The following is a 57,671-nucleotide window of genomic DNA, read 5'->3' on the forward strand; positions in this document are numbered from 1 at the left end:
CTATTATGGCTTGACTAATGAGGTTTCTATAGTTTTAGATGCCGGTACCTATAGTAATCGATTTTATGTTACCTTTAAAGAAGATAATTCATTGAGTGTTGGTGATGTGGTAACATCAGAATCAGTTTTGATCTATCAGAATTCAGAAGGTGATTTGCATATAAAAACTGACAATAATTTATCTATTTCGAGGCTTAAATTATATAATTCAGTAGGGGAATTATTGTTAAATTATTTACCTGAAAGCATCGATACTTCAGATCATGTTTTACCTGTAGGAGGGGTTATACCAGGTGTTTATATTATTCAAATAGAAACCAATAAAGGTATAGTATCCAAGAAAGTATTACTTGAATAAAATACAATAAATATTTTATTTGGTTTATTCTAAGTAAATTTGCACTTTAGACTAACGATGAGTTATTTACCCCATAAAATATTTATTTTTCTTTTTTTGTTGTCATTAAAAGGATTAACCCAAACTGGACCTGGTGGAGTGGGGAGTTCTAGTTCAAACGTTTTATGGTTGAAGTCAGAGGATTTATCTTCTCTTTCGGATGGTGATAATATTTCTTCTTGGTCGGATGTTTCTGGAAATGGAAATGATGTAAGTCAACCAAATTCCAGTTTTACACCTGTTTATAAAACAGGAATTATAAATGGGTTTCCAGTAGTGCGCTTTGAGAAGGCAAATGGGAGGTTGAGAAGGACGAGTTTCGCTGATTTTCCAACTTCTGCAATAACAGCTATTTATGTAAATAAAAACTCCGAAAGTAATGATGGAGTTCTTTCTTATGCTTCATCTGCAAGTAATAATAACTTTTTGCTTTTCGCAAGTAATAACCTTAGATTATATCGAAATACAGAAGTTGTTTCAGGGATTAGTTTTAATGATAATAATTGGCATATTACCAATGCTAGTTGGCAAAATTCAGGAGGAGCTGCTGAGATTTGGAAGGATGGATCTAAGGATTATACAGGTACCATAGCTTCAGGGTCAAATATTACTTCGGGTGGTTCGTTGGCAATAGCTGGGGAGCAAGATACGGTGGATGGGAGTTATGATGCGTCACAGGCTCATTTTGGGGATTTTGCTGAGGTTTTGATATTTAATAATTATTTGAATGAAGCTCAGCAAATAATTGTGAGTAATTATTTAGCTGCAAAATATGCCTTATCTATTTCTAACGATTATTATTCTTATGAATCTCAATATGGTCATGATTTGGCAGGTATTGGTAGAGAAAATATTTCAAATATGCATACGAATGCTACGTCAGATGGTATTTTAAATATTTCAAATGCAAGTGGTTTGAATCTTGATAATGAATATTTGATGTTCGGTCATGATAATGGAGGAGTAACCTGGACTACAGTAGAAGCACCAGATAGTGGTGTTGATATTCAACGTTTGACCAGAGAATGGAGATTGGATGAAACGGGAGATGTTGGAACTATAGAATTTTCTGTGGATGCATCATACATACCAACTCTACCAGGAGGACATACTTTATACGCATTAATGGTAGATGCTGATGGAGATTTTAGTTCTGGAGCAAGTGTATATGAAATGAGTTTGGTTTCGGGAGAAACATACAGCACGTCAGGGATAGAATTCAATGATGGAGACTATGTGTCCATTGCCGCTGTTAACCCTGTAATTCAGCATAGTTCAGTGTCTTCCTCGGGGGGTGAAAATATTGATCCATCTATTGAAGTACTTTTAAATTTTATTCCACTTACAGATAAAACTGTTGAATTTACTACTTCCAATGGTACTGCTATCGCTTCCGGAGATTATATTTCAAGTACTAATGTTGAGCTTACAATTACTGCCGGTACCACAAGTGTAAATTATAGTATTGATGTGGTTGATGATATGGATGCTGAGGGAACTGAAACTATTATTTCTACCTTGAGTAATCCAATAGCAGGATTGAGTTTAGGAGCGAATTCAGTACACACTTACAGTGTTTTAGATAATGATATTGCAAGAAAAGTGTATTTTAATATAGCATCTGATTCGGGGGATGAATCGATGACAACGGTTACAGTTAATTTGACTTTAAATGAAGCTGATATGTCTAATCTTACGACTGTAGATTATTCGGCAACAGGAGGAACAGCAATTGCTTCTGGCGAAGATTTTTCATTGGGTTCTGGTACGGCAACTTTTGCTATTGGAACAACAACAACATCTTTTGATATTACAATAAATGATGATACTCTTAACGAAATAGATGAAACTATCTTGATAGAGTTGTCTAACCCTACAAACGCTAACTTGGATAATATTTTGCCATATGCTGGAACGGGGTTTACAAGTTATACCTATACGATAAATGATAATGATAATAATCCTGAGATCGGATTTACAAGTTCTTTTTCATCTGGATTGGAATCGGTTACTTCCGTGAATTTTGAAGTGGGGTTAGATTTTGTGTCTGGGTTGGATGCTTCTGCAACTTACACGGTTTCAGGTAGCTCAACTAGCGGTACGGACTATTTATTGGATGCGGGAACCGTTACAGATTTGGCAGGAGAAACTACGGCAAATATTATAGCTACAATTGTTGATGATGCTGAAGTGGAGTTTAGTGAAACGGTTGTCCTAACACTTACAGGTGCTTCCAGTGCTGATCTTGGAACAAATACAGTTTATACTTATACCATTTCAGATGATGATTCATTTGGATATACGGGTCCTGGTGGTGTTGGGGATAGCAGTACAAATATTCTTTGGTTAGACGCGAATGAAATATCTGCTTATTCTGATGATAATGATTTATTATCTTGGCCCGATGTGTCCGGTAATTCTAATACGTTTAGTGAATCAAGTACTTTTTCTCCAATTTATAAAACATCAATTGTAAACGGTTATCCCACAGCTAGATTTAATAAATCTAACAATAGGATTCGAAATGCTAGTTTTTCTGGGTTTGCTGATGTAGCAGCAACTGCTATTTTTGTAAATGTGAATAACGGAGAGTCTGGGGATGCGCAATTTTCTTATGCCAGTTCAAGTGCAGACAATGATTTTTTACTTTTTAATAGTAATTCCTTGAGTTTATACATAGGAGGTCCAGAAATAAATACAGGTGTAAGTGCTAATGATAATAATTGGCATATTATTAACACAAGTTGGCAAAGTTCAGACGGAACTGTGTCTATTTGGAAGGACGGAATAGAGTCTTTTACAGGAACTCATGCTACCGGTACATCAATCACAGATGGTGGAAGTTTGTCTCTTGGTGGCGAGCAGGATTCTGTTGATGGAGGCTATGTGGATAGTCAGGCACATACAGGTGATCATCCAGAGTTGATCCTCTACAATGTGTTTTTAAATGATGCTCAGCAGATTATCGTTTCGAACTATTTGTCAGCTAAATATAATATTGCCATTTCAAACGATATTTATGATCAAGATGATTCAGGTAATGGGGATTTCGATCATAATGTAGCTGGTATTGGTAGGGCTGCTGATGGATCGTTTCATGTTGATTCTAGAGGAAATGGAATCATACGAATGTACAATCCAAATTCAGTTGATGTAAATGATTACCTATTTTGGGGGAGGGATAACACTTCGGATTATTCGTTCGCTGACAATGCTACGTACCAATCAAGAATTAGTTCTAACTGGAGAGTAACCAAGCAGAACGATATAGGTACGGTAACGGTTGAGGTTGATCTTACAGGTATTGATATCAGCTCTAAACCGGCATGCTCAGATATCCGATTTGTTGTAGATAATGATAGTGATATATTATCGCCAACCATATATACATTGACAAATACAACAGGCGATTTGTATCAAGCCTCTGATGTGTCTTTTGACGATGGTGATTATTTTACCATTGAATATGTAGATAAAATAGTTGTAGATGGTACGCAGTTTTATAATGGAACCGGAGTTGATAATGTTCCTAGTGAAAGCGATGATTGCTATAAGTTGTTAGTTAAAAATACAGCAACTGGAAGTTTACCGCTGTCTGAAAATGCTCATGTAAGTGAGATAGAGGTAGAGTCTGGTGGTGTTCTTACGGTTGCCTCAGGGGTAAGTCTACAAGTTACAGAAGCTATAGAAAATAATGGTGAAATTCGAATGATGGGAACTTCTCAGTTAATTCAAGCCCATTCAGGTGTAGATGCAAATTCGGGTTCAGGGGTTTATTATATCGATCAACAAGGAAATAATAATAGTAAGTTTAGGTTTAATTATTGGTCTTCACCGGTTTCAAGTTCAGCATCGGCCTATTCTGTTAGTGCGGTTGTGAAGGACGGTAGCTCTCCTACATCAGCTACCTCGACACCGCCTGATATTACTTTTACATCTGATAATAATGGTGATAATACTACCACGCCAATTACAATCTCTAGGAACTGGATATATAAATACGATAACACTTGGAGCCAAATAGGGGAGTCCGGAAGTTTAAAAATAGGAGAAGGGTATACGATGAAAGGGCCAGGTGCTATTCAAAATTATACCTTTGTTGGAGAGGTTAATAATGGTGATTACGAAATTGATGTGGAAAATGGAGATGTGTTCTTGTTAGGGAATCCCTACCCGTCGGCTTTGGATGCGGATGCCTTTATTACCTATAATAATATTACAAATTCTTATATTGATGGTAGTATCTATTTTTGGGAACATAACGGAGAGACCTCAGTTGAAGGAGATGAAGGGCATTATAAATCCAACTATCAAGGTGGATATGCTGTGAGAAACATTGGTGGAGGTGTTGCCGCTGTTGCTCCAACAGGGGTTGAAGGTTTAGGAACAAGTTCAGGAGATGTGCCGGGGCAATATATTCCGGTAGGTCAAGGATTTTTTGTAAACGCAAATGAGTCAGGAGTCCCTGCTATGGCGAAAATTACTTTTAATAACAGCATGAGAGCGCATCAAATAGAGGATGGAAGCAATTCTATCTTTTTCAAAGGAATTCCTTCTAAAGGTTCAAAAGTTCAGAATAAATTACAATCGTTTAGGTTAGGTTTTGAGCAAACGAATGAGAATGGTGTTGCTTTGACGAGACAATTGCTAGCGGTTTTTAAAGAAGGGCTGTCCACCGATTATGATAATGGTTATGATAGTGGGATTTACGATATCCATGAAAAAGATGCCTACTGGAAATTTTCTGAAGAAGGTGAGACAGATGGAACCTATGTTATTGCTGGCTTAAATAGTTTTGTTAAGGATGTGAGATTACCATTAGAAGTTGTTGTTGATTCAGAAGGTGTGCTTTCTTTTGTGGAGATTGAAAAAGCTGGAATTCTAGAACAAGCATTTTTGTTTGACGATTTCTTGAATGTTTACTATAGCTTGGAGAGTCAAGTTTCTTTGGTTTTAACGGAGGGAACTTATACGAATCGTTTCTATGTAACATTTAGTCAAGAGGAAGCATTATCTATTGAAAATGTTGATGTAGATGAAAGCTTTGTTATATTTCATGATCCAAGTAAAAATGAGTTATTAATTCATTCAAACAAAGAAATTAATATTTCGGAGATGTTTATTTATGACTTATTTGGTGTGAAAGTACTTGATGTTGCGGTGTATAGTTCTTCGATTTATAGTCAAAAGGTAAATGTTAAAGAGTTGCAGACTGGAGTGTATATAGTCAGAATTTCAACCAATAAAGGTATAGTATCCAAGAAAGTATTGATTAAATAATTATTTTTATTTAACAGAATCGAAAAAGGCCGTCATTTTTGACGGCCTTTTTTTGTGCAATTATTTAAGATTTTTAAACAATGGAAAAGATGTAAGAAATTCTGTTTGTTGTTTTTTAAATTACTCGTTGCTTCTAAAATTGGTGTAATTAATTTGAATAAATCTTGGTTCAATAATGAATGTTGATTGCGTTGTATTCAATAGTTTTCTTGTGTGTTATTTTTTTTAGGAGGACAAACTTTTATACGCTTCAAGCGATTAATATATTCTTTTCAATTGTAATAGTAATTCAAATAAATAGAAAAATAGATGAAGATAAAAGCTCATGTGTCTCCTGTAAATATTGAGGTTTTAACTGTTACATATACTGTTAAGAGGCTGAGATTTGCTAATCGAAGGGGAGTTTTAATATAATTTTGTAGGACTAATTTTAAAAAATACATCATGCTTAAGAAAGAGTTCTTTTTAGTTTTTTTGGGAGTGTTCAATTTTGTTTTAGCACAGCAAGTTGATTTGTCTCACCCCATATCTGCACCTTCTGTAATTCAAAATATGGAGAGAGTTGCAGATTGGCAAATTGATCATTTTAGAGATACTTTTAGTGGGAAAACGAAACCTCATCACGTTGCGGATTGGACGAATGGAGCGTTGTATGTAGGTATGATAAAGTTTGCTAAAATGTCGAATGATGATAAATATTGGAGTTTTTTAAAGAGTATCGGTGAAAAGCAAAAATGGAAGCTACATTGGCGTAAGTATATGGCTGATGATCATATTGTAGGACAGCTTTATTTTGAGTTATATAGAAAGCATCATGTTGATGAGATGATAATTCCAACACTAAAACGATTGGATTGGATTCTTGAGCATCCAAGTGAGCAACCCATCACATTGGATAAGTATAAACATTTAGAGCGTTGGACTTGGTGCGATGCTTTGTTTATGGCTCCTCCTGTATGGGCAAAAGCAAGTAAGATTACCGGTGATTCGAAGTATTCGGATTTTATGATGAGAGAATATAAAGCATCAAGGAAACATTTGTTTGATGAAGATGAATGTCTCTTTTATAGAGATAATAGTTTTATCGGTAGGCTAGATCATGGAAATAAAATTTTTTGGTCAAGAGGAAATGGATGGGTGTTTGGAGGGCTAACACTTTTGATGGATGAGTATAAAAAAGGGTCTTCGGAATACAAATATTTTAAGCGTCTTTATTTAAAAATGGCCAAAAAGATTATTCAATTACAAACGGATCAAGGGTATTGGGCTACCAGTTTATTGAATCAAAAGTATTACAAATCACCAGAAAGCAGCGGGACAGCTTTTTTTACCTATGGTTTAGCATGGGGTATTAATAATGGTTTGCTAAATGAAAAAACTTATGAACCTCATGTAAAAAAAGGTTGGAATGCACTTGTCTCTTATATTGATCAAGATGGTAAGTTAGGGTATGTACAACAGATAGGAGCTGGACCCAAGCGGTCATTTAAAGACGAAACTGAGGTGTATGGAATAGGAGCTTTTTTAGCGGCAGGTTCAGAAGTGTATAAGCTTTATGGGAATAAAAAATAATTAAAATTAAAACAGATGGAGAAATTTAAGGAGGTGAAATTGATGTTGATTTTTAGCGTTGTACTTATTAAAGGCTTAATTGCACAACATGATACAAATAATGGGTTTGATTTTATTGTTACAAATGATGGTGTGTGGACTTGGTTTAACGATGAAAGGGCTGTTTTTAAAAATGACAAATTATATACGTCCTATGTAAAAAGGGATGGAAAAGTGGCTTTAAGTGTTAATGATATTAAAACCGGTGCCAATCTTGGTTCAGAAACAATATTGAGTACTTGGACGCAAAAAGATGATCATAACAATGCGGCTCTTTTATTGAGGAAGGATGGTAAAATTATGTCTTTCTATAGTCCACATATTCGTGAAAAAAATAATTACTATCGGACTTCATTAGTAGAAGAGCCAACGGAACAAGCAGATTGGGGTGAGCAAATCACACAGGTAACAAAAAATGATACGGATAACAAAGGAGCAACCTATAATAATGCCTATCAGTTGAGTGCGGAAGGGAATAAAATATATAATTTTATGAGAACCAATAACTTCAATCCAAACTGGAAGGAATACGATGCCTCTGGTGTCGCTTTGAGGGACGGGATTGATATTATTCTGTTCAAAAATGGTGATGGAAATACACGCCCGTACATGAAATATACTTCAAATAGTATTGATAGGATAGATTTCTTTTTTACGGATGGTCATCCAAGGGTAGCAGATAACAGTTTGTATCATTGTTATTATAAAACAAATGATGATGGTACGCAAGGGAGTGTATATCAATCTGACGGAACTTTAATTACCTCTCTGCAAAGTGTGATAGATGGGGTACCTATTCAGGTTTCTTTGGTCAATAAAATATATGTCTATGGGGCTGATGGAACTACAGCAAGAGCTTGGACTCATAGCATCAACTATGATTTGGATGGGAATCCAATCGTTACCTATTCGAAACAATTAAATATTAATGAAATTTCCTATCATTATGCAAAATGGAATGGTATGGAATGGATTAATAATTATGTATGTGATGCAGGTAAGGGATTATATGTTGGTGAAGACGATTATACCGGAATTATTATTACAAATCCATATAATACTAATGAAATATTTATTTCTTCAAACAAGAATCCTATTTCAGAAAATGAAGATAGCCGATATGAAATATATTCTGGAATTACCTCTGATGGAGGTGAAACCTGGAGCTGGTCTGAAGTTACAAAAGATTCAGATCAGGATAATTTGCGTCCATTTGTGCCGAAAGGAATTGAAAACTCTGAGGATCGCGTTGTTCTTTGGTTTCATGGGGACTATGTGAGTTATTCCAATTATACCACTAGAATAGTTGGTGAGTATATCAATAAAATTTATTCAGGTGAGGCACCGGATTTAGGGGTAACACCAGAGCCAATAAATACCAATATAGATTATGGTGTTGATATTAATACAATTAGCAGTCCAACACTAAGTCCTTTTAAAACTATAGTGGGAGTTTCCGGTGCGACCATAATTGATAATGGCGTAACATTTACTATAATTGGTGAAAATATAGATGTAAAAGATAGAGGAGAGGGAGCAGAGAATGATGTGGTAAGAGATTTTGCATTTGTGAATCCAGAGGTTGCTAATGCTACTATTGGAGTTCGTATTGAAGACCTTCCTGAAGGTACGTATAAGATCAATAGTTATCATTATGACAATAGTTTTCCGGCTGATGTTACTGTTACACTTCAGGAAGAAGGCGGGGTTGTTTTGCAAACGATAGAGGTAGAGAATTCAGATGCTCCCGCGGTGTTTGAGTTAGTTGTTGAAGCAGGAAAAGTGTATGAGATAGTTGCTAGAGAAAACAATACTGATAATAGAGTGCGATTTAATGGGGTGTCGATAAACAAAGTAATAACAGAATATTTTTTAGATATTAATACAGCTTCCTCCGCAACTGAAATTGGTTATGTAGGGATGTTAGGTAGTCAGAATACATCTGTGACAATTGGAGATGTAGATTATATGTTGTTTGGATTTGGAAAAGAACCAGCAACTAATAGTAGTGATGATATTTTATTATCGGATTTTGCAGTGAATTCATCAGTAAACGCTTCCGGACAGCCAGCAATTGGGCTTAGGGTTTCTGGATTGTCTGCCGGTGTTTATGAGGTGAATAGTTGGCATTATGATCCTACATTGATGGGGAGTGAATTAAAAATACAGATAAGGGAAGCTGGTGTGGGGAACCCTTTAACAGATTTACTGACAGGAATAAGTTTAGAAAGTATAGATGCTGTTAATTATGAGATAACCATTGAGGAAGGTAAAGATTATGATTTGATTTTTCGGGCTGATAACAGTGGTGTTGAATCTAGATTTAATGGTATTCAGATAAAACCGAAAGAAGAGGTAATGAGTGCTGGAGTTTCTTTTTTAAAGGAGGAAAAGATTAGTGTATACCCTAATCCATTTACGCAAAGGCTTTATGTTGTTGGTTATAGGGGAGTTTCTGTGTCTAGAGTTTTATTACAAGACTTACTTGGGAATGTTGTATTTGATCAAAAAGTTGTTGATGATTTTATTGAAATAGATCCATTAGTTTCATCAGGAAATTATGTTTTATCGTTGTATCAAGAGGGTGCTATTATTTTAAATAAGCTAGTTGTTAAAATATAGTAACTGGTTTTTATAAATGTTTATGTTTTAAATAGTACTTTAAGGAACTAAAGCTTTTTATTGTATGGATATTGTTGATCAAAAGTATTACTTAAAAAAAATTATTGAGAGTGATTCTTTTAAGAAGGCACCTGCAAGTATTGTGCTTCTTGAATTTTTAGCCAACTCTACTTTTGATAAAAAAGACTTAAAGGAGACCACTATAGCACTCGAGTTATTTGGGAACAACTTTATCAGCGAAAATAATTCATCGAGAATCAGGGTTAATATTTATCACCTTAGAAAGAGATTGACTGCTTATTATGAGCATGAGGGGAAACAAGATTCTTTTAGATTAGAGATTAAAAAAGGGCAATACAACATAAGTTTTAAAAAAAATAATGAATTAAAAGAGGTTGATTATAGAAAACGATATAAGATTGTTTTAATGCTATTATCCATTGTTGGGATAATTTTTATTACAATCATAATACGCCTGTTTTATAAGGAAAGTACTGTATTGTGGGATTCTTTTTTTCACAGTGAGAAAGAAACTCTTTTGGTTGTTGGTGATTTATTTGGGGTAGAAGGGAAGAATTTTGAAGGTAAAACATGTTGGTATAGAGATTATAGAATAAACTCTGCAGAGGAGTTATATGCCTATAAAAGAAAAAATCCAATTTTTAAGGATAGTATTAAGGCCTCTAGTTATACTTATATGACAGGTATGGGAGCGGTTTCTGCAAATGATCTTTCGCGAATGTTTACCAAAAGAGATCGAGAGATAACCATAAAGCTATCTTCTAAAATTGGTTTTAGAGATATCAAGCATCAAAATATTGTGTATGTTGGCCCGCTAAAGAATAAAAATAAACTTATTGACTATTTTAATCAAGCAATATTAGACTATCAACTTCTTTTCGGTGAAGGAGGAGTTATTTTACATGATGTGGGTAAGGATAAAGATTATAAATTATCCACAAAAACTAATAATATTGAATATGCAATGGTGGCCAAATTGTATAATAAAAGTAATGGTAATTCTCAATTTATGTTTTTTTCAGATCATGATATTGGGGCAATGGCCACGGTAGATTATTTTACCTCGAATAAACAATTGAAGATTTTTGCGGATAAATATGGAGTGGATGAAAAAAAATCCTTCATCGCGCTTTTTAAAGTACAAGGACGTGAAAGAACTAATCTCGGTTTGGAATTAGTTATAGTTGAGGTAGGTTTACAAATGAGTCCTACTTTTTAATCATTGTTAGGTCTCTTTTTAAAATGAAAAAGGCCGTCAAAAATGACGGCCTTTTTTTAAAAAAATAAGTTGCAATAATTATTTTGCAGCTGCATATTTTTTAGAAACTTCTTCCCAGTTGATTACATTAAAAAATGCATTGATATAATCTGGTCTTCTGTTTTGGTAGTTTAAGTAGTATGCGTGCTCCCAAACATCCAATCCTAAAATTGGTTGGTTACCACAAGTTACACCCGGCATTAATGGGTTGTCTTGATTTGGAGTAGAACATACGTTTACTTCTCCACCTTTAGCAACACATAACCAAGCCCATCCTGATCCAAATTGAGTTGCTGCCGCTTTAGAAAAAGCATCTTTAAATGCTTCAAAAGAACCAAAAGCTGCATCTATTGCTGCTGCTAATTCTCCAGTAGGCAAACCTCCTCCGTTTGGAGAAAGAACTTCCCAAAATAATCTGTGGTTGTAAAATCCACCTCCATTATTTCTTACAGCACCATTTGTCATGTCTAATCCGTTAAGAATATCTTCAATAGACTTTCCTTCTGCATCAGATCCAGCAATAGCATTATTTAAATTATTTGTGTATCCTTGATGGTGTTTGCTATGGTGAATTTCCATAGTTCTAGCATCAATATGTGGTTCTAACGCATCGTATGCGTATGGTAATTTTGGTAATTCAAAAGCCATAATATAATTTTTTATTTATTTATAATGAATTCAAAGGTAGTAAACAGAAATCATTAATTGAAATTTTAAATATTTATTAATGTATAAGGAAATACTATAGAAGTCCCATCAAATATGGCAGATTCAGTTTTAATCTAGATAAATAAAGCATTTGTTTCCCTCATAAAAACATTTGACCATATGAGACAGAGAATTAAGCTGCAAATTTGTTCTAATGATTAAAGTGGATACTTACTAAAAAATAATAAAAACGGAATACAATTAATTTTATGAAAAAAAATATACTCTCCTTACTACTATGTTTTATAGCGCTAAATTCTTTTAGTCAACAAAACGATTGGGAAAATCCTCATGTCAATCAAATTAATAAATTGCCTGCAAATGCAACATTTTATTCTTATGAAACAGAAGCATTGGCCAAATCCGATATTCGAGAAAATTCAAGTTTTTTTAAATCATTAAATGGAGATTGGAAATTTTCATGGGTCGCGAAACCTGCGGATGCTTCTGATGAATTTCAGAAAGAGGATTTTGATGCTAGTTCATGGAAATCTATTGATGTTCCTTCTAACTGGGAGATGAGAGGATATGGAACACCGATTTATACGAATTCAACCTACCCATTTTTTAGCGATTATCCGTATATCAATCATAATGATAATCCGGTTGGACACTATATAAAAACAATTCAGATAGATGAATCTTGGTCAACAAGAGATGTGATTTTACATTTTGCGGGTGTTTCCTCGGCATATTATGTTTGGGTAAATGGTCAATTTGTTGGATATAGTGAGGACACCAGGTTGCCTTCGGAATTTGATGTTACAAAGCATCTGAAAGAAGGTGAAAATAAAATAGCGGTTAAAGTATATCGTTGGGCAGATGGAAGCTATATGGAAGCGCAAGACCACTGGAGAATGAGTGGTATTGAACGAGAGGTATATATAAAAGCTGTGCCTAAAGTAAGGATTTCAGATTTTCATGTACGAACTGATTTTGATAAGAATTATGAAAATGCGTTGCTTCAAATTAGACCAGAGTTTATCGCCAATATTAAAAATAAATATGTTAAGAAGCTTGGGCATTTTGGAGTAGCACCTATGGCTACAACTGTCGATAAATGGGTTTTATCTACACAATTATTGGATGCAGATGGGAATAATGTTGGTTCCTCAACAGAAATGCCGTTAAAAAAGTTTTTTTCTGAATGGTATCCACAGAGAGATAATGTTTATTTTGGGATGATTGAAACAGAGATTAAATCACCTAAAAAATGGTCTTCTGACAATCCTTATTTGTACACGTTGCTTTTGAGATTAACGGACGAAGAGGGAAAGGCAGTTGAATATACAAGTACGAAAGTTGGATTTAGAGAATTGGTTTTTGATGATCGAGGGAGATTTTTGGTAAACGGAAATCCCGTAAAATTAATTGGAGTAAATAGACATGATCATCATATGACCAACGGAAAAACGGTTTCGAGAGCTGATATGGAAGAGGATGTTAGGTTGTTGAAACAATTCAATTTTAATGCTGTTAGAACTTCTCATTACCCAAATGATGCTTATTTCTATGATCTATGTGATAAATACGGGATCTATGTAATGGACGAAGCGAATTTAGAAACACATGGTGTACGTGGACTTTTGACAAATGACCCACAATGGGGAGCTGCTTATTTAGAAAGAGCAATTCGAATGGTAGAAAGAGATAAAAATCATCCAAGTGTGGTGATGTGGTCTTTAGGAAATGAGTCAGGGAAAGGGCCTAATCATGCGGCAATGGCCGGATGGATTAAAGAGTTTGATCCTACCAGGTTTGTTCATTATGAGGGGGCACAAGGAGATCCAACAGATCCTAGATATAAAAAAGATTTTTTTACACAGGATCAAGGGAATCCTACCGATCCAAAATGGGTAGACATGCTAAGTAGAATGTACCCGCAACCTGCAGAATTACAAAGCTTAATAGATGATACAAGTTTTGATAATCGCCCAGTTGTGATGTGCGAATATGCCCATGCCATGGGGAATTCTGTTGGGAATATGAAAGAATACTGGGATGTTATTTACAAGAATGATAGAGCTTTGGGAGGGTTCATTTGGGACTGGATTGATCAAGGAATTCTGAGAAAAGACGAAAAAGGAGTACCGTATTATGCTTATGGAGGAGATTTTGGAGATACTCCTAATGATGGTAGTTTTTGTATCAATGGTATTATTGCTTCAGATAGAACTCCTAAACCAGAAATTATTGAATGTAAAAAGGTAAATCAGCCGGTTGTTATTACTTCTGAAGATCCTAAAACAGGAAGTTTTCAAATAGAAAATAGGCATCATGCCCAAGATTTAACGAAATATGATGTTTTTTGGGAACTAGTAGAAAATGGTAAAGCTGTAAAAAAAGGAATATTGAAAGAAGGTCTTTCAGCCAAACCTTTTGAAAAAGAAAAGTTTGTGCTAAAATTTAAGCAGCCAAGATTGCGCAACGGAAGTGAGTATTTTATCAATATTTATGGAAAGCTTAAGGAAGATCAATTATGGGAAAAGAAGGGATATGTTGTTTTTCAAGAACAATTTAAACTTGATTATAAAGTAGCCCCTGTAGCTGTTCAGAAAAGCAATTCCACTTTAAGCGTTAGTGAAACGGAGGGTATGATTGAGGTAAAAAACAAATTTGTGATCGTAAATATTGATAAGACTAATGGGTATGTAAGTAGTTATAAGTCAAATGGTATGGATTTATTAAAATCGCCGTTGAAGTTAAACTTTTGGAGAGCAGAGACAGAGAATGATATGGCCTATCGTCGTTCAAAGAAATTAGCTGTAGAAAGAGATTGGATGCATGCTGAGGATCGATTTGAAGTGAAGAATTTAAATGTAGATTCTAAAAATAAGGGCGTAGTTGTTGTAATGGTTGAAGGTGAAATTGCAAATCCAAAAGTGAAGGTGAAATTAATATATACTATTTTGGGGAATGGTAAGTTAAAAGTTGATTATGAATCAGTAATTGATAGTACTGCTCCAAACGCACCAAGGGTTGGGATGCAATTTGATGTTTCATCATCATACCAAAACCTTAGCTATTTAGGAAGAGGTCCTCAGCCAAATTATGTTGATAGAAATTTTGGAGCGGAAGTTGGTTTGTATTCTGGTCTCATCAAAAACATGAGTTATGGGTATGTGAAACCAAGTGAGTATGGAAATCATACAGATACTAGATGGTTTAAAATTCATACGAATTCAAAAGGTTTGTTAGTAAAGGGCGATGGACTATTGAGTTTTAGTGTTGTTCCTTATAAATTATATGACCTTCAGCAGGCACAATTTACCAAGGAGTTAACAGAAACAAATACTTCTTCTGTTCAAGTAGATCTAATTCAGACGGGTGTTGGTGGAGATGATACTTGGTCGAAGAGAGCCGAACCTCATAAAGAGTATAGAATAGGTAAAGGGGTATATAAGTATACATTTTATTTAGTACCGTTTTCAGGATCGGTTAAGCCAGAAAAAATTAAATTTTAGATGCAACGATGTAATTGTTGCTGACAAAAGTTTTGTAAACTCCTTTCTTTTTGAAAGGAGTTTTTTATGAAATAAGACATGAGTGTTCCACATAAAATCATCATTATTCTTTTGAGAATTGCTTCAACTGTATTTTTGAATTGTATTAATTCTAGAAGAGTATAGTCTTATAAAGACTTTATTTAGTTGTGTTGATACCATATTTTACAAATAGATAATTAGATATATTATGAAATTAATGAAAACAGTTTTAGTCCTTTTAATGACGATAGGGAACTTTTTAAATGCACAGAATCCTTTGGTTACACATATGTATACAGCGGATCCAACAGCAAGAGTTTTTAATGGAAAACTATATGTTTTCCCCTCTACTGATGTTGTTTGTGAAGAAGGAAAAGGGGAAAATGGTTTTTGTATGCCTTCATACAATGTTTTTTCTACAGAAGATTTGACAAATTGGGAAGATCATGGGAAAATTATCGATCAAACAGATGTTCCTTGGGGAAAAAAAGATGGATTTGGAATGTGGGCTCCTGATTGTGTTGAAAAAGATGGAGTTTATTATTATTATTTCCCCGCACCACCTTTGGATAAAAGCGCTTTTAGAAGAGTGGGAGTTGCAACAGCAAGTTCTCCTGAAGGGCCATATACTTTAGAAAAAAATTATATTGAGGGTGTTAATGGAATTGATCCTAATGTTTTTATTGATGATGATGGTAAGGCTTACTTGTACTTTGGAGGAGGGAATAATTTATTTGTTGCAGAATTAAATAATGACATGAAGTCTATCAAAGGAAAAGCAAAGGTTGTAAAAGATTTGCCAGGAAAGTATAAAGAGGGATCATTTGTGTTCAAAAAAGATAACATGTATTATTTTACTTTTCCACATAATGCATCCGGTTCGGAAGAAATTGCTTTTGCTGTTGGGAAAAATCCAATGGGACCTTTTGAATATAAAGGGATGGTGATGGAGCGTTGGAAAGATGGAATCTGGACAAACCATCATTCTATTGTAGAATATAAAAAGCAGTGGTATATTTTTTACCATCATCATGATATTTCAAACAATCAACATTTACGCTCTATGAGGGCAGATAGTTTGTTTTTTGACAAGAAAGGTATGATTTTGAAGAAAAAAGCAACCTTAAGAGGAATTGGACTGACGAGTATTGCAAAGCCTATTCAGATAGATCGTTACTCTGATGCGCATAAAGTAAAAGTTAGCAGGGTAAAAGGACCTGAGGTAAATTGGCAACTAGATTATGTAGAAAATGGTGCATGGGTTACTTATAATTCTGTTGATTTTGGGAAGTCTAAACCTAAAACGGTAACCGCTAGAGTTAGTTCAGGTTTACAAGGAGGCGTGATTAATGTATTTGTTGGAGGAGAACAAGTAGCAAAGATTAAAGTTCCAAATACAGGAAATTGGAATAGCTGGAAAGAAATTGAAGTGCCGGTAAGCCAAAAGATTAAGGGAGTTCAAAATATAAAACTAACTTTTGAATCAGACGCTAAATATGTCCTAAATCTGGATTGGATCAAATTTCAATAAATAAAAACTAACCAAAACAAACTAAACTTTATGAAAACTAGTAAGTATTTTTTCAATTTAATAGCATCAATAATAATTTTAATGGTTTTTTCGAGTTGTTCTGAATCATCTGCTGATGAAGGAGGTGTTGAGGAGCAACCATGTATTAAAACATGCCGAGGAGATTTTGTTTTGAATGAGGAAACATGCAATTGTGAAGAAAGTGTTGAAGTGTGTACCTTGACTTGTGATGCTGGATTTGAATTAAATGAGGATACATGTGAATGTGAAGCGGAGGTTGTTCCTTGTACTTTGGTCTGTGAAACGGGTAAAACTTTAAATGAAGAAACTTGTGAGTGTGAAGAACCTTTTGTTCCCACAGTAATTCTTGTAGAAGCAGAAACAGCAACTTTAGTTGGTGATTGGAAAGAGAAAACAGAGAATGCAGGTTATTCGGGTAGTGGCTATATTGTTTGGGAAGGTGCAGCTCAGTTTTGGAAGGGCACAGAAAATATTGGAAAAGCAGGTTTGTTAACATATAAAGTCAATATTACAGTACCAGGAACTTATTTATTCCAATGGAAATCTTTTATAGCAAAATTAGCAGACGAAAAACCGGCAACAGAGCATAATGATAGTTGGTTACGAATGGCTGATGCAGATAATTTTTATGGATTTAAGAATGCTGCAGGTACGATTGTTTATCCTAAAGGCTCCGGTAAATCACCGAATCCGGCAGGTGAAAATGGAAATGGATTTTTTAAAATTTATACCAATACGATAGCATGGAGCTGGACTAGTAGTACTTCAGATCATAATCCACATCAAGTATATGCTACTTTTTCTGAGGCAAAAGAATATACCATAGAAATTGCTGCAAGATCAAATTATCATGGGATAGATGCATTTAGATTGACGTTGCAAAAGCCTGAATAGGTTGATTAAAATATCAAAACAAAATAAAAATATTAAAAGAGTAAATGGTAATGAGATTAAGAAAACATACGAAACTATTGTTATTTTTTGTGTTTTGTTTGTTGTACTCGAATACAAATAATGCTCAAGCGGTTGATAAAGTGTTTTTTATCAAGCCAGTTTCCTCCAAAATCCAGAACGCAGCGTTTTTTAGTTTCTCTGTAGGTTATGTGGCTACGGAAAATAGAGATATTGCTTTGGATATATCCGGAGGGCCGAATAAATCTTGGTCTGGGAGTGTGGTAAAAGTTAAAAAAGGACGCGGACTTATTGATGTCAGTGTAACACCCAAGGAAGGATTTGTTGTTGGAAAAAATTATAGGATAGTGCTTTCGATGAGAGAAAGTGGTGGCGGTTGGCAAACTGCCATGGCAGGAGGTTCTGTGAGTAATATAGAAATAGTAAAGAATCCGGTAGTAAAACCAATGTCAGCTTCTTTTTCCCTGGATACGGAAACGGTTTATGAAACCAAAGAAGCATATAATTTTAATATAGAGTATAATTTTCCTGAAGCAGGAGCAATTCAAGTTTCTGTTTGGAAGGGGAATAAATGGCTAGGGACTTCAAAGAAATTTGATTTAAATAAAGGAAAAGGAACAAAAGAGGTTCAGGTTTCTATGCCTTTACAAGCAGCGGCAAAAGATTATAAATTTCAATTAAATTACGGAACAGAAGAGGATTTTATTAGCAAAAAAACCTCGGTAGTTGAAATTGGAAATGTATCTTTTAAAAAGCCTGAAGAAAAATTGACCATGAAAGAAATCAATGCTAAGAGTATTCAGATTTCTTTAAACAAACAGTCTAAAATTCTTACGCTTCCAGGCAAAAATTCTTATAAATATATTCGAATTGTAAATCTGCAGGGAAGCATAATTACAGAAGTGGCTCAAACAAATCAAGTGTTGGTAGAAAACCTTGTGCAGGGACCTTATTTTGTAATTACGAGTGATAAAGACTATTATAAATTTGTGAAATTTTAGAAAATGAAAAGACAATTTTTACATGTTGCAGTGCTTTTTTGCTATGTAGGTATCGCTCAGATTAATAAAGTTTCCATTGATTTGAATACACAAAAATTTATTGGATCGGAAAGTGAATTGAATAGAGAGAAATATTTCTCATTGCATGCATCTTATACTGATTGGGGGCTGGCCTCAGAGGAGGAGTATTTATTTGAGCATTTGGGAATTGAATTTGGGAGAACCTTTGGTGGACCAAGGCCTTTCGGTAAAAATAAAAACGAAGAACCTAGTTTAAGTGATGCCAACCTTGTTGCAAAAAAATCACGGTCGCATTATTTAGGGGCGCCAATGTATAATACCCAAAAGACTAAAGATTTGATTGTAACCGATCATCCTAGTCAAGCTTTTCAATTAAATAAAGATTATGAAAAGATAGCTTCTTATAATGCAATTTATTTTAAAAATGCTTTTCCTTTATTGCCGAAATATTATGAGGTTATGAATGAGCCTTTTGTACATTCTAAAGATTATGTAGACTCTTGGGATAAAACGGAAGGTGTTATTGTTGAAATGTCCAAATTTCATAAAATCGTAGCGGATAAAATGCATAAAGAAGTGCCGGATGTTTTAGTTGGTGGTTACAGTGCTGCTTGGCCAGAAATGTCAAAAAATAATTTTTGGCATTGGAATACTAGAATGAAGGTTTTTATGGATGAAGCTGGTGAAAGTATGGACTTTTTTGCAACACATATTTATGATGGTCGAAATGTGTCAGGCGGGTTTAGTTATAGATCTGGTAGTAATTCTGAAGCGATTTTAGATCTTATTGAGGCCTACAGCTATAAAAAATGGGGGGTCATAAAACCGCATTTAATATCAGAATATGGGTATACAGCTAAAGGATTGCAAGGAAAACCATATTCGGCTGAGTTGGATGGAATTTGTTTGGTTTCATATAACAATATTATGATGTCTTTGATGGATAAACCAGATAGGTTATTAAAGGCAATTCCTTTTATAACAGGAAAGGCGAGTTTTTTCTATAACGATCCAAGAAACCCTGACGGGAATCCGTATCCATGGGTGTTATTGAGAAAAATGAAAGATGGAAGTTATAAATATACTCATATGAAAAAATTTTATGAGTTATGGAAAGATGTGGCTGGGAAAAGGGTAGAGATGTACTCGAATAATCCAGATATTCAAACAAATGCCTTTTTAAAAGAAGGAAAGGCTTATATAGCGATTAATAATCTTTCTCAGAAGCAAGAAAATATTCAGTTAGATTTTTTAAATAACTGTCAAAAAGGGATTAAAAACATTACTCTTAGGAGACTTTATATTGGTGCTACGGGGACTCCAAAATTAGTTTATTTCACAAATGTTTCGGCTGTGGGTGAACTAGATTTAAAAGTAGGGGAAACGGTTATTCTTGAGTGTGATGTTGAAAAGCACGAGTTTTCAAGAGCGTTACATGAGGATAATTATTATGGTAAAAAATATCTTCAAGAGATAAAAGCAAAGCAGCCAATTTCATTTGAAATTGAAAATGTGAAATCTGCTAAAAAAGGAAGAGCCTATTTAAAAATGGGGATTTCCAGAACACATAATCTTAGCAAACAACCGAAAGTGCTGTTTAACGGTAAACCTGTTGAGGTGCCTTCCAATTGGGGAGGATATGATCAATTACCAAGAGATGATTTTTTTGGAGTTATACAGATTCCTCTTCCGATAAAATATCTGAAAGAGGGGAGTAATACCATTGATTTTACTTTTGAGGATACAGGTGGGTTTATCAGTTCAGTAATTATAAACGTAGAAGCAGTAAAATAAATATAGAAGTTAATTCAATAAAAAAAGCCCTATTCTCTTATGAATAGGGCTTTTGTTTTTCTAGCTGGATATTACTTATTGGATAAATTAAATTGTGTTTGGATGGGTACACCATATAATCCTTCAAGTTCTGTTTTAATTTTTTGATAGAATTTTGTTTCTGGAGGTGTACTTAAACCTGACCAGAAATTAGCATGATAAGGCAATTCAATTGATCCCATGTCTTTTTCTATACCAAAAGCTGTAACGTCTATTTTTTTCTTATTCGTTTCTACTTTGTAAGCAAAAGCTTCTAAACGGTAGTGAACATGTTCAGCAGGTGTTCCCCAATATTTTTCAGGAATTTGATCTTTAGGGAATTTCCATTCGTTGTGATAATAACTCAAATAAAGTCTCCCACTTTTATGTTTTTTGTAAATATATAAGGCACTTCCTCTTTCAATCCTGTACACTTTATAAGAGTCCAAACCAATATAGAGGATTATTTTCTCCCACTGTTTTTTTGGATTTCTACCTGTTAATATCACAACATCTTCTCCTTCATAAGACGAATCACCTGTTTTTTTCCATTCGAATTTTTTCAAGTTTCTTCTATGTTGAGAATCATTAGGAACAAATGGGTTCACTTCAAACATACTAGTAATGGAATGCCTCCATTGCTGTCTTTTCCATATTCGGTAATCTGCAGATTTTCTAATTTCACTTACTTCTATGGTTCCCATCCAATAAGCAGGTCCTCTATCTTTCACCTTGATGTAGTTTTCTACAAAAAATTTGGCTCTTCCTCCCTCGGTGGCAGCTCTTCTGTACAAGAAATCTGTTTGGTGTAAAGAGCTAAGTGTATTTGCCTTTAGATTTTTCATAGCATTGAGCACATAATCTTTGGCTGGGAGTAATACAATGTCTTCAAGAGATACAACATTTTCTGTTAAAATGATTGTTTTATTTTCTGAAGCTATGAAGTCTGATACTAATGTTTTATAGGTGTTGAATCCAAGATAAGAGACAAATAAAGTATCATTTAATTCTGCATCCGATATACGAAGATTAAATTCACCATCTTCGTTACTTGATGTACCAATGTTTTTATTTGAAATCCCTATGGCAACATATGGTAGTGTCAATGCCGTTTCATCTGTAATTGTTCCGTTTAATTCTATTGTTTTCTCTTGTGAAAAAACTAGATGAGAAGACAGAACAAAAAATAGACTAAAAATTTTTAATTGTTTTAAGCTAAATTGTTTCATGTAATTAGTGGTTTTGTTTGATTGACAAAATAATAACAATATCAGTAAATCTCGGGATTTTAAACTGCATAATAACTAGACAGGTTTTTTAATTGGTTGGTAATAAGTTGATTTATACTTGTCAAATTGTTTTGTGTTTGATTTTGAGAGATTGAAAAGATGATACATGATGATTATTTATTTCATTTTTTTTTCAGGGCAACCATTGTTTGATAAAAGTAAGATGCTTTTTCTTAAAGAAAATCTGGTGAGCTATTTACCAACAGTTGACTGTCAAAGGTTGGATCCGTCAAAAGAGTAAATAATTCCGTGAAAGTATGTTTTGATTCTAAAAAAGAAATGAGAGTTGCTTGGTGATTTATTGAGAAATAAAAAATGCCTAGAATTCAATTCTAGGCATTTTTATGAAGAAATTGATTTCGTTTTATTCTGTTCGGAAATCAAAAACGGGAGAAGTTGATTGGTTCCCAAAATCGTCCGTGGTAATTATTTTCCAATAATATACAGTGTCACTTGCAAGAGAGCTAATCCAATATTCATTTAGTGTTACCATTCCTATGGAAGTTGTTGGTGTTGCGTTTGTCCCTAGAAATATTTCATAGCTTAAATTGTCTCCATCCAAATCACTAGTATTCCAAGTCAAGTTAAAGTTGGTAGGAGTTCTACTTCCCATGGTTGGATAGAGAGCTTCTGCAGGAAAAGGAGCGTAGTTTTGAGTTCCAATTCCAGCATTGTAAAATTTCCATTCAAAACTTTTAGTTTGATCCGAAAATCTTTCTCCTATGGCTATTACATACCATGAGTAAGGTACACCTCTTTCCAATGTCATTTTTTTACTAGTTTCGGTAACAGACATTCCCGTTTCTTTATTCGTATTTAAGTTTGTTAAAGTGAATATATAACTTGTGGCAGATTCGGTACCGTTCCATTCAAATAGAACTTCACTTTTAGAGTCTGAGATAATGGTTCCCTCAAAACATTCTGATTCATTTAAAGGGAATATTAAAGTAGGTGTCTTGTTAGCTGAATCACCTCCTCCAGTATCAATATCTTCAGAACCTGAAGAGCAACTCTGTAGGATACATGTAATTAATAAGAGGTATGTAAATTTCTTTGTAAAGATCATTTTTTAATAATTTTAGATTGTATTTTATGATTTTGAGAAATAATATTGATCAGATATATTCCAGAGGGTATGTCTGAAAAATCAATTAAGATCATAGTATCTAAGAGTTCTGTTTGTCCAGATTTTATAATTTGTCCTGTGGTAGTATATACCTGATAAGTTACCTTAGGATCTGTAAAATTTATGGTGGTAATTGAAAGTATTTCGTCTACTGGATTTGATACGAAAAGTTGTGGGTCAGCAGCAGAGATGATTTCTTCATAAGTTCCTTGACAATCTTTATTTGTAGAAACCAAAATTTTGTTAGACGGAGCGGATAATTCAATTTCAAATTCATCTTGATCGGTCATATATGTGGTTTCATTAACTTGAATTCTATAAAGTTCGCCTCCAGAAAGTTCTAAGTTTACTGTTTTCTTGTTTTTAGAAATATTTGATTTGACAAATAAATTTGAAGGTTCGGTAACGTTTAGAGTAAAGTATTGAACAAAACTATCATTGTTTTTTATTGTGATTTTTACAACATAGTTTCCAGATGTTAAATCTGAAAAAGAGGTTGTAGTTGTAAATTCATTTGTTTTATTAGACTCCTCAATTGTTGCGATATAGGGAAGGTTTTCATTTGCAATAATAGATATGTTACCATCAGAGGCACCACTACAAGATTCACCGGTAGTTAAAATTTTAAAATTATTGGTTTCTAAGGTGAATACCGGACAACCTTCTGTGTTAACAGGTGTTCCAAAAGGAGTATCAGGACAGATATCATTTGCATCACCAACTCCATCTTTGTCTTGATCATCTTTAGGGTATGTCAAACAATCTTCACCAGGTAAACCATAACAACCTAGGCCATTTGGACTTAGTTTGTAGTTCCAAGTGATTCCGGCAACCCATTGTGTTGCCCCAAATTCATATGCTCCAATATCTGGCGCTGCTCCGTTAAAACCATCTGTGTAGCCCGCAATTACTTTTCCAGAGTCGATAGCGTCCGAACCAGCAGTTAAATTGAAGTTACCAGTGGATACATTTTGAAAAGAATCTGATGTAGTAGTAAGGTTGTTTTGTTTGTCAGATTGGGGTTCCCATTTGTCATCGCTTGCAATATTATTCCAGACATTTATATCACTAAAAGCAGTTCCTTCTTTATGCCAAGCTCCCATAACTCCTCCTTCATTATTCCAAAGTGTATTGTTATAAATATTGATGTTTTTACAATCCCAATTCATTTGTACACCGGTCCATTCGGTATTCCAAATAACATTATGATGTACGTTAAATCCCTCAGCGTCATTGTCTAAATATACTCCTGCCGCTTTCTTTTTTGAACCACTAGAGGCTACATCATGAAACCAGTTATGATGTATTTCAGTGGTGTATTGTGCACCAACGGTATAGAATAAAGCACAGTCATCTGCAATTAAATTACTACGGGAAATGTCATTATAGGCAAATTCACAATTTTTTCCATTATAGTTAATTCCATCTCTACCTCCATTAAATATGGTATTGTTGATAAAAGTATTGTCTTCACCACCTCTTGCCACTAAAGGAGCATCATAAGAACCGAGGTAGTTAAAATCATGGATTCTAGAATCTAGAACTTCATTATTTTTACCATCGATGTAGATCCCTGTAGCAGCACTGAATGCAATTTCACATCGTTCGATTTTATTGTTAGATCCATTTACTCGAACGCTAGGTTTGTTTGCATTAAAACCTCTAAAAACACCAAGAGTATGATTTCCATAAAAAGAAGAAACACCATAGAGTAAATTATTGGTAGAGGTGCTTTGATCTAAAGTGATGCTTCCTCCAAAAACGGCTAGGTTTTTAATTTGGATATAGCTTTTTCTGTCAAGATCAATGGTTTTGATTCTTTTTCTCATTTTAACTGCACCATCTTCTGGAGCCGCTCCGGATGGGATTTGTAGAAATAATTCTTTAGAGGTGTTGTCAAAATACCATTCATTTTTATAGTCTAAGGCTTGTTTTACTCCTTCTAGATAAAAATCACCCTTGTCAGCAGGAGCATGAAAAGTTCTGATCCAACTTGGGTTTTTATCCAATGTAAAATTCACCCTCCCGGAGGATGAACTTAAGATAGTCTCTTTCCATGCGATCCAGCCAGAACCTGGTTTGTCTCCATAGAAAAATACGGTTCCCCCTGTCCAATCAATATTCGGGATTTCAATGGATTCTAGGTAGGCGCCTACGATAATACTTGAACCACTACCACTGGTATTCCTTTTCGTTGCCAAATTGAAAGGATTATCATCTACTTTGTTTGGCCACCTTGCTAAATCACAGGCAGTTTCATTGTACATGACAAAATTTTCTTGACCTAATGTATTGAACGGGATAGTTGTTTTATAAATGGAACCCGAATCTTGCGTCCAACCCTCCAAAGCTTGCATTGCAGAAATAATTACTCGGTCTCCCGGGTACGATTGGAAAATTATTGGATTTCCCGAAGAACCTGAATTTGCTGGGGTTAAGGTTTCTTCATAGGTACCTTCTTTTATATAAACAATATCCCCAGCGACCGCCATATTGGCTGCTTTGGTAATGGTTAAATATGGATTGGTTTCAGTACCAGTGTTATTGTCGTTACCTGTTTTGGCAACATATATATCCCTAGCTGATATGTGAAAATGTAGCAGTAGGAGTGCGAGGAAAATAAATTGTTTTAGCTTGATCATTGGGTTTAAATTTGAATATCTAAATTATTTGGTTTTATGAATTGTGAGTGTTTTATGTTTTTGTTCAGTTGCCACATGTATATGATAAATTCCATTTGGAAATTGGGAGGTATCAATTTGAGCGATATTATTGAGGATTGTTAATTGTTTTGATAAAACAATTTTTCCAACAGCGTTATATATGTTTAATTGCCCTGTTGAACTAGGGTCTTGTCCGAAATCAATGGTGTAGGAGTTTTGTAAAGGATTTGGGTATCCTGTAATTTCATTTCCTATAAAAATTTCTTTTTGATAGATGCCTTGACAATCTTTATTTGCTTTTACAGAGATGGAATTGGTGCCGTTTTTTAATGGAATTTCAATGGTTTTTGAGGAAGTCTTAAAAGTATTCTGATTGTGTGTGATTTCAAAAATATCATCTCCCTTTAGCTTAAGTGTCGTTGTCTTTTTTATTTCGTTGATTTTGCTAGAAACCTTCAAAATGCTCGGAGAGGTAATCACAACTTTTAAGGTTTCGTGGTAATTTTCGTTTTGTGTAGCTGTAAGATCTATATTGTAAATTCCATTGCTTAGGTTTTCAACATTAAAATTTTCACTGAAGGTGAAGGTCTCATCATAACCTTCCTTATAAACTCTAGCGATATAATGATCAGAAAATATTGGATGAAACTTAATAATACCTTCTTGAGTATCAGGACAAGGATTTGAGATTGTTTTAACACTCATGACACCAATTTCTTTATCATAAATGTCGGTAGCAAGAATCATGGAACTTATATGTCCGCCGTTATCTGGAAAGGTAACAGATACAGTATTGTCGTTTTCATTTAAAAGGTTGACTGAAAATGGGATTTCTATCATTCCAAAAAAATCATCTCTATCTGATTGATCATATCCTTTGTAGTTACTAGGAACATCCACCTGTACTCCGTTAATTTTAACAAGAGGTTGTTTGGTAACATCATGTTTCCTTCCAATACTCATTCTAAGATTTGCAAATCCACTTCCTTTGATGATATTGTTATAAGTGTAGCTTATTTCTGTGTTTGTAAGGATTGGTTCAAGATAATTTGATGCGTAATAATTGGAGGTTTTTACAGTGTTGTTAAATTCAATATTTTCTTTAAAGGTATATTCTAACATAACAAATTCATCTTTTATAAGGTTGATTTCAGATGGACTTGTATTCAAGGTTGTACTGTTGTAAATATGGGCTTGTTTTGGATATATGATTAAATCCTTTACAAGTACTGATTCCAAGAGAGGTAGACTGGAAAGAAAATTTAAATTAATTTTTTGTTCATGATCATCCAGGTTATTCAAGGCAACGTACATTTTACTATCTTTTACAAAAGCATGACATTGAATATCTGGGTTGTCACTTTTTATCAAAACTCTTTTACCTTCAACATTTTTCCACAATTCATAGAATAGAACTCTAGGCGTATATTCCCATCCTTCAATTTGGTCAACAGGAACCCCAATGTTAGTTGGTTTCCAAAGTACTGCACCATAGGGTTGGTAGTTGTTGTCAGCATTGATATGCCAAGTGGCTTTTCCTGTTATAAAGGGTATGGAATTGCAAATTCTGTCCTCTCTATCTAAAAGGTTTAATAAAATATGATTGATAGATGCAACTGTTTGAACACTCGCTAAATCACTATAGTTATCTCCATATCCTTTTTCTATAGCTCCATATTCTGTAATAGCATGAGGTTTGATTTTATTCCATTTTAGCATGCTATAGTTTTCTATGATATCTAAAATCGCTTCAGAATTACTTCCTGATCTTTTACTGTCTTGACCGGTTACATTAATCCCATCGTATAAATGTGTTGAAAAGCCATACATGTTAGCGCCCGCGACATCCATAAATAATTTCATATTGTCGTTCCATTGACCAAAATCCCATAATTCCATGGAAGGCCAGGCAGCGGAATAACCAATAACTTTCATGTTTTTTAATTCAGGTTTTGAATGAATGCTTTTACCTACTTCATTGTAAAATTCAGCCATTTGTGTTTTGATGCGTTGATTTTCTTCAGGGTCCCAACCTTCGTAAAAATCATCTGCATGTACAAAAGGTTCATTCATTACTTCAAAAAATTCTTGACGACCAGAGGTATTCACAAAATTATTGTAATATTCTACTGCCCAGTCTCCAGCTGAAAAAATATTTAGTCCATCTTTAAAAGCACTCCTCGGGTGCTCTGTAGCTACATAGTTTGTGAGTACAGCTTTTATAGTGTTGTTTTCTGGTTTCGGATCGGGATATACGCCAACTTCACCAGTTTTGCTTTTGGCATAAGAATAGGCTCCCCAAAATCCTCTTCCTCCAGTGACATTATAGTCAGATCGAAATTTTGATTGGTCAACATCCGAGCCAGTATCATGAACAGAGAAAAATTTTGTTCTGTCAATTTCTGAAATCTCTCCAATAAAACGTTGGCATTTTAGATCAATATAGATATTTGATTCTTGTGCTTGGTTTTTTTGCAAAAAGGTAAATACAAGAAAAATTAGAACTCTAAATTTTGATCTCATGAAATAGTTGGTTTAGGTTTGTCAATCAAAATTACTGGATAAGTCAATTTTGTTGGGAAACAGATGAAGTTGATAAGGGAACAAATGTCTTTATTTTATGAGAGGATGATTTGAGAAGTTTTTTATAAAAGAAAAGCGCAGATAGTATGTATCTGCTCTTTCCGTTGTTCTAGTGACTAATTGTTAAGTGAATTAGTTCTTTATTATTTTTCTCAGAATTCCATTATCGGTCCGTAGGATATAAATTCCTTTTGGTAAATGAGAAAGGTCAATTCTATCAGAAATTGGGAGGGTCATAACGTGTTTTCCAATTAGGTTTGTAACTGTTATAAAAGTGGCATCTTTGATATCGGAAATAAAAATAATTCCCGTTGTTGGATTTGGGTATATTTTTATTTGTTCAACCGAATTTTTATCAATCGATAATGATTCTGCTACTGTTACATAAGAATGATCAGGTAAAGTTGGAGTAAAATCGGTGTCAGATCCTGCCAGCATTCTCAATTCATATCTATATGTTTCACCAGAATTATTGATGTCTTTCACTTGAAGTTCGTCTGTTGTCCAGATGATGCCATCGGTACTAACATCCGCTGGAGGGGTAATGATCATACTTGTTTGAACATCATGACCAATAGGAAGTGTAGTTGTGTTTTTATACTGCGCTTTCCATTGGTGCCACCAAGGAGAAGGTTGAACAACCCAAAACGTAAATAAAATTCCTCCTGGTTCTATTTCTGTGTCAGAACTGTAAGTGAAAGGGATTTCTAAACTATTATTCGCATTGAGAGTTGGGTGTCTAGGGTTCCATGTTAGTTCGTCAATAATATTTTCACAATCTTCACCAGGTAAACCGTAACAACCTAGACCTGTAGGACTGTATTTGTGATCCCAAGTCATTCCGGCTACCCATTCGGTAGCGCTGTATTCGTAAGCACCTACATCTGGTGCTTCTCCAACAAAACCGTCAGTATAACCAGGAATAAGTTTTCCAGCATTAATTGCCTCTGATTCTGCTACTAGATTAAAGTTTCCGTTTGCAGAGTCTACAAAAGAAGCTGAAGTTGTAGTAATGTTGTTTTGTTGGTCGGATTGTGGTTCCCATTCTGAATCACCACCAAGGTTATTCCATACTTTGACATTTGTAAATTCAGTACCTTCAAGATGCCATGCTCCCATAACAGCTGATCCATTGAATAAAGTGTTGTTGTAAATCTCTATGTCTTTTCCATTCCAATTGATTTGAATGTTTGTCCATTCCGTATTCCATACAACATTATGATGCACAATAAAACTTTCAGCATCGTTATCTAAATAAATTCCTGCGGCTTTTGATTTAGTACCACTAGATTTGGTATCATGAAACCAGTTATGATGAATTTCTGTATTTGGTTGTGCACCCACTGTATAGAATAAGGCACAATCATCTGCTAAGCGATTACTTTGTGAAACATCATTATACGAAACAACATTATTAGAACCTGCATATTGAATACAGTCTCTACCTCCATTAAAAATGGTATTGTTTATAATAGTGCTATTTTCAATTCCTCTAGCTACTAAAGGAGCATCATAATTGGAAAGAAAATCAAAATCATGAATATAATTGTCCTTTATGGTTATATTGTTTCCTCTTGTTTGGATTCCAGCCCCAGCATTAAAGGCAATTTCACATTTTTCTATCGTGTTATTGGAACCTTGCATGCTAATACTTGCCTTACCGGATCTTGAAGATTCAGCAACTCCTAAGGTGTGATTTCCATAAAAAGAACTGATACCATAAAGCAAATTGTTTGTCGTTCTATTGTTTCCATTGGTGTGCCAGGTAGAGGAATCTTCCATGTTTATTGTTCCACCGAAAACTGCAAGATTTTTTATATGGATATATTTTTTGTCTTTTAGATTGATGGTTTCAAGTCTTCTGCGCATTTTAACTTCTCCATCTATAGGAGCAAGTCCAGAAGGAAGTTGCACAAAAAGTTCTCCAGAATTTTCATCATAATACCATTCGTTTTCATAATCTAGAGCGGCCTTAGCTCCCTCTAGAAAAAAATCTCCCAAGTCAGCAGGAGCATGATAAGTTCTAACCCATTCTTCAGAATCATTGAAGGTCAGGTCAAATGTTACTTTTCCTGTTGAGCTACTTTTAATAGTTCTTTTCCATGCTGTCCATCCTGAACCGGGTTTGTCTCCGTAAAACCAAACCGCACCTCCTGTCCAGTCTATATTAGGGATGGAGGATTCTGTTAAATAAGCGTCAATTTCCACGGTTCCATCGCTACCTCCCGTATTGCGTATTGAGTTGAGTACAAAAGGATCGGAAGTAGTTTTGTTAGGCCATCTTGCATAATTCAAAGCAGTTTGGTCATTCATTACAAAGTTCTCTTGGGAAAGTGAACTGAATGGAATTGTGGTTTTGTATATAGCTCCTTCAGATTGTGTCCAGCCTGACAAGGCTTCCATGGCAGAAATTATGACTTTATCTCCTGGGTAAGATTGGAATATAATAGGATTTCCGTCAGTACCAGAATTAGTAGGGGTCAACGTTTCTTCATAAGTTCCTGCTTTTATATAAACAATGTCTCCTGCTACAGCAACTGTTGCCGCTTTTGAAATTGTAAGGTAGGGTAGATCTTCTGTTCCAGGATTAGAATCATTACCTGTTTTTGCTACATAAATATTATTTGAGTAGACAAAAAAGTGAATGAATAATAAACCTATGGTTAGTAGGGTCGTATAGTTGTTTTTATAGGTTGTCATTGATTCTAATTAATAGGGGTGTTTGTGTTTACAAAAAAAAGCGCAACTCACATGGAGTCACACTTTTTTAAGACTAATTAACCAAAATTTTAAAGTGATATTGCAATTGTATATGCGAAATCACAAGGCTTATTTTTAGGCATATGTACTTCTAAACCTTCATTTGTTTGATGCCATTTAATTTTTTCTTTAGATCCTAATACTTTTACTTTAGAGATATTAAGGTCTTTGGCATTAGGATTCGTTTTTGCTAATGTTTTGATTTTGATGATACCATTAGCTGGCCAATCAAGTGCAATTGCATAAAGTTTATTTCCTTTAGAGGTAAATCTGATGTCTTCTGAAGAAAGGTCTTTATTATTTCCTTCAGAATGATGTCCTTTTTTTACTTCCGTAGGACCTTCTCCAAAAGTTCTCCAATATTTTGTATCGTAGATAGCTTCACCATTGATAGAAAGCCAATCTCCCATTTGTAACAAGATTTTTTGTTGATCTTCTGGAATAGTTCCATCAGATTTTGGACCTACATTTAATAAAAGGTTTCCATTCTTACTCACAATATCAACAAGATCATCAATAAGTTGATTTGCCGTTTTTGATTGCCAATTAGTTACATAGCTCCATGAGTTTTTTCCAATAGATGTATCTGTTTGCCAAGGCAATTTTCTAATGCCAGGTAATTTTCCTCGTTCTAAGTCATATACAACAGTTCCTTCTGGGAAGGCTTCATGAGAAAAATTTTTGTCTTGAAGTACCACTTCTTTTCCCCATTCAATTCCCTTGTTGTAATAATATGCTGCTAATTTCGGTCGCAACTCGGCAAAATCTGGAATATCAACATAAAAATCTAACCAAAAAATATCTGGTTGGTAGTTGTCAAGAACATCTTTAGTTCTAGCCCACCATCTATCTTTAAATTTTTGAGATACGGGTTCTGTTAAGTCAGTACCTTTTGAAGAATATAAATCTGCATATTCAGGGTCTGTTGTATCAAAGTGTGCTTTTTTGTTGTAGAAAGACCAGTTGAAAGCAAAATGAGAAGAAGCTCCCATGATCATACCTTTATCTCTACCTGCTTTAAAAAGTTCGCCTAATACATCTCTTTTTGGTCCCATGTCATAGGCGTTCCATCGAGTAGTGTTAGACTTATACATCGCAAAACCATCATGATGATCTGCAACTGGAATTACGTACTTTGCCCCTGCTTTTTGAAAAAGACTAATCCATTCATTTGCACTAAATTTTTCTCCTTTAAACATTGGGATAAAATCTTTGTACCCAAAGTTTTTTTGGTCACCCCAGTGTTTTTTATGATGTAAGTATTCTCTACTCGGACCTTTCGTTCCCGTATTTAATTGCGCATTGAAATTCGCTGTATCCATATACATTTGTCTAGGGTACCATTCAGAACCATATGCGGGAACACTATAAGCACCCCAGTGAATAAAAATTCCAAATTTAGCTTCATTAAACCAAGCCGGATCTTTGTAATTTTTTTTGATAGATTCCCAGTTTGCTTCAAACTTAGGAGTTGAGGTTGTTTTACTTGCAACGGGTGTTTTCTTGTTTGCGCAGGCAAATACTAAACAGGAAACTGCAAGTAAGCTTATTTTTTTAAGGGTTTTTAATTCCATGAGAATTTTCTTTTTAGTTAGAGTGACTTAGAGTCAATTAAGGGTCAAATTATATACCTAATCTAAGAAGTATTAGATTGGGTATGTTTTTTATTGTTTTACAATTTTTCGTTGCAATCCATTGTCTGTTTCTATGATGTAAACACCTGCCTTCATTCCTGATAAATTTATAGTAGTGGTTGCTGGTAAAACTTTTAGTGTTTTTCCTAATACATCAGTTATTGTAATAGTTTGTGCTCCCTTTAAGTCAGAAATGTAAACTTCTCCTTCAGTAGGGTTTGGATATACTACTGTGTTTTTATGTTCGGTTTTATCCGTTGACAAAGTTTCAGTAATGATAGGATAGCTTTCGCTCGGAATGGCTGGCTCAAAATCATCTGAGTCAACAGCAATCATTCTTAGTTGATATGAGTATGATATAAGACCGGCACCAGGGTAACTTGCGTCACCGCTATTCGGATCAAGTGTAGGCAAGTCAGCTGTGGTAACCATATTGCCACTTCCGTCTTGTAAACCAGCTGGTACATTAATAGAGATTGTAGTTGTTAAATTATCTCCTGAAGGAAGAATTGCGGTATTTGAATAAGCCCCATGCCAAACGTCAGAAAAAGGATCTGTAATAGTCCAAAGCGTGAATTTTATTCCCCCTACTGGAATATCACTATCTGAAGAATAACTAATTCCAATATCTATTGTACTTGAAGAACTTATTGATGGGCTAGTAGGGTTCCAAGAAAGAACATCAGCTGGAGAAACAATAGTAATAGGTTTGTGGGTAGAAGTTTGCCACGAATTATTTGAATTTTTCCAAGATATTCCCATAACATAATAGTTACCACTGGCTAAATCAGCGGATGGAGTAAGACTAGGTATAGTCCAATTAACAGTTGCATTTCCAGAATGTTCACCACCTGCAGAATTGTCACTGTTCCCAGCTCTCCAACCTTGGTTTACATTTTCTGAGTTATATTCAAGGATTACGAATTGTACTTTTGCATCTACAGTATAATCGAGTCCCATTCCATCGTCACCAGCGTCATAGTCGGCTGCAACAGTATATGAGCTACCTAAAGTTATTGTTGCAGGAGGTTCTGTTGTCCAGGTAGAAAAGGGAGCTGTTTGCGAAAACATCTCCATGCTTACAACAATCAATGTCAAACTAAAAAGTAATTTTTTAAACATAATAAAGATTTTTGTGGTTATATAATGTCCAAAATTATTGCAATAGTGTTATTTAAGGGAAACGAAATGATTTTTTCGAGGAAACAAATGACTTATTTATAGAGTTTGTTAGTTTTTAATTAGTTGTTTTTGTGTGTTTTAGGGTTTTTAATAAAAAAAAGCCTGCAGTTGATGCAGGCTTTTCTATTGGTTCAGTTTGTTATGGTCTGATGTCTTTTTCTTTGATTACAAAATCATCGAAATACATAACTCCTCGTTTAGCAGGATCTTCTCCTGGAATACGAAGCATAATAGCTGATCCAGGTTTAAGGTCGCCAGGAGCATATTCATATGAGAATTTAGTCCAAGTACCAACGGCAGCTGAAGCACCTGTCCACCAACCTTTCCATTGTCCATTTATAAAGTGAGGCCAGATATTAGGATAATCTCCTCCCGGTTCAATGAATAACATGAATTCTAGTAAGTAGGTTTTGTTCTCTAAAGTGAATTGAGCTCCGTTACTCATAGGGTTACATCTATAACCCGCAGCATTGTTTCGTTCTTCACCATCAAAAGTAAGTTTTAAACTATAGTCTCCTGAGTAAGGGTTGTCTGTAGTAACTTCTATTAAAGTATCATCTTCCCAAGATGGAACCCATGAAGCAGAAGCACCACCATCTTCCATTGTTGAAGCATTTACATCAAATACATTAACAAAGTATGAAGTTACAGGTAAATCTGAGAAAGCATCTGGTGTTCTTGTATCAGTTGATTCTAAGTCACCCATTCCATCATAAGATACCGTAATATTATCTGATTCATAGATCGGATCAACTAGGTTGATATCTAAAATTGTAGCATCACTTTCGTTGATTGTAACGGCGTCAATTGCAAAAGCTGTTCCGTTTACATTTACGGTAAAGTGAGACTCTTGATCTGTAAAAGGTGCAAATTCACCATTATACGGGATCTGAATGGTTTGATCTTCAAGTTCGATAACATCACCAGAAACGATAAATGGTTGTGATGATGGAATTACTTTAAAATTAACTGGAATTTTATAGCTTTCCCAGTCACCAGGTGTGTTTTGTGCTGTTCTACTAAGGTTTAAGGTACCCTTCCAGTTTCCTAGTTTTTTGAAAATCAAGGTTGCTACTTGTTCACTACTTGAAGAACCACCTACATTCCAATTCCAAGTGTCTGGTCGTCCAATAGTAGTAATGTCTGTAAATTCAATATTGTCTCCAGCTTCTACATAAATAGTATCTAAAGGATTTTCGTGTGGCACTAAAACACCAGCTTGTCTTACTTCAATAGCAGGTACGATGGTGTCATAAACATCCACAACGAATGTAGTATCCATTACCCACTTGTCACCAATTTGAACTGCTGGTATGGTGTCATTACCTCTAAACGAAACAGAATCTTTAAACGTATTATAAAGTCTAATTTCTTGCAAGCCAGATTTTTTAAACAATACATGAATTGTTTTGTCTGTTGTTTCCGTAGCTCCTCTATTGATAATAAATTGATCAAAAACAGAATCTTGTCGCTGAATTGGTCCTTCAAGAAAGTAGTTTCCTTCACCGATAGTCCATTTATGTTCTATTGTTCCTTGAGATAAATCTGCAAAAGACATGTATTTGTTAATACCAATTTTCCATTCCGTTTGTCTTAAGGCAGAAGTGTACCAACCAATATCAGAGTTTGAATTGGGTGCATCGTAGTCGTTGTTGTTACAGCTAGTAAAAATACTAGAAACAACTAGAGCAATTGCATATATTTTATTTTTCATTGGATTAGTTTTTTAATTATTAATAGAATATCCTTTTTGTTGGTTATTCATTTAATTTAGGATTTGCCGTAATCTCACTATTTGGTATTGGCCAATAAGCGTGAGCTTCTTTAATATAGTTTTGGGCAGAAAGATGAAATTCTTTAAAGTTTTCATCTGCTACTGCACCACCATCATTTTGTAATACTGCTCCCCATTTAGTCCCTGGTTTGTTTTCAGCTGTAGTATAGGTGTGGTTTGTTACGTAGTATTCTTTTTGAGAGAGTTCTAAGAAGTAGTCATTCATAGTTTTGTTTATCGTACCATTCTCAACCCATCTTCTCAAATCAATATGTCTGATAGCATTTCCTTCAATTGATAATTCTAAAGGTCTTTCCGTGTATACTAAATGTTGCATAAGAGTTCCGTTTTTTCCTGTTGTATGCACAATGTTATCGTGTAAACTAGTTGGGTATTCTCCTGTTCCATCGATACCTAATAGTTGTAACCCAGAACGTTTTCTAACTCTGTTTACGTAAATCAATGCTTCATCCACAGATCCATCATTCATTAAAATTGATTCTGCGTACATTAAATAAACATCTGCCAAACGAATCAATCTAACATTTACACCAGAGCGAGGTGTCGCTGCAGAAATAGTTCTTTCACTTTCAGCAAAATCCCAGTTCGTGTATTTTCTGAAATAGGCATATTCTTTGTTGTTGAAAGGTGCTGACTGAGCAGGAGTCAATCCTTGCGTAACCTTACTTCCATCATCTTGAGTAACATCTCCGATATAGTAATATAGATCTTCATCATCTGGTAAGGCAATAGAATAAGAAGCTCTTAGAGAGTATTTTCTTAAAGTAGTTCCACCAGCTCCATCACTTACTTGATTTCTTAGGTCAGTAGGATCTAGAGGATCTTGTTTATAGGCCATTGTTAACCAACATGCTGGTATTACGGTTCTCCAACCACCAACTGGACTTACTAAGAAGTTGTTTGTACTTGAAATTTGTTCTCCAGAATATGGGTCAATTTCATCTTTGTAGTTAAGAGAGTAAGCAATTTCCAAGATTGATTCAGAATTGAACTCATCCATGGTAGTAAAGTTACTTCCAATGTTAGGAGTTAAACTATAGCTGAATTCATTAATTACTTTTCCAAACCAGTTTTGTGCTTCGGTATAATTATCTGCATATAAATAACTTTTACCGATAAGTGCTGCTGCTGCACCAGAAGTAATTCTTCCTAGGTTTGCAGTGTCCCATGATTCTGGTAAGTTATTGTAGGCAAATTCTAAATCTTGTAAGTAAAATGCCTCCACAGCACTAGCTGAACTTAAAGGTTGAAAGAAGTCTGATTCTTTTTCAGGAACGAAGTCAAAAATTACTACAGAACCATTGTTAAAAGAGTTGTGCAAGTAAAAATAAAACAATCCTCTTAGTCCTCTTGCTTGAGCCAAAATATAGTTGGCAGCGGCTTCTTCAGTAGCATTTGGATGCGTTCCTTTTAGACGTTCAGCAGCAATAATTACCTGATTTGCTCTAAAAATTCCTTGGTAAAGAAATTGCCATTTACTGTTAGGAGCATCAGAAGAGTTATTAAATGTCTGCAAGTAATACTCGTTGGTTGGGTTAGGTCTACCAAACCCAGGGTATGTCAAATCTGTTCTGTTATTCTCATCTGTCATTCGGATAATGTTTCCGCTTTTAAGGGAGCTATAGACAGCGATCAGACCAATGTCTAAATCGTTTCTGTTTTTCCAAAAACTTGCAGTAGATAGTTGATTTGGATTCACTTGTTCAAGAAAATCGTCACTACAAGCAGTAAGCGTCAAGATAGCCATCAAGACAATTGCTATTTTGTGTATATGTGTATTTTTCATGGTTGAAAATATTTTATTACTCTTAATTTTTTTTTCTCTCATTAGGTTCTTCAATTTTAAAAGTCGAATTGAATTCCTAATCTGTATTGAGATGTGATAGGATAACTACCTCTGTCAATTCCTCGAGTAGCAAGGTTGTTACCTCCAATTTCTGGGTCAAATCCAGTATATTTCGTAAAAGTCAATGGATTTTGAGCCGCAACATAAAGTCTTAACTTTGTTACACCTATTGATTCTGTAACCTTTTTAGGTATCGTGTATCCAACATTTACGTTACGTAAACGAATGTAAGATCCATCTTCTAACCAATAATCAGTGAACCCTCTGTAGTTGTCATGATCTCTTCCGCGGTTAACAGGAATAGTAGAAGCGGTGTTGTTTGGAGTCCATTGATATACTAAATCTTTATGCGTAGCGTATTTATAAGCAAAAGCTGCACTACCATTCATTAATTCAGCCCCAAAAGAACCATACCATTGCATAGAAAAATCAAAACCTTTATAATTTGCATTGAAGTTTAAACCAATATTATAGTCAGGAGTTCCACTTCCAGCATATTGACGATCATCGATACTGATTGTACCATCTCCATTCGCGTCAATCATTTTTAAATCTCCAATTTTAGCAGTTGGATTGACATTTGCTTGGTAGTCAGCTAACTCTTCAGCACTTGAGATAATTCCATCCGTTTTAACTAAAAAGAACGCCCCTGCTTCATAGCCTTCAGCAATCACAGAAACTAAATCCTCGTTATTGTTATCTGCTACATTACTTCCGTCTAGATAAGCGATTTTATTAGTACCGCTCATTTTTGTGATCGTATTTTTGTTTTTGGTATATGTTACTCCAACATTCCAATTGAATTTACCTTTATGACGATAGTTCATTGCGATTTCTACACCTTTATTTTCCATATCACCCGTATTTAAGGTAACGGTTTTGTCGTTTGGCCAAACCCCTGTAGTAGGCGGAACTAATAGAGGGAATAGCATGTCTTGTTTTACTGTTTTGTAGATATCTGTACTTAAAGTAATTTGGTTTTTAAGAAAACCGAAGTCGATACCAATATTATCTTGAATAGATGTTTCCCATTGCGTAAATCTGTTCTTATAGGCTAATTGAGTTGCACCCAAAACAAGGTTGTCACCTTGCTCAGGACCAAAAACGTAATCTTGATTTAAGGTAATTGTTGGTTGGTAACTGTAATCTAAAATTCCTTGGTTACCAGTGGTACCATGACTTGCTCTTACTTTGAATGAGTTTACAATGTATTTAGCAGGTTGCCAAAAAGTTTCATCAGATACGTTCCATCCTAAGGAAACAGAAGGGAATGTTTTGTATCTATTTTCTGGAGCAAATCTAGAAGAACCATCACGTCTTGCACTTAAGCTTAACAGGTATTTTCCTTTGTAATTGTATTGGAATCTTACCAATGCACCAAGTAGTGTGTTCGTTTTATCTTGAGTCCATTTATTTCCTGTTCCAGCATCAGCATCTCTTAAAGCTCCTTCAAGGGTGGTAATGTCATTGCTGAAAAAGTCTTTTTTACTCGCAAAAAATGATGTGTAGTTGTATCTTTCAGCAGAATATAAAGCCAAAACTTTTACATTATGACTTCCAAAACTTTTGTTATAGTTAATGAAGTTTTCCCATGTTGCTTTTTCAGATCTATCACTTTGGTTCCAAGCACCTGATCTTTGCTGTACCGGTACTGGGTCTCCATCTTCATTAAATACTTCAAAAAGAGGATTGATACGAACACGTGTATTGTTTGTGTAAGCCATACCAAATCTTGTAGTAAACCTAAAGGCACTATTGATTTTATAATTAGCCGTGATGTTTGCGTTTAAGCTTTCTCCATTTCTTACATCTGTTTGTTGAAGTTTGGTAGAAATGTTACTCAAGTTGATTGTCTCATTTTGATCTCCACCTCCTGGTGTTTGAACTGTAGTTGCATTTGGGTCAATCTCTTGTTGGTGTGGGTGGTATTTATAGGCATCTGTTAATAATCCCCAAGCCGCATATTGTTGTTCTTCGATACGGAATCCCATACCTGTATCAATTTTCCATTTCCCTTTAGAAAATTGAGTATTTGCTCTAACGTTAATTCTTTCATAACCAGAGTTAATGATAATACCATCTTGGCTAAAGTAATTTCCTGTAATGCTATATGCCAATCCATCTTTTCCTCCAGAAATACGTAATCCGTGGTTTTGAATAGGAGCAAAGTTTTGCTGCATTACCTCCAACAAGTTTGTGTTGTTTGTAAATTGTTCCACTCCTTGTTCTAAAGGTGTCCAAGTGTTGTTATAATGTGTTCCGTTATTAGCAGCGGCAGATAAGAATTTTACATATAAATCTTCTTCAAAGTTTACCAAAGGAAGTCCAGATGTAATATTTTGAATACCATAGTAGCTATCCGCATTGATATTCATTTGTCCCATTTGACCTTTTTTGGTGGTGATTAAGATTACTCCAGCTGCTCCACGTGTTCCGTAAATGGCTGCAGAAGCAGCATCTTTTAAAACATCAATAGTTTCAATTTCGCTTAAACTTAATTTAGGGTCACTTTCAAAAGGAATCCCATCTACAATATATAAAGGAGAACTACTAGCTTCAATGGAGCTTATTCCACGAATAATAATGTTTGATTCAGATCCTGGTTGACCGTCACTAGCAGTTACGGTAACCCCTGCAATTTGTCCTTGTAATGCAGTACCTAAATCTGCCGTAGAAGATTCTATTAAGGTTTCAGATTCAATTCTTGCAACTGCCCCAGTTACTTCCTTTTTTTTCTGTGTACCGTATCCAATAACTACTACCTCTTCTAATGCTGCAACGTCAGAAACAAGTTCTACGTTTACAATCGCTTGTCCTTTTAAGGGAACTTCCTGTGCAATAAAACCTATGTAGCTAATTAATAAAGTGCTGTTGGCATCGGTTTTTAGTGAGTAGTTACCATCGAAATCAGTTACAGTACCGTTTGATGTTCCCTTAACAAGAACACTAACACCGGGTAGTGGCTCCCCGTCTCCTGTAACAATTCCGGTAACGGAGATCGTTTGTGCTTGAATTGTACCAAAGCTAATTAATAACAGGCATGTTATAAAAAAAGCTTTGAGTTTCCAATTAACAAGTAATTTGAATTTCATATTGATTAGTTTTAAGATTAGACTACAAATATTTAGATTTTTGCTCCTGGTTAGGGAAACAAATGATTTTATCGGGGAAACAAATCCAATTTTTAATCGTGGTTTTATTATTGGTTTGGTCTCTTAAAAATAAGTAAATCAGTTATTTGAGTTGGTTTGTTGTTGAGTTGGTTTGTTTTTCTATTGGTTTAATGTTTGATTTTTTCGAAAAATTAAAGAACCATTTGTCGTGTTTTTTTTTATTTCTCTTTCTCTTAATTTATTGTCAATGAGTGAACTTTGAAAAAAATCAAACTACATTTGTTTTTTCTAGATTTTTCTTAAATTACAAAGTATCTTCCAAAAAAATTCTGTTTTTTGATTTTTTAAACAGATGTTAATTGGAACCTTAGCTACTATTAGATTATGAGAATATTAAATACTAAATCAAAGTTCTACTTCATTACAAGCATCTGTATTCTTTTCTTTTGTGGTCTAGAAGCGCAAAATTCTGTGATTTTTGATAAGTTGACCACTCGAGACGGTTTGTCACAAAATGATGTAAATGCCATTTATCAAGATGATAAAGGGTATATGTGGTTCGGAACTCATGACGGACTCAACAGATATGATGGATATGAGTTTACGGTGTTTACACCCGATTTGTCAAATGAGAAGAGCATCAACAGTAACTTGATTTGGAAAATTATTGGAGATTCTAAAGGAGGTCTTTGGATTGCTACCACAGGAAATGGTATCAATTATTTTGATTCTCAAACTGAGGAGTTTATACATTTTATCAATGATAAAGATGATGAAAACAGTTTGTCTAATGATTATATTACTTCTATTCTAATTGATTCTGAGAATAGACTTTGGATTACAACCGCCGTTGGGATTGATATGCTAGACTTAAATATGCCTTTGGATAAGGCCAAGTTTATTCATTGTAATTTAAATAAAGATAAAGTTTTTGATGTTTGGAACGGAACACATATTTCTCAAATTTTTGAGGATAGTCATAAACAAATTTGGGTGGCCAGTGCAAAAGGGGTTCATAAATTAGAAAGTGATAAAGATGGTCATAAGTATTTTCAATGGTATAATGTTTTTTTAGGAATACCGGAATCTGGAGTGAGATGTTTGAGTGAGGATCAATATGGAAATTTAATTTTAGGGACGCATAATAATATTTTTATAGTTTCAAAAAGAGGGTATTCTAAAAAGGCTATGAAGGTCTATTGGGGTAATTTTACAGATATTGTAGTTGATAAAGAATATATCTGGGCGGCAACCAATCGAGGGTTGATGCAATTCAAAACTTTAGATGATGGAGTAAAGCCAGCCCTTGTAAACTTTTTTAAAAATGACCCAAACCAAAGAAGAAGTTTAAGTTCAAACAGTGTGAAGTCTTTGTTTATTGATGATACTGGGATTTTGTGGGTTGGTACTTATGGAGCTGGAATTAATAAATACGACCCGCATAAAAAACAATTTCAACATTTTTTAAAAACCGGTGAGTCAGGAAGTTTGAGTAGTAATAAAATTCGATCGATTCAAGAGGATAAAAATGGGTTTCTTTGGGTCGGTACCGAGGGAGGAGGTCTAGATATTCTGTCGAGAATGCATGATGATGGAGTTTATAATAAATTTGAATATGGACAAGATTTTGTAACTGCCTTCACTATTGAAAATGCGACTATTGGAGGAAGGGATAAGGTATTGGTAGGTGGGCAATCTACGCCAAACTTGTTTATGGTAGATGTTACAGAAGAAAAGGCAGTATCAGAGTTAGTTTTTGAACCCGTGAAAGAAGTCACAAGTACGGTGTTTTCTGTATTACAGGATAGCAAATTGAATTTATGGATTGGAACTTATAATGGAGGGGTAAGAAGATGGCTGTCCTCAGGAAGTGAGGGAGAGTTTAAGAAGGATATACTTTTTAAAAATGATAATCAGGAGAAAAGTATTTCTAATAATATTGTAAGAGATATCTATGAAGATCATTTTGGAAATGTTTGGTTCGCTACGGGTGATGGTCTGAATATGTTGACTAGAGAAGAGGCCGTTGCACGAAATCCAAAATTTGTAGTTTATAAAAATAGTAGAAAGGATTCAACAAGCATCAGTCATAATTATATACTAACCTTATATGAAAGCTCTAAAGGAGAAATGTGGATTGGAACTTTTGGCGGAGGATTGAATAAATTTGTACCTGCTACAGCGTCAAGTCCTGCCCATTTCAAAAGGTATTCTACATTACATGGCTTGCCTAATAATGTGATCAAAGGGATCTTAGAAGACAAACAAGGAAATCTTTGGGTTTCAACCAATCGAGGAATTTCTAGGTTTGATACAGAACATGAGATTTTCAAAAATTATGATGTAAATGATGGGTTGCAAAGTGATGAGTTTGGAGAGTTGGCCTGTGTGGTTCGAAAATCTGGCGAGTTTGTTTTTGGAGGTGTAAATGGTTTTAATTCTTTTTATCCAGAAGAAATAAAAAGTAATAATATCAATGCACAAACAGTATTAACGGATTTTTTAATTTTTAATAAATCGGTAAAAATTGGAGAGGAAATCAATGGTAGAGTTGTTATTGATAAATCTATCAATGAAGTTGATGAAATTGAATTATTGCATAATGAAAATAGTTTTTCTTTTGAATTTGCAGCATTGCATTATGCTGCCTCTAACAAAAACACCTATGCGTATAAATTAGAGGGGTTTAATAAAAAATGGTTGTATACCACCTCAGAAAATAGATACGCAACGTATACTAATTTAGAACCAGGTTCCTATGTGTTGAAGGTAAAATCTTCTAATAATGATGGAGTTTGGGACACCACTCCGGTGGAATTAAAAATTAAGGTGATTCCGCCTATTTGGAAAACAAGTTTTGCTAAGATTTTTTACTTGTTGTGTGTTTTAGGGTTGTTATTTGCTTTTAGGCGTTTTACAATTATTAAAACTACAAAAAAATACGACCTAGAGTTAGAGCATCTTGAAAAGGAGAAAAAAGAAGAAATTCATAAGCTGAAGTTAGAGTTTTTTACAAATATTTCGCATGAGTTTAGAACTCCGTTAACCTTAATCAATGGTCCTTTGGATTATTTGTTAAAACAGGGCGATAAAATTACGCCTAAAGAAGCACGTGTTCAATATAATCTAATGAAAAAGAACACCGGGTATTTACTGCGTTTGGTGAATCAGTTGATTGACTTTAGAAAAATGGATAGAGGAAAACTTGATTTAAATATAGCCAAAGGAAATATAGTGGCTTTCTTAAAAGAGGTTGGCGAGCCGTTTCAGTTTTTAGGAACAAAAAAGAATATCAATTTTAAAGTAGTAAACAAAGAAGCTACCATTATCAGCTGGTTTGATTCTGATGCCTTGGAAAAGGTGGTGAATAATTTATTGTCAAATGCATTTAAGTTTACACCAGAAGAAGGAGAGATTTCTTTGGAAGTTGCTGAGGCAGATCAGTACCCAGAATTGTACGAAATGTCAAAAGGATTGGAATTAAAAGACTATGTTTTAATCAAAGTTCAAGATTCTGGCCCAGGAATACCTGCTCATAGAATTAATCATGTTTTTGAGCGTTTTTATATGGAAGTAGATAAACTAAAAATGAACATGAAAGGTTCAGGTATTGGTTTGTCTTTCACAAAAAACTTGGTAGAATTGCATCAAGGGGTAATTAGTGTAAAAAGTAATAGCGATGATGGAACTTGTTTCTATGTATGGTTGCCAAAAGATAAAGCTGCCTATTTAGATAAAAAAGGAGTTAGTTTTCAACAAGATTTTGAGACGGATAGTTTTATTAGCCAAGAGGATGCCGAATCTCAGGCAATCGATGTTATGGATGAAATTGTTGATTCGAATATCAATAGGTCAAGGTCTAAACTACCTGTATTATTAATTGTTGATGACAATCAAGATATCCGATTGTTTATCAAGCAAGGGTTAGGGGAAAGCTATTATATTTATGAAGCAGAAAATGGAGAGCAAGGTTTTGAAATAGCAAAAAAAGTAACTCCTAATATTATTATTACAGATTTGATGATGCCGGTAATGGATGGTGTTGAATTTTGTAAAAGTTTAAAAACAACGCAAGAGACGAGTCATATTCCGGTGATAATGTTAACGGCAAAAATGTCTCAAGAGTCAGAGATACAGGGATTAAAAACAGGGGCAGATGCTTATATTAGAAAACCTTTTGATATGGAGCTCTTGCACTTGAAACTGCAAAATACCTTAAAATATCGTCAAGAGTTAAGAAAGAGATTTAATAGAGAGATTACGCTACAACCAACAGAAGTAACGGTAACATCTACTGATGAAGATTTCTTGCAACGTGCCATTGGAGTGGTAGAAAAACATATGATGGATACCGAGTTTAGTGTAGAGTTTTTAGTGAAAGAAATGTATTTGAGTAGAAGTCATTTTTATCTGAAAATTAAAGAATTAACAGGACTGTCTTCAAGTGAGTTTATCAGGAATATTAGATTAAAACGAGCGATGCAGCTGCTTACAGATTCAGATTTAGCGGTAAAGGAAATCATGTATATGACTGGTTTTAATACAGCATCCTATTTTTCTAAATGCTTTAGAAAACAATTTGGATTGATACCGAGTGAGTATTTGAAACAAATCAAAGGAGATGCAGGAGCAACCGAAGGAAAAGGCGATACTTTCCAAGCATAGGAGAAAAAGTATAGTGATATAAAAAAAGGCTTGAAATTAATTTTCAAGTTTTTTTTGTATCTGTTGGTTTGGGTTTATTTTGTAGATTTGGAAGTAAGGAAAAAAATATATGCAAAAGAGGAACTATTCAAAATAGTAAAACTATCTAAGGGGCATTAAAACTGGAAAAAATAGAGATGTCGATAGGGTAACTTTGCCTTTAATACTTTTTACAAATGTGATTTCTCAAGATGAGATAAATAAATTATAGGAATATAGTTATAGTAAAAATACTTTTTATAAAGTCTCCAGAACTTAGAAAGTATAATCGGAAATTGTCATTGATTGAAAACAGAATGATCAAAGATTAACCATATTCCATTACGTTGTTTATAGTTTCAAAAGAAGAATTGTTATGAAAAATAATTTATTTTTCTTATAAGTTAATATATTTGCGTATTACAGAAATGAATTGCGAAATTGGTGCATTAATGTTTTGTTAAACACTACGGGAGATAAGATATCATGGAGGAAGAAAAAAAATATATAGATTTGTTTTCAGGTTGTGGGGGACTTTCTTTAGGACTGCATAATGCAGGTTGGAAAGGTGCTTTTGCCATAGAGAAAAGTGCTGATGCGTTTAAAACTCTTGAGTATAACTTAATAAAAAAGAAAAATCATTTTGATTGGCCAGAATGGTTAGGGAAACCACAGCATCATGATATAAATAAGGTTATAGAAAATTATTCCGAAAATTTAAGAGCTTTAAGAGGGACTATAGATTTAGTTGCTGGTGGGCCTCCTTGTCAAGGTTTTTCAATGGCAGGAAGAAGAAAAGAAAACGATTCTAGAAATGACTTAATCAATTCTTATATAGAATTTATAGACTTAGTTAAACCTAAATTGATATTTTTTGAAAACGTAAAAGGATTTACGCAAGGTTTTAAGCAAAACAACAAGAAAGGGAAAGCATATTCTAAATATGTAAAAGATGAACTATCGAACAGAGGATATACCGTTTCAGGACATTTAATGAATTTTGCTGATTACGGTGTGCCTCAAAAGAGAACTAGGTTTATTTTGGTAGGAATTCATAATGAGTTTTTACAAGAGAACACTGAGGTTGATAAGGAAACATTTTTTAAGAAAATTTCAGAAAATAAGGAACGGTTTTTAATTAACAAAAACTTGATTGTCAATCCAACCTTAGAAGATGCAATTTCGGATTTGTTACAAGTAAATGGTCAAGTTGAATCTGAAACACCTAATTTTAAAGCAGGTGTTTACGGAGAGGTTAAATCTGAATATCAAAAATATTCTAGAAAGTATAAAAGGAAAGATAGTAGAGTTGATAGTCACAGATTTGCGAAACATACAGTTTCAGTAAAAAATAGATTCCAAATAGCTTTGGATGAAAATTTAACTAGTGCAGCGTATAGGGAACGTTTTCAACTAAAGAAAAGTAGCACTAAAATTTTGGAAGCAAATAAGCCAACGCCTACTATTACAACATTACCAGATGATTATATACATTATTGCGAGCCTAGAATTATGACAGTTCGTGAATATGCACGTATTCAATCATTTCCAGATACTTATCAATTTAAAGGAAAATATACCACTGGGGGTAAAAGAAGAACACAAGAAGTACCAAGATATTCACAAATTGGAAATGCAATTCCTCCTTTATTTGGAGAACAAGCAGGTTTGGTTTTAAAACAACTAATTCAATAATGGGAAATGAATTAGAATTTAAAATAAGTACTGGTTTAAAAGATATCATTGGTAAGGATTTAATTACTGATGAATTTATAGCCGTTTTCGAATTAGTTAAAAATTCTTATGATGCATTTGCTGAAAATGTAATCATTACAATTGAGGATGATAAATTAATTATTTCGGATGATGGAAAAGGAATGTCCTTAGATGATTTAAAAAACAAATGGTTATTTGTTGCTTATTCAGCAAAAAAAGATGATTCCGAAGACAATACTGATTCTGGCAAAAACGAATCATATCGCGATATAATTCAAGAAAGAAAACATTATGCCGGTGCAAAAGGTATTGGTAGATTTTCCAGTGATAGATTAGGAAAAGTACTTACAATAAAAACAAAAAATATTGATTCTTTAAAATTAGAAGAGTTAGAGATTGATTGGTCTAAATTTGAAACTAATCAAAAAAATACATTTGAAACTGTAAAAGTTAATCACAATACACTTGATAAAACTGTAAAGTTTCCCGAAAACTCTAACTCTGGAACTATCTTAGAGATTTCTAAACTATACAAGGTATGGGATAGAACAAGAATATTAGCTTTAAAACACTCTCTTGAAAAATTAATAAACCCTTTTTCAGAAAAAAATGACTTCAATATTGAAATTATTTGTAAAAAGGAATTAAGCGAAGATGAAAATGGATTTTACATAGTTGGTAACAAAGGTATTAAGGGGAGAAAATACTTAGATAGAGATAAAGTCAATGGTTCTATAAAAAATGCTATCCTTGATATCTTAGAATTAAAGACTTCTCAGATTACATTCAAAATTTCAAAAGGAAAAATCGAAACAAAAATAATTGATAGGGGTGAATTAATTTATCATACAAAAGAACCTGCCAAGAAGTTTCAAATTATTAAAAACTTACAAATTGATTTATATTTTTTAAATCGTTCAGCGAAACACAATTTTTCTTTAAAAATGGGAATTCAACCAATACAGTTTGGTTCTATATTCTTATTTAAAAATGGGTTTAGAGTACAACCTTTTGGAGAAAAAGGTGATGATAGTTGGGGTATTGATTTTAGAGCACAACAAGGTTATAATCGATTTTTAGGAACGAGAAACTTGTTTGGAAGAGTTTCAATTTCTACAAACGATACTGTGCAATTTAAAGAAGTTTCCAGTAGAGATGGAGGTTTAATAGAAACCCCTGGATATTATGAATTGATGAATGCTTTTAAATTGGCCCACAGAAGATTAGAAAGATATGTTGTTGGAGTACTTTGGGGTGAAGGATTTAAAAGACAAAAATATTTTGGAAACAATACTGATAAAGCAGAACAGTATAAGCTACAATTATCAACGGATAAAGACTCTGAAAATCTAGATGTTGCAAAATCTAATTTAGGTAGTAAACTAGATTTCATTCAAATTATTAAAAGCTTAAGCAATAATAAAGATGTTGAAATTATTGACTTTAATAAGGACTTTATTGATTTAATAAATGAAAAAATTGATGAATCACAAATTAAATTTATTTCTGATTTAAAAGAAATTGCTGATAAAACTGATGATTCTAAACTTCAAAATAAAGTCTACGATATTGAGCAAGCTTTCGAAAAACTAAAACAAGAAAAAGAAAAAGCCGAAAGAAGAGCTACAGAAGAAGAAAAGAGAAGAAAAGAAGCTGAAAAAAAAGCTTACGAACAAGAAAAAGCACGTAAAGAAGCTGAAAGAAAGACTTTAAAAGAAGAAGAGAAAAGAAGGCAAGCTGAACTTAAGGCTGAAACGAAAGAAAAAGAAAGAGCTCAAGCAGAATTAGCTAAAGTAAAAGCTCAACTGAAAGCTAAAGAAGAAGAGGAAAAAAGAAAAAAAGAAGAAGAGGCTAGAAAAGAAGCCGAAAAGAGAGAACAAAAAAGGAAAGAACAAATTAGCTTAATAAAATCAGCTGAAACAATAGAATATAAAGACTTACGTGATTCTAATCATATTATTGGTGTATACTCTGAAACTATTTCATCAAAAATTTTAAGTCTTAAAAGAAAGCTTGACAAAAATAAGATCCCTACGAAAACACAGCTAATTGATTTCATAAGTGCAATTAACTTAGCAAATGAAAAAATAGGAACAATCACGAGATTTACTACTAAAGCGAACTACTTAAAAGCTTCATTACAAACAAAGGAAAATATTGTTTCGTTTATAAAAAACTATGTAGAAAAAACCTATAGAGTCTTACATAAAATTGATGTGGAATTTATTGATTCTGATGTTGAATTCATTAAAGAATTTAAACCAATAGAACTAACAGTTGTAATTGATAATATTCTTAATAATTCAAGAAAGAAAAATGCAAAAAAAGCAATTTTCTCTTTTTCAATGTCAAATAATAATCTGATAGTTTCTATTAAAGATATTGGAGAGCCTTTAAATAAAGATTTAAATAGCTGTATTATTTTTGAAGAGGGTATAACAACAACAAGAGGTTCTGGTCTTGGCTTAAGTCACGTTAAAAGAATAGTTGAAGAGGAACTAAGCGGTAAAATAATCCATAATCCAGAATATAAGAATGGATTTGAACTAAAAATTACATTGAATAAATGAGAATAAGTTACAATATATTATGGGTTGAGGATGACAAGCAATATTATGAAGCAAATCTTGAACTAATCGATGATTTTCTAGACGATAATGGTTTTGAAGTAAAATCTAAATTATGTAGAAATTTTGGAGAGGTAGAAGCAGAATATCAGAACAATCATCTAAAAGAATATGATATAATGTTCATTGATTTTAATTTAGATGATAAAATTTATGGAAGCGAAATTATTGAGTTTATAAGAAGTCAAGATGACAATTCTATATTAACCGATGTAATATTTTATTCTTCAGATATTGAATCTGTTAGAGATAAGTTAAAAGAAAATGGGTTTGAAGGAGTATATACAAGTCCAAGAACTGAATTTATTGGAAAAGCTGAAAAAGTTATTTTAAGTACTATAAAAAAAGTACAAGAAGTAAATCCTATAAGAGGGTTAATAATGGCTGAAACAAGTGAATTAGACAATTTAATGCTTGAAATTATAACTAAGATGCTATTAACTGAACATAAAGAAGCTTATCAAAATTATATTAAATCGGAAGTTGAAAGTACTATAATCAAAAACACAAAATTAGCCAATGATAAGAACAGTAACATTAATGACAAAATAAGTGATTCTAGAATTTTCACTACTTTTCATAAGGCCAAATGTATTAACAAACTCTACAAACAAACAAAAACCTCTGAAAAGCCGATTGGCAAAGAAAATTTCTTTTCTCGATATGATGAAAATGTAATTTCTGTTAGAAATAATTTTGCACACGTAAAAGAGGAAATTAGAGGTGGAGAAAAAGTGTTGATTAGTTATTCTACTGGTAAAGAAATCGTATTTAACGAATCTGAATGTATAAAAATTAGGAAATCATTAATTGAATTCAGAAAAGAATTAGAAGAAATCAATAGTAAATTATAGCCAACTTAGGTTTAACCACATTTAAAGTTTGTTCGTGTTTCACAATTTTAAATGAGTTTTAGTTATAAAACGAGCAAATTTTTGAAAAAAAACAGTGAGATAATAAGGCTAATAAACGTAGGTCGTTTGTGCTTACTGAAAGGTCTGTGGATATTTATATTTAGTTATTTGATAAATACGATGAACATTACAAATCAGAACTAGATGATGTGATACAATTCGTTTGTTGAGGTTTTAAGTTGAAGTCCTCTTAAAAAGCAATCACCTGCAACAGTTTCAAATCAGTATCTGTTCTGTTGAGTCCTTTTACTTTATAAATGGCCGTAAAATGTTTACTTGTTTGTAAATATTCCTTTTCAAATTTTGAAATACTATCCAAATTTGTGAAATAAGCCACTGTGGCACTTACTCCAATATCGTGTTGCGAAAAGAATACAAAGTGTTCTTTGTTACCAATACTCGTGTACTTAGAAACCAAGGCATATTCTTCTTGTGTGTTTTGTGAGTTAAACGAGTAACTTTTATTTTCAGCTGCTGTCAGTCCACTAATATGTAATGTGTTGTCAATGATTTTGCAATAAGGGTTGGCTTCGTTGAAAAAGGTTAAAAATTGGTTTTTGTTTTTAGAAGGTCCAACATAAATAGCGTTGCTTTCTTTTATCTCAGGAATGGTAGTTTGGGTTGAGAATCTGATTTCAAAACGGTTGTTGTGCAACTGAAATAATTCTTGAATTTTTTGTGTAGCCAAAGCGCTCATTCTTGTACTGTAACTATAACTAGCGGGGTTTATTTTTCCTTTCAATTCTGGTTTGTCATCTATAAGTTGGTAAAAATCTTTCGTGTTATTGATGCTAAAATCTCGTGTCCATCCTCTTTCTCCTGTGATGGTATTTCCGGCTATTCCAAAATGATCTCCTATGTATAGATTTGTTTGCTGGTTGTCATCTAGAAAATTCTTCCACATCACCGGTGCGGTTGGGGTTTTTGATATGAGAAGAATGACTATCACGGCGCCCAACAAGCCAAGGTAGGGTAGGGTAAGTTTCCAGTTGATATTTTTTATTGGGTTTCCTTCTTTCTCTGTTTTTACGAAACTAATTTTATACTGTCCTTTTTCAATGGCCAATTTCCAGGTGTCCTGCTTTCCTTCGTTTTGATAATATGCGATTAGTTTTTTTCTAAGGTTGTAAACATTCACACGAACTCGAGGGTTGTTTTTTTCAGAAATGTCCTTGTTGCCAAAAAATTCTATATCAATTACCCCTTCCTTTAATTCTATATTTTTAAGGGTTGCTTCATGTAAGTATTGCAACAAAGCGCTACTTGTTGGAGCATTTTTTAGAGTATTGCTGTTTCTGATTTTTGAAACTATTTCCTGTTTTTTAGATTTTCCGAGTTCCATGTATGGTTTCTGTTTTCCTTTGATTTAAAGGGGTTTTATGCAATGCATTAACCGTTATAGGTACCGTTAAAGCTGCGTTAAAGTTAAAAAAAGAATGTTAGATAGCTACATTTGAAGAACAAATCTTACAAAACTACTCTATGGAAGCTCTAATTCTATAGAGATTTTAAGATTTAAATAGTTACCTAAATACGCCTAACAATGAATACCTTTTTACATGAAAATTTTATCTTAGAAACAGAGGAAGCTCAGCTATTGTTTCATAAGAATGCCTCTCAGATGCCAATCATAGATTATCATTGTCATTTGGATCCAAAGACCATTGCAGAAAATAAAAAGTTTAGAAACTTAACGCATTTGTGGTTAGATGGAGATCATTATAAATGGAGAAGTATGCGAACGAATGGCGTTGCTGAAAACTATTGTACTGGTGATGCTGAGGACTTTCAGAAATTTAAAAAGTGGGCGGCTACAGTACCTTATACCTTAAGAAATCCCTTGTATCATTGGACACATATGGAGTTGAAATCTTTTTTTGGTTACGAAGGAGTGCTTAATGAAGATACTGCTGAGGAAGTTTGGGAATTGGCAAATAAAAAATTAGCAACAGATGCCTATCGTCCACAGGGTTTGATGCAGATGATGAAAGTGGAGTTGGTCTGTACTACTGATGATCCTATCGATTCATTAGAATACCATATTGAAATTGCAAATAGCGATTGTAAAACCAAAGTACTCCCAACATGGAGGCCAGATAAGGCCATGGCTGTTGAAAATACAGAGGAGTACAATAACTATATAGATACGTTGGGAGTTGTTGCTAATGTTTCCATTGTAACTTTTGAAAATCTTATGGAGGCCCTTTTGAAGCGACACGACTTTTTTGATAAAGTAGGTTGTCGATTGTCAGATCACGGAATTGAAGAGTTTTATGCAGATGATTATGATGTAAAGGAAATAAAAACAATTTTCTTTAAAGTAAGGTCTGGTATTGATTTGCAGGAAAATGAAGTACGAAAATTCAAATCGGCGATGTTGTATGAATTTGGATTGATGGATCATAAAAAAGATTGGACGCAACAATACCACTATGGAGCGATAAGAAATAATAACAGTCGATTGTTAGAAAAATTAGGTCCAGATACGGGTTTTGATTCCATTCATGATATCAGTGTGGCTGCTTCGATGTCAAAATTTTTAAATACCCTTGATAAGACAGATCAATTGGCTAAAACCATTATTTATAATTTGAATCCTGCCCATAACGATGTTGTTGCAACGATGATTGGGAACTTTCAAGACGGTTCGGTTCCAGGTAAAATTCAATTTGGTTCGGGTTGGTGGTTTTTAGACCAGAAATCTGGTATGGAAGATCAAATGAATTCACTCTCTAATTTAGGTTTACTCAGCAGGTTTATTGGAATGTTAACGGATTCTCGTAGCTTTTTGTCTTATTCAAGACATGAATATTTTAGAAGGATTTTATGTAACTTATTGGGGAATGATGTTGCCAAAGGAATGATTCCTAAGGATATGGAATTGTTACAAAAAATGGTAGAGGATATCAGTTATTATAACGCTAAGAATTATTTTAATTTTAATTAAAAAAAGCATGAAAATTTTAAATAGATTCATTTTTTGCCTTGTGTCATTTTATTTGTTTGTACAAAGTTCGGCGAATGCACAGGAAACGGAAATTAAATATTTATCAGGTACTGGAAGTGATGCTACTGTTGCTTGGGATTTTTTTTGTTCTGAGGGAAGAAAAAGTGGAGTATGGACAAAGATTGAAGTGCCTTCTTGTTGGGAGCAACAAGGTTTTGGAGCTTATAATTATGGTACAGATAAAGTAGAAGACAGAGCGAAAGAGCACGGATTGTACAAGCATTCCTTTTTGGTTCCAGAGGATTGGAAAAAGAAAGATGTTAAAATTGTTTTTGAAGGTGTAATGACGGATGCTGAGGTAAAAATAAATGGAAAGTTGGCTGGAGAAATTCATCAAGGATCTTTCTATGAATTTAAGTACGACATCCATAAATTTTTAAAATTTGGAAAACAAAATGTATTAGAAGTTAAAGTAAACAAAATATCTGCCAATGCATCTGTTAATCATGCTGAGAGAGTTGCAGATTTTTGGATATTTGGTGGGATATACAGACCTGTTTATTTAACAATAGCTCCGAAAGAAAACATACAACGTTTGGCAATTGATGCAAAAGCGAATGGAGATATTACAGCGGATTTGTTTGTGAACTCAAAAAAAACAAATTCTGTTGCGGTTTCTTTGATGGATCTTCAAGGTAATAAAATTGAAGAGTTGTCAATTGATAAAATAGAAAAAGCATCAGGGAAATGGCATATTAGTACTCATGCTAAAGATATAAAATCTTGGAATCCAGAACACCCAAATTTGTATGAATTGGAGTTTAGATTGTTGAGCAAAAAAGGCAAATTGATTCATATCTCTAACAAAAGAATTGGATTTAGAACGGTTGAAATACTTAAAGGCGATGGGATCTATGTAAATGGAGAACGAATTAAGTTCAAGGGAATCAATAGACATGCTTTTCATCCTAAAACAGGAAGAACAACCTCTAAAGCAATTAGCATAAAGCATGTTCAAATGATGAAAGATATGAATATGAATGCAGTGAGAATGTCGCACTATCCGCCTGATGTTCATTTTTTAGAAGTTTGTGATTCCATAGGCTTATTTGTGATTGATGAAATTTGTACTTGGCATAATCCAATGTTAGACACTGAAGTTGCACGTAAAATTGTAAAAGAAACTGTTGTAAGAGATGTGAATCATCCTTCAATTTTATTGTGGGCAAATGGAAATGAACAGGGATGGAATCCAGAAGTGGACGGAGATTATGCGCTTTGGGATATTCAAAAACGAGAAGTGATTCATCCATGGAGTATCTATAAAAAAACAAACACAATTCACTACAGTCATTATCATTCGCTGGTCAATGATTCTTATACTAAAGATAAAATTTTGTTTCCTACTGAATTTTTACATGGATTGTATGATGGAGGACATGGTGCAGGTTTACAAGATTATTGGGAGAAAATGTGGAATTTGCCTTTAAGTGCAGGAGGTTTTTTATGGGATTTTGCAGATGAAGGGATTGAAAGAACGGATAGGAATAATGAAATAGATCTTCAAGGTAACAAAGCAGCAGATGGTATTGTAGGCCCATATGGAGAGAAGGAAGCTAGCTATTTTACCGTTAAAGAAATATGGTCACCAATTTATATTGAAGATCGTTTTATCAATGAAGATTTTAATGGGATTTTTAGATTAGAAAATAGATATCATTATACCAATTTAGAGGCTTGTACAATGACGGCAAAGTGGATCGGATTTGAAGGTCCAAAAGGAGGAGAAGAGAAATTAATTGCCAAGAGTAATGTGGTGCTTCCAAGTTTAGATCCTGGTTCTAAAGGAAAATTTACAATTGAAAAGCCTAAAAATTGGCAAAATGCTGATGCGCTACATTTAACTGCTGTGGATGCAAAGGGTAGGGAAATTTTTACTTGGAGTTATCCAGTAGCAACACCCAAAGAATTGAATGTGGATAAAGTTGATTATTCAAAAACGGGTAAAATAAACACTAAAACTAAAGACGGTATTATTAGTGTCAGAGCTGGAGAGTTTCAATATGAATTTTCTGAAGAAAATGGAATTTTAAAAAAGGTTACAAATGGAACTCAAATTATTCCTTTAAACAACGGACCTTTTATTTTAAATCAAAAATCAAAAATCAAAAGCGTCTCCGTAAAATTATTAAAAGACAAAGTTGAAATATTGACAATTTTTGAAGAATCGAGCAGATCACCATCATGGTCTACCATAAAGGAAAAGAGATCTGATATTGTAAAATGGACTGTACATTCTAATGGTTTGTTAGATGTGAGGGTTGAATTTAAAGGGTTTAGAAACCTAAAGGGGTATAGAGGAATTACTTTTTCTTTTCCTGAGGAGGAAGTAGCTGGAATGAAATGGTTGGGAGACGGACCTTATAGAGTTTGGAGAAATAGAACCAAAGGAACACGTTTTCAAGTCTGGGAAAATGATTATAACAATACTGTAACCGGACAAGCAGGTGAGGATGAATTTGTATATCCAGAGTTTAAAGGGTTCTTTTCAAGTTTGTATTGGTCTACCATAAAAGGAAATCATAATAATGGATTTACAGTGTATTGTAGAACACCGCATACTTATTTAAGAATGTTAACGCCTGAAGAACCAAAAATTAATAAGTCAGGTGCGCAGAAAGAGAAAATTCACCCCTCTTTTCCAGAAGGAGATATTTCTTTTGTAATGAATATTCCTGGGATAGGGACTAAGTTTCAGTTTGCTGAAAGTACAGGACCACATGGAAATAAAGAACACTATTTTGGTAATGATGATGAACCAATTGTACTAGACTTGACTTTCGATTTTAACTAGATCACTAATAGAATTGTAAAATGAATTTAAAATTAATACACAGAACTTTTACTTTGATCTTGTTGGCAGTTTTTGTCTCTCAAGTCCAAGGGCAAAACGTTAAAACAATTAAAAAGTATTTGTCAGGAACCGATAAAGATCATACCGTTTCATGGGATTTTTATTGTTCGGGCGGAATGCAAAGTAAAAAATGGACCCAAATAGAAGTGCCATCTTGTTGGGAACTTCAAGGCTTTGGGAACTATAATTATGGTAGAGATTTTAAAATAAACAAACCCTATTTTGATGAACATGGAATTTATAAACATTCCTTTTTTGTAGCGCAAGCATGGAAAAACAATGAAGTGAAAATTGTTTTTGAAGGAGTGATGACCGATGCGGAAGTTAAGATAAATGGGAAATTAGCTGGAGAAATACATCAAGGAGCTTTTTATGAATTCAAATATTCTATTTCAAAATTATTGAAATATGGGGCTGAAAATAAATTGGAAGTAACGGTACACAAACGCTCGAGTAATGAATCTATCAATGCAGCAGAAAGACAATCTGATTTTTGGATTTTTGGAGGGATTTATAGACCTGTGTATTTAGAGGTATTGCCAAAAGAAAATATTGAGCGCGTTGCAGTGGATGCAAAAGCAAATGGAGATATAACGGCAGCTATTTATACCTCTTCTAAAAAGATTGATAAAATAAAGGTGCTTTTGGAAGATGATTTAGGGAACAAAATTCAAGATTTGAACCTGACTACGATGGAAAAAGGAAAGCAAAAATGGACCGTTGCTACCCATGCAAAAAATATCAAAACCTGGAATCCTGAAAGTCCGAATATGTACAGACTAAAGATAAGTTTGTTAAATAAGAAAGGAGCCATTTTGCATAGTGTTTATCAAAAAATTGGTTTTAGAACAGTTGAAGTTAGAGAGAGTGATGGTATTTATGTAAATGATCAAAAAATAAAATTCAAAGGTGTCAATAGGCATTCTTTTCATCCTGAATCTGGTAGAACAACGTCAAAAGAATTAAGTATCAAGCATATTGAGATGATCAAGGATATGAACATGAATGCAGTTCGTATGTCTCATTACCCTCCAGATGTTCATTTTTTAGAAGCTTGTGATTCTATAGGTCTGTTTGTGTTAGATGAAGTTTGTACATGGCATGTACCTTATTTAGATGTGGAGGTTGGAAAGAAAATTATAAGAGAAACCGTAACTAGAGATGTAAGTCATCCTTCAATATTGCTTTGGGATAATGGA

At 33.9% G+C, this 57,671-nt stretch carries 29 protein-coding genes (2 of these 29 cut by a window edge); 17 read left to right on the top strand and 12 right to left on the bottom strand.

Annotated features, from left to right (window positions below):
- The 5 genes from AC2DGP_RS11380 to AC2DGP_RS11400 form a co-directional block, all read left to right on the top strand.
- Positions 1 to 358, top strand: partial view of a LamG-like jellyroll fold domain-containing protein gene (locus AC2DGP_RS11380; protein ID WP_484490186.1) — the end only. It extends 3,779 nt beyond the left edge of the window; 358 of the gene's 4,137 nt are visible here — the last part of the coding sequence; its start codon lies beyond the left edge, outside the window; its stop codon occupies positions 356 to 358.
- Positions 359 to 415: 57 nt separating this feature from the next.
- Entirely contained in the window at positions 416 to 5,677 is a 5,262-nt protein-coding gene (locus AC2DGP_RS11385; protein WP_484490187.1) for a Calx-beta domain-containing protein, read from the top strand.
- 444 nt (positions 5,678 to 6,121) lie between these two features.
- On the top strand, positions 6,122 to 7,249 hold the full coding sequence (locus AC2DGP_RS11390) for a glycoside hydrolase family 88/105 protein (protein ID WP_484490188.1): 1,128 nt from the start codon (positions 6,122 to 6,124) through the stop codon (positions 7,247 to 7,249).
- A gap of 15 nt (positions 7,250 to 7,264) precedes the next feature.
- On the top strand, positions 7,265 to 9,910 hold the full coding sequence (locus AC2DGP_RS11395) for a BNR-4 repeat-containing protein (RefSeq protein ID WP_484490189.1): 2,646 nt from the start codon (positions 7,265 to 7,267) through the stop codon (positions 9,908 to 9,910).
- Between the two features lie 64 nt (positions 9,911 to 9,974).
- Positions 9,975 to 11,150 carry a hypothetical protein gene (locus tag AC2DGP_RS11400; protein ID WP_484490190.1) on the top strand — a complete coding sequence of 392 codons (1,176 nt, stop codon included), beginning with the start codon at positions 9,975 to 9,977 and terminating at the stop codon, positions 11,148 to 11,150.
- A 78-nt stretch (positions 11,151 to 11,228) separates the two neighbouring features.
- Here AC2DGP_RS11400 and AC2DGP_RS11405 read toward each other — a convergent pair whose 3' ends face one another.
- Complete coding sequence (locus AC2DGP_RS11405; protein ID WP_484490191.1) at positions 11,229 to 11,837, bottom strand: superoxide dismutase; 609 nt, start codon at positions 11,835 to 11,837, stop codon at positions 11,229 to 11,231.
- Positions 11,838 to 12,106: 269 nt separating this feature from the next.
- Between AC2DGP_RS11405 and lacZ the strand changes: the two genes are divergently transcribed.
- The 5 genes from lacZ to AC2DGP_RS11430 all read left to right on the top strand — a co-directional run bounded on the left by lacZ (position 12,107) and on the right by AC2DGP_RS11430 (position 20,662).
- Positions 12,107 to 15,361 (top strand): beta-galactosidase, LacZ type, encoded by a 3,255-nt coding sequence (lacZ, locus tag AC2DGP_RS11410; protein WP_484490192.1) that lies wholly within the window; start codon positions 12,107 to 12,109, stop codon positions 15,359 to 15,361.
- A 229-nt stretch (positions 15,362 to 15,590) separates the two neighbouring features.
- Positions 15,591 to 16,913, top strand: coding sequence for a family 43 glycosylhydrolase (locus AC2DGP_RS11415; RefSeq protein WP_484490193.1), 1,323 nt, complete (start codon positions 15,591 to 15,593; stop codon positions 16,911 to 16,913).
- 30 nt (positions 16,914 to 16,943) lie between these two features.
- Entirely contained in the window at positions 16,944 to 17,828 is an 885-nt protein-coding gene (locus AC2DGP_RS11420) for a carbohydrate-binding protein (RefSeq protein ID WP_484490194.1), read from the top strand.
- Between the two features lie 50 nt (positions 17,829 to 17,878).
- Complete coding sequence (locus AC2DGP_RS11425) at positions 17,879 to 18,847, top strand: hypothetical protein (protein WP_484490195.1); 969 nt, start codon at positions 17,879 to 17,881, stop codon at positions 18,845 to 18,847.
- 3 nt (positions 18,848 to 18,850) lie between these two features.
- The gene (locus AC2DGP_RS11430) at positions 18,851 to 20,662 is read left to right on the top strand and encodes a beta-agarase (RefSeq protein WP_484490196.1); all 1,812 of its coding nucleotides are present in this window, start codon (positions 18,851 to 18,853) and stop codon (positions 20,660 to 20,662) included.
- A 71-nt stretch (positions 20,663 to 20,733) separates the two neighbouring features.
- Here AC2DGP_RS11430 and AC2DGP_RS11435 read toward each other — a convergent pair whose 3' ends face one another.
- The 10 genes from AC2DGP_RS11435 to AC2DGP_RS11480 all read right to left on the bottom strand — a co-directional run bounded on the left by AC2DGP_RS11435 (position 20,734) and on the right by AC2DGP_RS11480 (position 40,650).
- Entirely contained in the window at positions 20,734 to 21,909 is a 1,176-nt protein-coding gene (locus AC2DGP_RS11435; RefSeq protein WP_484490197.1) for a carboxypeptidase-like regulatory domain-containing protein, read from the bottom strand.
- A gap of 424 nt (positions 21,910 to 22,333) precedes the next feature.
- Positions 22,334 to 23,035, bottom strand: a complete 702-nt coding sequence (locus AC2DGP_RS11440) for a hypothetical protein (protein ID WP_484490198.1) — start codon at positions 23,033 to 23,035, stop codon at positions 22,334 to 22,336.
- Positions 23,032 to 25,737, bottom strand: coding sequence for a T9SS type A sorting domain-containing protein (locus tag AC2DGP_RS11445; protein ID WP_484490199.1), 2,706 nt, complete (start codon positions 25,735 to 25,737; stop codon positions 23,032 to 23,034). The genes AC2DGP_RS11440 and AC2DGP_RS11445 overlap by 4 nt, the downstream gene beginning before the upstream one ends.
- Before the next feature lie 24 nt (positions 25,738 to 25,761).
- Positions 25,762 to 28,281: a T9SS type A sorting domain-containing protein gene (locus AC2DGP_RS11450; RefSeq protein WP_484490200.1), complete on the bottom strand. Its 2,520-nt coding sequence runs from the start codon at positions 28,279 to 28,281 to the stop codon at positions 25,762 to 25,764.
- 192 nt (positions 28,282 to 28,473) lie between these two features.
- Positions 28,474 to 31,041 (bottom strand): right-handed parallel beta-helix repeat-containing protein, encoded by a 2,568-nt coding sequence (locus tag AC2DGP_RS11455; RefSeq protein WP_484490201.1) that lies wholly within the window; start codon positions 31,039 to 31,041, stop codon positions 28,474 to 28,476.
- A gap of 89 nt (positions 31,042 to 31,130) precedes the next feature.
- A complete protein-coding gene (locus tag AC2DGP_RS11460) occupies positions 31,131 to 32,675 on the bottom strand; it encodes an alpha-L-fucosidase (RefSeq protein ID WP_484490202.1) in 1,545 nt (514 codons plus the stop codon).
- 90 nt (positions 32,676 to 32,765) lie between these two features.
- Complete coding sequence (locus AC2DGP_RS11465; protein ID WP_484490203.1) at positions 32,766 to 33,857, bottom strand: T9SS type A sorting domain-containing protein; 1,092 nt, start codon at positions 33,855 to 33,857, stop codon at positions 32,766 to 32,768.
- A 199-nt stretch (positions 33,858 to 34,056) separates the two neighbouring features.
- Positions 34,057 to 35,631, bottom strand: a complete 1,575-nt coding sequence (locus AC2DGP_RS11470) for a hypothetical protein (RefSeq protein ID WP_484490204.1) — start codon at positions 35,629 to 35,631, stop codon at positions 34,057 to 34,059.
- 43 nt (positions 35,632 to 35,674) lie between these two features.
- Positions 35,675 to 37,498 carry a RagB/SusD family nutrient uptake outer membrane protein gene (locus AC2DGP_RS11475; protein WP_484490205.1) on the bottom strand — a complete coding sequence of 608 codons (1,824 nt, stop codon included), beginning with the start codon at positions 37,496 to 37,498 and terminating at the stop codon, positions 35,675 to 35,677.
- A gap of 56 nt (positions 37,499 to 37,554) precedes the next feature.
- On the bottom strand, positions 37,555 to 40,650 hold the full coding sequence (locus AC2DGP_RS11480) for a SusC/RagA family TonB-linked outer membrane protein (RefSeq protein WP_484490206.1): 3,096 nt from the start codon (positions 40,648 to 40,650) through the stop codon (positions 37,555 to 37,557).
- Positions 40,651 to 41,055: 405 nt separating this feature from the next.
- On the opposite strand from AC2DGP_RS11480, the gene AC2DGP_RS11485 reads away from it, so the two are divergent.
- The 4 genes from AC2DGP_RS11485 to AC2DGP_RS11500 all read left to right on the top strand — a co-directional run bounded on the left by AC2DGP_RS11485 (position 41,056) and on the right by AC2DGP_RS11500 (position 50,551).
- Positions 41,056 to 45,336: a two-component regulator propeller domain-containing protein gene (locus AC2DGP_RS11485; protein ID WP_484490207.1), complete on the top strand. Its 4,281-nt coding sequence runs from the start codon at positions 41,056 to 41,058 to the stop codon at positions 45,334 to 45,336.
- A gap of 504 nt (positions 45,337 to 45,840) precedes the next feature.
- Complete coding sequence (locus AC2DGP_RS11490) at positions 45,841 to 47,049, top strand: DNA cytosine methyltransferase (protein WP_484490208.1); 1,209 nt, start codon at positions 45,841 to 45,843, stop codon at positions 47,047 to 47,049.
- Positions 47,049 to 49,640 carry an ATP-binding protein gene (locus tag AC2DGP_RS11495; RefSeq protein WP_484490209.1) on the top strand — a complete coding sequence of 864 codons (2,592 nt, stop codon included), beginning with the start codon at positions 47,049 to 47,051 and terminating at the stop codon, positions 49,638 to 49,640. The genes AC2DGP_RS11490 and AC2DGP_RS11495 overlap by 1 nt, the downstream gene beginning before the upstream one ends.
- Complete coding sequence (locus AC2DGP_RS11500; protein ID WP_484490210.1) at positions 49,637 to 50,551, top strand: hypothetical protein; 915 nt, start codon at positions 49,637 to 49,639, stop codon at positions 50,549 to 50,551. Before AC2DGP_RS11495 ends, AC2DGP_RS11500 begins: the two co-directional genes overlap by 4 nt.
- A 250-nt stretch (positions 50,552 to 50,801) precedes the next feature.
- On the opposite strand, the gene AC2DGP_RS11505 is transcribed toward AC2DGP_RS11500, so the two are convergent.
- Complete coding sequence (locus AC2DGP_RS11505) at positions 50,802 to 51,953, bottom strand: hypothetical protein (RefSeq protein ID WP_484490211.1); 1,152 nt, start codon at positions 51,951 to 51,953, stop codon at positions 50,802 to 50,804.
- Positions 51,954 to 52,154: 201 nt separating this feature from the next.
- On the opposite strand from AC2DGP_RS11505, the gene uxaC reads away from it, so the two are divergent.
- The 3 genes in view from uxaC to AC2DGP_RS11520 are tightly spaced (at most 20 nt apart) and all read left to right on the top strand, a layout consistent with a single transcriptional unit that may run on beyond the window.
- The gene (gene uxaC, locus AC2DGP_RS11510; protein ID WP_484490212.1) at positions 52,155 to 53,558 is read left to right on the top strand and encodes a glucuronate isomerase; all 1,404 of its coding nucleotides are present in this window, start codon (positions 52,155 to 52,157) and stop codon (positions 53,556 to 53,558) included.
- 7 nt (positions 53,559 to 53,565) lie between these two features.
- Positions 53,566 to 56,412, top strand: a complete 2,847-nt coding sequence (locus AC2DGP_RS11515) for a glycoside hydrolase family 2 TIM barrel-domain containing protein (protein WP_484490213.1) — start codon at positions 53,566 to 53,568, stop codon at positions 56,410 to 56,412.
- A 20-nt stretch (positions 56,413 to 56,432) separates the two neighbouring features.
- Positions 56,433 to 57,671, top strand: partial view of a glycoside hydrolase family 2 protein gene (locus AC2DGP_RS11520; protein WP_484490214.1) — the start only. It continues 1,599 nt past the right edge of the window; 1,239 of the gene's 2,838 nt are visible here — the first part of the coding sequence; the start codon lies at positions 56,433 to 56,435; its stop codon lies beyond the right edge, outside the window.

Source organism: Flavicella sp. IMCC45537 (genome assembly GCF_057197705.1).

Excerpts from the sequence above, each read along its gene's own strand:
- AC2DGP_RS11385 (WP_484490187.1), top strand. The coding sequence starts at position 416 with ATGAGTTATTTACCCCATAAAATATTTATTTTTCTTTTTTTGTTGTCA.
- AC2DGP_RS11390 (WP_484490188.1), top strand. The coding sequence starts at position 6,122 with ATGCTTAAGAAAGAGTTCTTTTTAGTTTTTTTGGGAGTGTTCAATTTT.
- AC2DGP_RS11395 (WP_484490189.1), top strand. The coding sequence starts at position 7,265 with ATGGAGAAATTTAAGGAGGTGAAATTGATGTTGATTTTTAGCGTTGTA.
- AC2DGP_RS11400 (WP_484490190.1), top strand. The coding sequence starts at position 9,975 with ATGGATATTGTTGATCAAAAGTATTACTTAAAAAAAATTATTGAGAGT.
- AC2DGP_RS11405 (WP_484490191.1), bottom strand. The coding sequence starts at position 11,837 with ATGGCTTTTGAATTACCAAAATTACCATACGCATACGATGCGTTAGAA.
- lacZ (WP_484490192.1), top strand. The coding sequence starts at position 12,107 with ATGAAAAAAAATATACTCTCCTTACTACTATGTTTTATAGCGCTAAAT.
- AC2DGP_RS11415 (WP_484490193.1), top strand. The coding sequence starts at position 15,591 with ATGAAATTAATGAAAACAGTTTTAGTCCTTTTAATGACGATAGGGAAC.
- AC2DGP_RS11420 (WP_484490194.1), top strand. The coding sequence starts at position 16,944 with ATGAAAACTAGTAAGTATTTTTTCAATTTAATAGCATCAATAATAATT.
- AC2DGP_RS11425 (WP_484490195.1), top strand. The coding sequence starts at position 17,879 with ATGAGATTAAGAAAACATACGAAACTATTGTTATTTTTTGTGTTTTGT.
- AC2DGP_RS11430 (WP_484490196.1), top strand. The coding sequence starts at position 18,851 with ATGAAAAGACAATTTTTACATGTTGCAGTGCTTTTTTGCTATGTAGGT.
- AC2DGP_RS11435 (WP_484490197.1), bottom strand. The coding sequence starts at position 21,909 with ATGAAACAATTTAGCTTAAAACAATTAAAAATTTTTAGTCTATTTTTT.
- AC2DGP_RS11440 (WP_484490198.1), bottom strand. The coding sequence starts at position 23,035 with ATGATCTTTACAAAGAAATTTACATACCTCTTATTAATTACATGTATC.
- AC2DGP_RS11445 (WP_484490199.1), bottom strand. The coding sequence starts at position 25,737 with ATGATCAAGCTAAAACAATTTATTTTCCTCGCACTCCTACTGCTACAT.
- AC2DGP_RS11450 (WP_484490200.1), bottom strand. The coding sequence starts at position 28,281 with ATGAGATCAAAATTTAGAGTTCTAATTTTTCTTGTATTTACCTTTTTG.
- AC2DGP_RS11455 (WP_484490201.1), bottom strand. The coding sequence starts at position 31,041 with ATGACAACCTATAAAAACAACTATACGACCCTACTAACCATAGGTTTA.
- AC2DGP_RS11460 (WP_484490202.1), bottom strand. The coding sequence starts at position 32,675 with ATGGAATTAAAAACCCTTAAAAAAATAAGCTTACTTGCAGTTTCCTGT.
- AC2DGP_RS11465 (WP_484490203.1), bottom strand. The coding sequence starts at position 33,857 with ATGTTTAAAAAATTACTTTTTAGTTTGACATTGATTGTTGTAAGCATG.
- AC2DGP_RS11470 (WP_484490204.1), bottom strand. The coding sequence starts at position 35,631 with ATGAAAAATAAAATATATGCAATTGCTCTAGTTGTTTCTAGTATTTTT.
- AC2DGP_RS11475 (WP_484490205.1), bottom strand. The coding sequence starts at position 37,498 with ATGAAAAATACACATATACACAAAATAGCAATTGTCTTGATGGCTATC.
- AC2DGP_RS11480 (WP_484490206.1), bottom strand. The coding sequence starts at position 40,650 with ATGAAATTCAAATTACTTGTTAATTGGAAACTCAAAGCTTTTTTTATA.
- AC2DGP_RS11485 (WP_484490207.1), top strand. The coding sequence starts at position 41,056 with ATGAGAATATTAAATACTAAATCAAAGTTCTACTTCATTACAAGCATC.
- AC2DGP_RS11490 (WP_484490208.1), top strand. The coding sequence starts at position 45,841 with ATGGAGGAAGAAAAAAAATATATAGATTTGTTTTCAGGTTGTGGGGGA.
- AC2DGP_RS11495 (WP_484490209.1), top strand. The coding sequence starts at position 47,049 with ATGGGAAATGAATTAGAATTTAAAATAAGTACTGGTTTAAAAGATATC.
- AC2DGP_RS11500 (WP_484490210.1), top strand. The coding sequence starts at position 49,637 with ATGAGAATAAGTTACAATATATTATGGGTTGAGGATGACAAGCAATAT.
- AC2DGP_RS11505 (WP_484490211.1), bottom strand. The coding sequence starts at position 51,953 with ATGGAACTCGGAAAATCTAAAAAACAGGAAATAGTTTCAAAAATCAGA.
- uxaC (WP_484490212.1), top strand. The coding sequence starts at position 52,155 with ATGAATACCTTTTTACATGAAAATTTTATCTTAGAAACAGAGGAAGCT.
- AC2DGP_RS11515 (WP_484490213.1), top strand. The coding sequence starts at position 53,566 with ATGAAAATTTTAAATAGATTCATTTTTTGCCTTGTGTCATTTTATTTG.